General features: G+C 57.2%; 46 protein-coding genes and 1 tRNA gene (1 of these 47 cut by a window edge). 23 read left to right on the top strand and 24 right to left on the bottom strand.

The window, feature by feature from the left end; genetic code table 11:
• Positions 1-346: 346 nt before the first annotated feature.
• Both lepA and M9Q49_RS11695 read right to left on the bottom strand, forming a co-directional pair.
• Entirely contained in the window at positions 347-2,155 is a 1,809-nt protein-coding gene (gene lepA / locus M9Q49_RS11690; RefSeq protein WP_254508925.1) for a translation elongation factor 4, read from the bottom strand.
• A gap of 135 nt (positions 2,156-2,290) precedes the next feature.
• Positions 2,291-3,328, bottom strand: a complete 1,038-nt coding sequence (locus tag M9Q49_RS11695) for an ROK family protein (RefSeq protein ID WP_254508926.1) — start codon at positions 3,326-3,328, stop codon at positions 2,291-2,293.
• A gap of 150 nt (positions 3,329-3,478) precedes the next feature.
• Here M9Q49_RS11695 and M9Q49_RS11700 point away from each other — a divergent pair, with 150 nt between their 5' ends.
• Genes M9Q49_RS11700 through bshB1 form a run of 4 tightly spaced genes read left to right on the top strand, consistent with a single transcriptional unit; the run spans position 3,479 to position 6,018 of the window.
• Positions 3,479-4,423 carry an MBOAT family protein gene (locus tag M9Q49_RS11700; RefSeq protein ID WP_254508927.1) on the top strand — a complete coding sequence of 315 codons (945 nt, stop codon included), beginning with the start codon at positions 3,479-3,481 and terminating at the stop codon, positions 4,421-4,423.
• Positions 4,420-4,836, top strand: coding sequence for a hypothetical protein (locus M9Q49_RS11705; RefSeq protein WP_254508928.1), 417 nt, complete (start codon positions 4,420-4,422; stop codon positions 4,834-4,836). Before M9Q49_RS11700 ends, M9Q49_RS11705 begins: the two co-directional genes overlap by 4 nt.
• Positions 4,837-4,883: 47 nt before the next feature.
• Complete coding sequence (locus M9Q49_RS11710) at positions 4,884-5,267, top strand: hypothetical protein (protein WP_254508929.1); 384 nt, start codon at positions 4,884-4,886, stop codon at positions 5,265-5,267.
• 58 nt (positions 5,268-5,325) lie between these two features.
• A complete protein-coding gene (gene bshB1, locus M9Q49_RS11715) occupies positions 5,326-6,018 on the top strand; it encodes a bacillithiol biosynthesis deacetylase BshB1 (protein ID WP_254508930.1) in 693 nt (230 codons plus the stop codon).
• 37 nt (positions 6,019-6,055) lie between these two features.
• Here the strand turns inward: bshB1 and M9Q49_RS11720 are convergent, their stop codons facing one another.
• From M9Q49_RS11720 to M9Q49_RS11740, 5 genes are all read right to left on the bottom strand, one after another.
• The gene (locus M9Q49_RS11720; protein ID WP_254508931.1) at positions 6,056-6,811 is read right to left on the bottom strand and encodes an AAA family ATPase; all 756 of its coding nucleotides are present in this window, start codon (positions 6,809-6,811) and stop codon (positions 6,056-6,058) included.
• 14 nt (positions 6,812-6,825) lie between these two features.
• Positions 6,826-7,596 carry a DUF480 domain-containing protein gene (locus M9Q49_RS11725; RefSeq protein WP_254508932.1) on the bottom strand — a complete coding sequence of 257 codons (771 nt, stop codon included), beginning with the start codon at positions 7,594-7,596 and terminating at the stop codon, positions 6,826-6,828.
• A 24-nt stretch (positions 7,597-7,620) separates the two neighbouring features.
• Entirely contained in the window at positions 7,621-8,013 is a 393-nt protein-coding gene (locus tag M9Q49_RS11730; protein ID WP_254508933.1) for a rhodanese-like domain-containing protein, read from the bottom strand.
• 168 nt (positions 8,014-8,181) lie between these two features.
• Complete coding sequence (gene asnS, locus M9Q49_RS11735; protein WP_254508934.1) at positions 8,182-9,570, bottom strand: asparagine--tRNA ligase; 1,389 nt, start codon at positions 9,568-9,570, stop codon at positions 8,182-8,184.
• Between the two features lie 114 nt (positions 9,571-9,684).
• Positions 9,685-9,834, bottom strand: coding sequence for a hypothetical protein (locus M9Q49_RS11740; protein ID WP_254508935.1), 150 nt, complete (start codon positions 9,832-9,834; stop codon positions 9,685-9,687).
• Between the two features lie 184 nt (positions 9,835-10,018).
• Here M9Q49_RS11740 and M9Q49_RS11745 point away from each other — a divergent pair, with 184 nt between their 5' ends.
• The 14 genes from M9Q49_RS11745 (at position 10,019) to M9Q49_RS11810 (ending at position 28,736) form a co-directional block, all read left to right on the top strand.
• Entirely contained in the window at positions 10,019-11,320 is a 1,302-nt protein-coding gene (locus M9Q49_RS11745; RefSeq protein WP_254508936.1) for a Gfo/Idh/MocA family protein, read from the top strand.
• Positions 11,321-11,494: 174 nt separating this feature from the next.
• Complete coding sequence (locus M9Q49_RS11750; RefSeq protein WP_254508937.1) at positions 11,495-12,550, top strand: lipid-binding SYLF domain-containing protein; 1,056 nt, start codon at positions 11,495-11,497, stop codon at positions 12,548-12,550.
• Between the two features lie 495 nt (positions 12,551-13,045).
• Complete coding sequence (locus M9Q49_RS11755) at positions 13,046-13,348, top strand: hypothetical protein (RefSeq protein WP_254508938.1); 303 nt, start codon at positions 13,046-13,048, stop codon at positions 13,346-13,348.
• A gap of 291 nt (positions 13,349-13,639) precedes the next feature.
• Positions 13,640-14,485, top strand: coding sequence for a hypothetical protein (locus M9Q49_RS11760; protein ID WP_254508939.1), 846 nt, complete (start codon positions 13,640-13,642; stop codon positions 14,483-14,485).
• Between the two features lie 188 nt (positions 14,486-14,673).
• Positions 14,674-14,747: transfer RNA gene (locus M9Q49_RS11765), tRNA-Arg, on the top strand.
• 118 nt (positions 14,748-14,865) lie between these two features.
• Complete coding sequence (locus M9Q49_RS11770) at positions 14,866-16,131, top strand: tyrosine-type recombinase/integrase (protein ID WP_254508940.1); 1,266 nt, start codon at positions 14,866-14,868, stop codon at positions 16,129-16,131.
• Between the two features lie 116 nt (positions 16,132-16,247).
• A complete protein-coding gene (locus M9Q49_RS11775) occupies positions 16,248-17,468 on the top strand; it encodes a hypothetical protein (RefSeq protein WP_254508941.1) in 1,221 nt (406 codons plus the stop codon).
• Between the two features lie 105 nt (positions 17,469-17,573).
• Positions 17,574-17,876, top strand: a complete 303-nt coding sequence (locus M9Q49_RS11780) for a DUF1580 domain-containing protein (RefSeq protein ID WP_254508942.1) — start codon at positions 17,574-17,576, stop codon at positions 17,874-17,876.
• Between the two features lie 92 nt (positions 17,877-17,968).
• Positions 17,969-19,453 carry a hypothetical protein gene (locus tag M9Q49_RS11785; protein WP_254508943.1) on the top strand — a complete coding sequence of 495 codons (1,485 nt, stop codon included), beginning with the start codon at positions 17,969-17,971 and terminating at the stop codon, positions 19,451-19,453.
• Positions 19,450-20,766, top strand: a complete 1,317-nt coding sequence (locus M9Q49_RS35985) for a reverse transcriptase domain-containing protein (protein ID WP_390843852.1) — start codon at positions 19,450-19,452, stop codon at positions 20,764-20,766. The genes M9Q49_RS11785 and M9Q49_RS35985 overlap by 4 nt, the downstream gene beginning before the upstream one ends.
• Positions 20,767-21,500: 734 nt before the next feature.
• A complete protein-coding gene (locus M9Q49_RS11795) occupies positions 21,501-22,736 on the top strand; it encodes a hypothetical protein (protein WP_254508945.1) in 1,236 nt (411 codons plus the stop codon).
• Positions 22,733-24,931: an ATP-binding cassette domain-containing protein gene (locus M9Q49_RS11800; RefSeq protein WP_254508946.1), complete on the top strand. Its 2,199-nt coding sequence runs from the start codon at positions 22,733-22,735 to the stop codon at positions 24,929-24,931. Before M9Q49_RS11795 ends, M9Q49_RS11800 begins: the two co-directional genes overlap by 4 nt.
• A 1,668-nt stretch (positions 24,932-26,599) precedes the next feature.
• The gene (locus M9Q49_RS11805; protein WP_254508947.1) at positions 26,600-28,141 is read left to right on the top strand and encodes a hypothetical protein; all 1,542 of its coding nucleotides are present in this window, start codon (positions 26,600-26,602) and stop codon (positions 28,139-28,141) included.
• 253 nt (positions 28,142-28,394) lie between these two features.
• Positions 28,395-28,736 (top strand): hypothetical protein, encoded by a 342-nt coding sequence (locus M9Q49_RS11810; protein WP_254508948.1) that lies wholly within the window; start codon positions 28,395-28,397, stop codon positions 28,734-28,736.
• Between the two features lie 39 nt (positions 28,737-28,775).
• On the opposite strand, the gene M9Q49_RS11815 is transcribed toward M9Q49_RS11810, so the two are convergent.
• A complete protein-coding gene (locus M9Q49_RS11815; RefSeq protein WP_254508949.1) occupies positions 28,776-29,051 on the bottom strand; it encodes a hypothetical protein in 276 nt (91 codons plus the stop codon).
• A 531-nt stretch (positions 29,052-29,582) separates the two neighbouring features.
• Here M9Q49_RS11815 and M9Q49_RS11820 point away from each other — a divergent pair.
• Both M9Q49_RS11820 and M9Q49_RS11825 read left to right on the top strand, forming a co-directional pair.
• The gene (locus M9Q49_RS11820; protein WP_254508950.1) at positions 29,583-30,515 is read left to right on the top strand and encodes a carboxylesterase family protein; all 933 of its coding nucleotides are present in this window, start codon (positions 29,583-29,585) and stop codon (positions 30,513-30,515) included.
• A 59-nt stretch (positions 30,516-30,574) separates the two neighbouring features.
• Positions 30,575-31,444, top strand: a complete 870-nt coding sequence (locus M9Q49_RS11825) for an alpha/beta hydrolase (RefSeq protein WP_254508951.1) — start codon at positions 30,575-30,577, stop codon at positions 31,442-31,444.
• Positions 31,445-31,493: 49 nt separating this feature from the next.
• Here the strand turns inward: M9Q49_RS11825 and M9Q49_RS11830 are convergent, their stop codons facing one another.
• The 5 genes from M9Q49_RS11830 to M9Q49_RS11850 form a co-directional block, all read right to left on the bottom strand.
• Complete coding sequence (locus tag M9Q49_RS11830; RefSeq protein WP_254508952.1) at positions 31,494-31,820, bottom strand: nuclear transport factor 2 family protein; 327 nt, start codon at positions 31,818-31,820, stop codon at positions 31,494-31,496.
• A 111-nt stretch (positions 31,821-31,931) separates the two neighbouring features.
• Positions 31,932-32,816, bottom strand: coding sequence for an RNA polymerase sigma factor (locus M9Q49_RS11835; RefSeq protein ID WP_254508953.1), 885 nt, complete (start codon positions 32,814-32,816; stop codon positions 31,932-31,934).
• A 166-nt stretch (positions 32,817-32,982) separates the two neighbouring features.
• The gene (locus M9Q49_RS36285; RefSeq protein ID WP_315861198.1) at positions 32,983-33,216 is read right to left on the bottom strand and encodes an alpha/beta hydrolase; all 234 of its coding nucleotides are present in this window, start codon (positions 33,214-33,216) and stop codon (positions 32,983-32,985) included.
• Positions 33,217-33,220: 4 nt separating this feature from the next.
• A complete protein-coding gene (locus tag M9Q49_RS11845) occupies positions 33,221-33,787 on the bottom strand; it encodes an alpha/beta fold hydrolase (RefSeq protein WP_254508954.1) in 567 nt (188 codons plus the stop codon).
• A gap of 255 nt (positions 33,788-34,042) precedes the next feature.
• Positions 34,043-36,850 carry a hypothetical protein gene (locus M9Q49_RS11850; RefSeq protein ID WP_254508955.1) on the bottom strand — a complete coding sequence of 936 codons (2,808 nt, stop codon included), beginning with the start codon at positions 36,848-36,850 and terminating at the stop codon, positions 34,043-34,045.
• Between the two features lie 143 nt (positions 36,851-36,993).
• Between M9Q49_RS11850 and M9Q49_RS11855 the strand changes: the two genes are divergently transcribed.
• Entirely contained in the window at positions 36,994-37,875 is an 882-nt protein-coding gene (locus tag M9Q49_RS11855; protein ID WP_254508956.1) for an alpha/beta hydrolase, read from the top strand.
• Positions 37,876-38,715: 840 nt separating this feature from the next.
• Here the strand turns inward: M9Q49_RS11855 and M9Q49_RS11860 are convergent.
• The 7 genes from M9Q49_RS11860 to M9Q49_RS11890 form a co-directional block, all read right to left on the bottom strand.
• Positions 38,716-38,877 (bottom strand): hypothetical protein, encoded by a 162-nt coding sequence (locus M9Q49_RS11860; RefSeq protein WP_254508957.1) that lies wholly within the window; start codon positions 38,875-38,877, stop codon positions 38,716-38,718.
• Positions 38,878-39,033: 156 nt separating this feature from the next.
• The gene (locus M9Q49_RS11865; RefSeq protein WP_254508958.1) at positions 39,034-39,453 is read right to left on the bottom strand and encodes a hypothetical protein; all 420 of its coding nucleotides are present in this window, start codon (positions 39,451-39,453) and stop codon (positions 39,034-39,036) included.
• A 3-nt stretch (positions 39,454-39,456) separates the two neighbouring features.
• Positions 39,457-49,515 carry a choice-of-anchor Q domain-containing protein gene (locus M9Q49_RS11870; RefSeq protein ID WP_254508959.1) on the bottom strand — a complete coding sequence of 3,353 codons (10,059 nt, stop codon included), beginning with the start codon at positions 49,513-49,515 and terminating at the stop codon, positions 39,457-39,459.
• 6 nt (positions 49,516-49,521) lie between these two features.
• Positions 49,522-49,893 (bottom strand): glycoside hydrolase family 55 protein, encoded by a 372-nt coding sequence (locus M9Q49_RS11875; RefSeq protein WP_254508960.1) that lies wholly within the window; start codon positions 49,891-49,893, stop codon positions 49,522-49,524.
• A 1,348-nt stretch (positions 49,894-51,241) separates the two neighbouring features.
• Positions 51,242-52,273 carry a hypothetical protein gene (locus tag M9Q49_RS11880; RefSeq protein ID WP_254508961.1) on the bottom strand — a complete coding sequence of 344 codons (1,032 nt, stop codon included), beginning with the start codon at positions 52,271-52,273 and terminating at the stop codon, positions 51,242-51,244.
• Positions 52,243-53,526, bottom strand: coding sequence for a recombinase family protein (locus tag M9Q49_RS11885; protein ID WP_254508962.1), 1,284 nt, complete (start codon positions 53,524-53,526; stop codon positions 52,243-52,245). The genes M9Q49_RS11880 and M9Q49_RS11885 overlap by 31 nt, the downstream gene beginning before the upstream one ends.
• Before the next feature lie 3 nt (positions 53,527-53,529).
• The gene (locus tag M9Q49_RS11890) at positions 53,530-53,775 is read right to left on the bottom strand and encodes a hypothetical protein (protein ID WP_254508963.1); all 246 of its coding nucleotides are present in this window, start codon (positions 53,773-53,775) and stop codon (positions 53,530-53,532) included.
• 289 nt (positions 53,776-54,064) lie between these two features.
• Between M9Q49_RS11890 and M9Q49_RS11895 the strand changes: the two genes are divergently transcribed.
• Positions 54,065-54,373 carry a helix-turn-helix domain-containing protein gene (locus M9Q49_RS11895; RefSeq protein WP_254508964.1) on the top strand — a complete coding sequence of 103 codons (309 nt, stop codon included), beginning with the start codon at positions 54,065-54,067 and terminating at the stop codon, positions 54,371-54,373.
• Positions 54,374-54,928: 555 nt separating this feature from the next.
• Here the strand turns inward: M9Q49_RS11895 and M9Q49_RS11900 are convergent.
• Positions 54,929-55,765 (bottom strand): hypothetical protein, encoded by an 837-nt coding sequence (locus tag M9Q49_RS11900; RefSeq protein ID WP_254508965.1) that lies wholly within the window; start codon positions 55,763-55,765, stop codon positions 54,929-54,931.
• 42 nt (positions 55,766-55,807) lie between these two features.
• Here M9Q49_RS11900 and M9Q49_RS11905 point away from each other — a divergent pair, with 42 nt between their 5' ends.
• Entirely contained in the window at positions 55,808-56,131 is a 324-nt protein-coding gene (locus M9Q49_RS11905) for a hypothetical protein (protein ID WP_254508966.1), read from the top strand.
• A gap of 338 nt (positions 56,132-56,469) precedes the next feature.
• Here the strand turns inward: M9Q49_RS11905 and M9Q49_RS11910 are convergent, their stop codons facing one another.
• From M9Q49_RS11910 to M9Q49_RS11920, 3 genes are all read right to left on the bottom strand, one after another.
• Positions 56,470-56,658: a hypothetical protein gene (locus M9Q49_RS11910; RefSeq protein WP_254508967.1), complete on the bottom strand. Its 189-nt coding sequence runs from the start codon at positions 56,656-56,658 to the stop codon at positions 56,470-56,472.
• A gap of 103 nt (positions 56,659-56,761) precedes the next feature.
• Complete coding sequence (locus M9Q49_RS11915) at positions 56,762-57,007, bottom strand: hypothetical protein (protein ID WP_145087521.1); 246 nt, start codon at positions 57,005-57,007, stop codon at positions 56,762-56,764.
• Between the two features lie 12 nt (positions 57,008-57,019).
• A protein-coding gene (locus M9Q49_RS11920) for a hypothetical protein (protein WP_254508968.1) crosses the window boundary here: on the bottom strand, positions 57,020-57,671 show its 3' portion. Its footprint extends 224 nt past the window's final position; 652 of the gene's 876 nt are visible here — the last part of the coding sequence; its start codon lies off the right edge, out of view; it ends in the stop codon at positions 57,020-57,022.

The raw sequence follows: 57,671 nt of genomic DNA on the forward strand, positions 1-57,671 counted from the left end.
AGCTTTAGCCAGTTAATACCCGGTACAAATTTCCAAACCCAGGCAGCGTGTGATCGCCTTGGATTGTTTCCTGCTGCGCACTCAGAAAGGACGACCAATGAGCACCGAAGTCATGGTTCGTCCGTTGCGATTTTCTGCCAGATTGCCGAGGAGATCACAAGCAAGTTGTAGTGATCGCTCTAAGAAACAGTTGTGGAACTGTTGTAAAAGGGCAGAAAGTGTTGTGAGAAAACGAGGGTGCTTTTTCGTAAAGCACGGCCCAGGCAGTGGTTGCGAGGTTCAAGAAATTCGCACCACTGTTGTGAACGTCTGGTTGCGAAATGGAGATTCGCAGCCACGGGGACGACTACTGCTCGCCGGTGTCGAGCACCGCGAGGAAGGCTTTTTGCGGGATGTCGACCTGACCGATCGACTTCATCCGCTTCTTGCCTTCCTTTTGCTTGGCCCACAGTTTCTTCTTGCGGGTGATGTCGCCGCCGTAGCACTTGGCCGTGACGTTTTTGCGCATGGCTGGCTTCGTTTCGCGGGCGACGATCCGGCCGCCGATGGCGGCTTGGATGGCGACCTCGAACATGTGGCGTTCGATTTCTTCCTTCAGTCGCACGCACACGCCGCGGCCGCGGCGCTCGGCGTCGTAGCGATGGCAGATGACCGAGAGGGCATCGACGCGGACGTTGTTGACCAGAATGTCGAGCTTCACGAGATCGGCGGCCTGATAGCCGATCACTTCGTAATCCATCGTGCCGTAGCCGCGGGTGGCGCTCTTCAGCTTGTCGTGCAGATCGTAAATGACTTCGGCCAGCGGAATGTCGTAAACGATCATCGTCCGCTGCGGCGAGAGATACTCCTGCCGCACGAGAATGCCGCGGCGCTCCTGGCAGAGCTTCATCACGTTGCCGATGAACTCGGCTGGTTGGATCAAATTGACGCGCACGATCGGCTGACGGAATTCCTCGATCTGGCCGCTGTCGGGCACATCTTGCGGCTTGTGAATCTGGAAGACCTCGCCGTTCTTATTGAGAATTTCGTAGGTGACGTTCGGCGCCGTTTGCACCAGGTCGATATTCGATTCGAGTTCGAGGCGCTGTTGCACGATTTCCATGTGCAGCAGCCCGAGAAAACCGCAGCGAAAGCCGAAGCCGAGCGCATCGCTCGTTTCGGGCTCGAACTCAAAGCTCGGATCATTCATCGAGAGCTTTTCGAGGGCGTCGCGCAGCTCGGTGAACTCCTGGCCATCGGACGGATACAGCCCGCAATAAACCATCCGCTTCGGCGGTTTGTAGCCTTCGAGCGCCGGGGCCGCGTTGTCGCCAGCGATCGTCACCGTATCTCCGATGTGGACGAGCTTCAGCGATTTGATATTGCAGATGATGTAGCCAACTTCGCCGGCCTGCAGCACATCGCAGGCGGTGCGGTTGGGTGTGAATTGGCCGATTTCGAGCACTTCGTGCGTGCTGTTGGTGCGGAGAAAGCGGATCTTCATGCCGCGCGTGATGCGGCCTTGAATCAAGCGGAGATAAGTGATCGCGCCGCGATAATCGTCGTAGTGCGAGTCGAAAACCATCGCCTGCAGCACAGCTTCGGGATCGCCACTCGGCGGCGGAATGCGTTGGATCAAGGCCGCGCACAAATCGCCGATGCCGACGCCCGTCTTGGCACTGACTTTCAGCGCATCTTTCGAATCGAGCGCCAGCGTTTGTTCCATTTCCATCAGCACTTCATCGATCCGCGCATTGACGAGGTCGATCTTGTTGACGGTGGGGACAATCGTCAGGCCGGAGTTCATCGCCGCAAAGGCATTGGCGAGCGTTTGGGCTTCCACACCCTGGGCTGCGTCGACGACGAGAATCGCCCCTTCGCAGCAAGCCAGCGAGCGCGAAACTTCGTAGTGAAAATCGACGTGCCCGGGCGTATCGATGAGGTTGAGCTCGTACTCCTCCCCTTCGAACTTATACATCATGCGCACAGCGCGGGCTTTGATCGTGATGCCGCGGTCGCGCTCGAGCTGCATGTCGTCGAGAATCTGATCCTTCATCTCGCGCTTGGTGATCGTGCCGGTGAATTCCAGCAGGCGGTCGGCGAGCGTGCTCTTGCCGTGGTCGATGTGAGCCACGATGCAGAAGTTGCGAATGTACTTGCAGGGAATGGCGGGCATAGGTGTTTCAAGTCGTCAGAAGTAGCTGAATTCGCCAGAATTCAGTGCAGTCTGTTGCTGCTGTTGCTGCGGGTACGCAGACGTTTACTGCGAATACGCAGTCTGAATTCTGGCGAATTCAGCTACAGAACGTCGTCAGGCCTTTTTTCGGTGCCAGGCCAAACGGGCGATGCCGGCAGCGCCGATGTAGCCGGCTTCCCCCTCCAACAGCGCAAAATCGATGGTAGTACGCTGGGCGGGAATGGGAAAGGCGTGTTGGCGGACGATCGAGCGAACCTGGCCGATAAATCGCTCCCCCAGCGGATCGCCGGGCCCGCCAAAATTCATCGCCCCGCCCAGCAAAACGGCCCCCGGATCGATGGTGTGCATCAAACTAATCACGCCAAAGCCCAGATAAGTAGCCAATTCGTCGATCAGGTCGAGACAAAACTTGTCCCCCTTCTCGGCCTCCTCGGCGATCATTTTGGGCGTGAGAGGCTGGGCGTCGGAAAGTCGGTTGAGGAGCGAAGTTTTCGGATTTTCGGCCAGCAGGGCTTCGGTGTGTTTGAGCAGGCCCGTCGCACTGCAATAGGCTTCGAGATGGCCCCGTTTGCCGCAGCCGCACATGCGGGCCGTGGGATTGCAATCGATGACAATGTGGCCGCATTCGCTGCCGTGGCTGTTTTCGCCATCGATCGAGAGATCGCCGATGATGATGCCGCCGCCGACGCCCGTGCCCAGCGTGAGGAAGACGATGCTGTGATATTGGGCACCGCGACCGACCCAAAATTCGCCGTACGCGGCCGCATTGGCATCGTTGGCGTACGAGGTCGGCAGGCCCCACACCTGGCTAACGCGGTCGCGGATCGGAAAGTGGTACCAGTGCGGCAGATTGTGCGGTTCCAGCAGCATGCCGCGGGGAATGTCCATCGTCCCCGGCGTGGCTAGGCCGATCGCCGAAAGATCGTTCCGTCCGAGCTCGATGCCCCGCAACATCGCATCGGTCGCGGCCCGGGCGCGCAAAATGGCCGCTTCGGGCCCTTCTTCCTCGAGCGTGGCGACCTTCGTGAGAGCCAGCGTACGGCCGAGATCATCGACGACACCCAGCTTGATATTCGTCCCCCCCACGTCGATGCCGAGGAACAACGGCCATTTGGCCTCCGCTGCCGAAACCGTTTTTACATGCGCCGTCATTGCCAACCGTCCGTGTGGGGGAACAGGAACCGTGCGTCAAAGTATAGAAAGCGAGGGCCAAAGCTGCCACGGGCGGATATGCAGTTCCTGTGCCAAGGAGCGTGGTTAAAGGCTGCTGGCAACTGCGGTTGGAATAGCGATTCAACTCAAATGACTGGGAAGCTTACGACTGTGGTTGCCGCCGACATTTCTGAGAGGCCGATTTCAGCCAAGGCTGCTGCGGGCATGTCGATGCACTGGCTGCCGCTGATTGTCCTGCCAGCCGGCGTGCTGTTGCTGTTTCCAGCGAGCCAACCGCGGTGGGCGATTATGTGGACGCTGTCGGTCGCCGTTTTTGCGGGTTGCAAATGGCTGACCTGGGCGACGGCTTCGCCGACGGACGCCCCTGGGTGGCGGCAGGTCGCATATCTGCTTGCCTGGCCCGGCCTGGATCCCAACGGCTTTCTGCGGAAGCCGGATCTCGCCCGAGTCGCAGCGCCGACGAGCGGCGAATGGTGGTTCGCAGCGAGCAAGGCGGTGGCTGGGTTCGCCCTGGTGTTTTTGGTTGCGCGGCGAGTCCCGACTGCGTCGCCTTATCTAGCTGGCTGGCTCGGCATGGCGGGGATCGTTTTCTGCCTGCACTTTGGCCTGCTGCATTTGCTCTCGTGCGCATGGCGGAGCATCGGCATCGAAGCTAGGCCCCTCATGCATTGGCCGATTGCTGCGATCAGCCTTGCCGACTTTTGGGCGAATCGCTGGAACACTGCCTTTCGCGATCTGACGCATCGCAGTTTGTTCCGCCCTTTGACATTGTTGATTGGAGCACGTGGCGCGCTGCTAATCGGATTCCTCTTCAGCGGAGTCATTCACGACGTCGTCATCTCGGGTTCGGCGGGAGCTGGCTGGGGACTGCCGACGCTGTTTTTTGTGATTCAAGCGACGGGAATATTCTTTGAGCGATCAAAATTGGGAAAGCATTTCGGACTCGCTCGCGGTTGGCGCGGCTGGTTGTTCGCCGCATTGCTGCTGATCGTGCCGGCGCCTCTGCTCTTCACACCCGTGTTCGTCGAGCGCATTGTGCTTCCCTTCCTGCAAGCGATTGGAGCGATATCGTGACTACCGAAACTCTGACCAACCTGATCTTCACCGCCGGCTGGGCTCAGCTGAGCGTACTGGTCGCGTCTGCCCTCGTGCCGATCCGGTTGAACTGGAAAGAGGAGTTCAAGTCGCTGTCGCCGCTCCACCGGCAGATGTATTGGGTTTACGGCGGATATGTCGTGCTCTCGATCATAGCGCTCGGAGTGATCGCGGTCGTCAACTCGCGGGAATTGGCAGGCGGCGGTTTGCTGGCGCGGTCGGTGTGTGCTTACATTGCGACGTTTTGGGGAATTCGCGTCAGTCTGCAGCCGATCCTGCGAGTGAAGGAGCATTTAAAAACCTGGTGGCTGTTCGCCGGTTATCATCTGCTGACTGGCTTCTTCCTGTTTTTCGTCGGCGTCTTTAGCTGGGCCGCTTTTCGGCTCACGTAAGATTCGCCGCCGCTTACATCCGAACGAAGGGACTCAATGGAGGTCTCGTGGACGAGTACACGTACGAAATGGATGAGCTGTGCTTTGAAGAAGTGGGTTTCGTCTCGTTGTGGGTTGGTCAGTCGCTGGTTGAAGACGGTTCGGATTTTCTGCGGGACCAATACCGAGTTGATTTCGCCGATGCGGACTTTCAGGAATGCACAATTCGCGAGCAGGCGCTGCCGCTCGCCGAATTGCTGGTCGCCATCTCGTGGTCGGAGTCATTTCGCGAGGCCGCACTTGCCGGTGCTCAGCAGGCGGGCTTAACGGCAGGCCGCTGGCTCATGGCGCAGTTTGATTTTAAGTACGATCCAGCCGTAGCCGAGTTGCGCGAAATGCCACGCGACCCCGTGTTTATCGGAGCCTTCGAATTCAGCAAAAAGCCTGCGTAAGATTCGCCGCTGTCGCTGGTATACTCCTGAAACCGCCCGCGAACCGCAGGAAGAACGTATGCAACTCGACTATCTCGTCATCGCCCCACATCCCGACGACGCCGAACTCGGCATGGCAGGCGCGATTCTCAAATTCAAAGCCGAAGGCAAAAAGGTCGGCGTGCTCGACCTGACCAGCGGTGAGCCGACGCCGCATGGCTCGCTAGAAATACGTGCGAAAGAAACGGCGGCGGCGACGGAAATTCTCGGTCTCGATTGGCGGGGAAATCTCGGCCTGCCGAATCGAAGTTTGGAGCCCACGCTGGAAGCGCGCGCAAAGCTAGCCGGAGTCATTCGTCAGTTGCGGCCGAAGTGGCTGTTCGCGCCCTACTGGGTCGATGCCCATCCCGATCACGTTGCGGCGACGCAGCTGATCGAGGCGGCCCGCTTCTGGGCCAAGCTGAGCAAGACCGACATGCCAGGCGAGCCGTTTCATCCGCAGCGGATTTTCAACTACTACTGCGTCCATCTGAAGCAAGCCGCTCAACCTGCGTTCATTCTCGACATCAGCGAATTCTGGGAAAAGAAACTGGCCTCGATCCGCTGCTACGAAAGCCAGTTCATCACCGGCCGCTCGACCGAACCGCCGACATTCATCGACGCGTTGCGCGATGAAGCAGCCTACTGGGGCAAAACCATCGGCACGAAATACGGCGAACCATTTGCGGCCCGCGAACCTCTGGGTGTGAAAGGCATGGCGGAATTTATTTAGTTGGAGTTCTGCTTTTGGCTGGCTGCACTGCGACGAACTATTCCATCAGTTCCTTGAGCATGATGTCCCGTCGCAACAGAAACGCCCGTGTCACTTTGTAGTGCTCCGTGTCTTCGTAGGCGATCGATTCGATGCCGCGTTCACCGAAGTGGTAGATGTGCGCGTCGGGATAGGCGAGCACGATCGGCGAATGGGTGGCGATGATGAATTGCGAGCCGCGCTGAACCAGTTCGTGTAAGGCAGCGAGAAATGCGAGTTGCCGTTGCGGCGAGAGGGCTGCCTCGGGTTCGTCGAGCAGGTACAGACCGTTGCCGCCGAACCGGCTGGTCATCAAGTTCATAAAGGCTTCGCCGTGCGACTGCTGATGATACGACAGGGCCTGGCTGAACGGGCCCGCGGCGTTTGAGCCGACGTCGTCCAGGTAGCTGGCGAGGTTATAGAAACTCTCGGCGCGCACGAAGTAACTATCGCTGCGTGCGAGACGCTTGCCGCCGCCGCGGTTCAGCTCGATGTTCTTCCACAGCTCGTCGTCGTGCGAATCGCGGGTTTTGAACTGAGCATGCCGCCGTGAACCTCCCTCGGCATTGAACCCCTCGGCAAGCGCGATGGCTTCGAGGAGTGTCGACTTGCCGGCGCCGTTCTCGCCGACGAAAAAAGTGACGCGCGGATGAAACTGCAACGACTGCAGTTGGCGGATCGTGGGGATCGCGTAGGGAAAGACGTCGAACGACGAGACTGAACCCCGCCGCAATGCGATGCCGTGCAGAAATCGGGGCTCGTTTTCCCAGGCCATTCCGATTCCCGCGGTTAGGACTTGAGGAATGCTTCGAGTTGCCGCACTTGCTCGCGCAACCGAGCGACGTCGGCTTGCAGTTCGGTGACTTCCACGCGGAGTTCGGCGAAGTCATCGGCAGTCACGCCGCGAACTTGCGGAACGGTAGGTGCGGCCGGAGCGGCGGCAACTGGCGAGGAAGTGACGGGACGGGGAGCGGCCGGCGCCGGACGATCGTCTTCGTACGAACGTTCAGGGGCCACGTGGTTCTTGTACTGAGCGCGGAGTTCAACGATCTCGCGCTCTTTGTACAAATTGTGCGACACAATCTGGCCACGACCCGGCGGCGATAGTTCGACCATCAGGTTCTTCTTCAGCAGGCCGTCGACGATGTTCTTCAGCGCACCCTGATCGGCGATCGGCTCCATGCGGGCAGCGCGGGCTCGCAAGTCGCCGAGCGTTTGTTCGCCACGCAGGAGAAGCTCGGTCATGACCGAGATCTCATACTTGTCGACGCTCAGCCATTCATAAGCGTGGTGCCGGTACTTGGCGACGCGGCCACTCCCTTGCACTTCGGTCACCGCGTTGATGGCTCGCAGTTCATCGAGAATCTGCTCGACATCTTCGGGCGAGAGGGTCATCAGCGGTTCGCGATTACTTTTCTGGTTGCAACCGGTGACGATGCCGTTGAGCGTCATCGGATAGGCATCGGGCGTGGTCTTCGCTTTTTCAACCAGCACGCCAAAGACCCGCCGCTGACGCGAGTTCATCGGCTGCCATTGAGGTTTGTTCTCGGTATCGGACATGGGGAGGCTTTCTATCTCGTTTTGTTACTTGGCTTTTTCAAATCCGTCAGCAATCAGCCGTTGATATCCCGACTTGAGCGGCCGCACATCAAAGCCTTCGGCCTTCAGAAGTTCTGCGCAGCTGAGCGCGCGGTAGCCGGCTTTGCAGTGCGTATAGATGATTTTGTTCTTGTCGAGCTTCTTGATCAGCTCAGCCCGCTTCGTGGCGTTTTCGAGTTGGGTAGTCGGCAGATGGATGGCGCCATCGAGATGCCCGAGGTCCCATTCGTCGGGTTCGCGAACGTCCACCATCACGGCTTTGCCCGCCTTGAGGTTTTCTTTGATTGTGTCGATTGAGTCTTGGGAATGAGTGAGCTTTTGAGCAAAAAGTGGAAGTGAGAATGTCAGAGCGAGTACTAAGGCGATGAAGTATTTCATGGGATTTTCCCTGGGTTTGTATTTGTTCCCTCGCCACGTCACGGGGAGAGGATAGTGTGCGGGGCAGAAGTGCAAATAGAGTCGATACCGCTTCGGCCCCTCACCCCGGCCCTCTCCCCTGAGTACAGGGGCGAGGGAGTAATTCAATTCAAATGCTATTCGCTGCGACTAAAACTCTGCACTCCCCGGCGTGCGCGGGAAGGGAATCACATCACGAATATTCTGCATGCCGGTGATGAATTGCACGGCGCGTTCGAGACCCAAGCCGAAGCCAGCGTGAGGGACCGTGCCGAAGCGGCGGAGGTCGCAATACCACCAGTAATCTTCGGGCCGCAGGTGCTGTTCGCCCATCCGCTGCGTAAGAACATCGAGCCGTTCTTCGCGCTGGCTGCCGCCGATGATTTCGCCGACCTTGGGGACCAGCACGTCCATCGCCCGCACCGTTTTGCCATCGTCGTTCACACGCATGTAGAACGGCTTGAGCGTACGCGGATAGTCGAAGAGGATCACCGGCGATTTGAAATGCTTCTCGGTAAGATAGCGTTCGTGTTCGCTTTGCAGATCGATGCCCCATTTCACTGGAAAGTCGAATTTCTCGCCGCTCTTCTCGAGGATCGAGACGGCTTCGGTGTAAGGGCAGTGAATGAACTCTTTCGCGATGATCTGTTCGAGCGTGCTGATCGTTTCTTTGTCATAGTGCTCGGCAAAAAACTTCATGTCCTCGTCGCACTGGCTCAAGGCATCGCTGAAAAGTCGTTTGAGGAACCGCTCGGCGAGAGCCATGTTGTCGTTCAGGTCGTTGAAAGCTACTTCGGGCTCGACCATCCAGAACTCGGCGAGGTGCCGCGACGTGTTGCTGTTCTCGGCGCGAAACGTCGGACCGAAGGTATAAACCTTGCCGAGCGAGCAGGCAAAAATCTCGGCGTTCAATTGGCCGCTGACCGTGAGATACGCCGGCCGGCCGAAGAAGTCTTGCGACGAATCGACCTTACCCTCTTTCAGCGGCAGCTTATCGGGGTCGAGTGTTGAGACGCGGAACATCGCGCCGGCCCCTTCGCAATCGCTGGCCGTGATGATCGGCGTATGAATGTAGAGGAAGCCTTCTTCCTGATAAAAGTTGTGAATGCTGCGACTCACACAATTCCGTACGCGAGTCACCGCGCCAAAAGTGTTCGTGCGTGGCCGTAGGTGGGCCCATTCGCGCAACTTCTCGAGCGAGTGGGCCTTCTTCTGTAGCGGATAGGCCTCGGGATCGGCCAGGCCGTGGACGATGATCTTTTTCGCGAGAACTTCAGTCGCTTGCTTGCCGCCGGAAGCTTTCACTTCGCCTTCGATCGTTACGCTGCTCGCAGCGCCGAGGTGCTTCACTTCGGATTCATAATTCTCAAGCGCGGCTTCGGCGATGATTTGCAGATTGCCCAACGACGAGCCGTCATTGAGTTCGAGAAAGGAGAAGCCACCCTTGGAATCTCGCCGCGTGCGGATCCAGCCCTGCACAATGACCTGACGGCCGATGGCTCCCTTTTGCCGCGCCTGCTTCACGCTGATTCGATCCATGCTGCGTCCTTTGCGTCCGTTGTCGATAAGCCCGTTGAGCCCGCATTTTGACGCATTCGCGAGTGCCACGGGAGTACCCGGCGGCGGTAACGCAATCTGGTGTGCGCTCGTGCCTCACCAGAAAAGAACATTCTCGCGCACCCATTTCCAAACTTCACCACGGCCAGTGAAATCGTGGTAGAACGCGTAGCAGATAAATAATGCGACCGGAAGCCACAGCGGCGACCATGTTACCAGCCATTGCCATTGTCCTAGTCGTTTCATGGGATACCTCTCGCTGCATCGTACCAATGCCGAAATGGGCTGCGCAGTTGGATCGCTGTTTCGCAACTTGCGGCCCGTCAGTTTCCAGAGATAATGAACCCGGCGCAACGGCCGGCTTTTTTATTCAGCACAAATGGTTCTCGAACCCCGGTGTGCGTTCCCACCTTCCAGGAGAGTATCGCTGATGTCTGTTCCCGCCTCCAATCCTGAATCGTCTCTGCCCACGCGTCGCAACTTTTTGAAGACCTCTGCCGCCTTGGCCGTGGCCGGCTCGGTCGCCACTGCCATGACCACCGCCCGTTCGGTGCATGCGGCCGGCAGCGAAACCTTGAAGGTGGCCCTCATCGGTTGCGGTGGCCGTGGCTCCGGCGCTGCCGTCGATGCGATGGCTGCCGATAAGAATGCCAAGATCACCGTCCTGGCCGATGCCTTCGGCGATCGCGTCGAAGCGGCTCGCAACGCTCTGAAAGCTCCGCTGGGCGCTCAACTCGAAGTGAACGATGACCACTGCTTCGTTGGCATCGACGCTTATAAGCAAGTGATGGCCAGCGATGTCGATGTGGTGCTCCTTTGCTCGCCACCTGGTTTTCGTCCGGCTCATTTGCGGGCTGCAATCGAAGCCGGCAAGCACGTCTTCTGCGAAAAGCCCGTGGCGGTCGATGCTCCCGGCGTACGGCACGTCATGGAATCGTCAGAGATGGCCCGGCAGAAGAGCCTCAATCTCGTCTCGGGTCTGTGCTGGCGGTATGACCTGGGTGTGCGCGACACGATCAAGCAAATTCAAGACGGCATGATCGGCGACATCGTGGCCATTCAAGAAAACTATCTCGCTGGGCCCCTCTGGCATCGTGGCCGCAAGGCCGAATGGAGCGAGATGGAATACCAGATGAGGAACTGGCTCTATTTCACCTGGCTGAGCGGCGATCACAATGTCGAGCAGCACATCCACAGCCTCGATAAGGCGATGTGGTTGATGGGCGACAAGCCACCGAAGCAAGCTTTTGGTCTCGGTGGTCGCCAGGTTCGCACCGGCGAACAGTGGGGCAACATCTACGACCATCACGCCGTGTGTTACGAATGGGAAAACGGCGTGAAGTGCTTCGCCTTCACCCGCCAACAGCCTGGCTGCTTCAGTGAGACCGAGGATTACGTCCTCGGCACGAAGGGTCGAGCCAAGATCCTGCGGCACGAGATCACGGCTGGCGATACCACTTGGAAATACAAAGGCGCGAAGCCGAGCATGTATCGCCAGGAACACGTCGAGCTATTTGCCGCCATTCGCAATGGCACGCCGATCAACAACGGCGGATATATGTGCTCCAGCACGCTGCTGGCCATCATGGGCCGCATGGCGACCTACACCGGTCAGAACATCTCTTGGGAAATGGCCCTCAATTCCAAGGAAGATCTCTCGCCGCCGAAGCTTGAGTTCGGCGACACGCCAGTGCCGACCGTGCCAATGCCGGGCAGCACGAAGTTCTCTTAATCGCGAATCGATTATTCTGACTGCTGCGCCGGTGACCTCGCCAATGCGAGAATTTGCCGGCGACAGCAGCTAGCACAGACGAACTGAAATTGTTTCGCCACGTAGGGAGTGATACAGTCCCCGTGGCGAATTGCGCTTTTAGCGCTGCAGGAGTCTTGCTGGAAGGAGTCGGTTATGTGGCGAATCGTATTTTCAACGGTTTTGCTCGTTGGTGTTCTGCTGGTGAGCAAACCGGTCCGCGCGAACGATGAGCAGCGGATTGTGGAGCAGGCCAACAGTGCGCTGCACGAAATCATGGCCGTGCCGGTGAAGAAGATTCCGGAAACGTTGCTCGAAGATGCGCACGCCGTAGCGATCATTCCCGGCGTGATCAAAGTGGGTCTCGTGGCCGGTGTGCAGCGCGGTCGCGGCGTAGTGCTGATTCGCGATAAGGGGCAATTTGGTTTGCCACGATTCGTTTCGATCACTGGCGGCAGCGTCGGTTGGCAGATCGGTGCGCAGGCGACCGATTTTGTGCTCGTCTTCAAATCGAAGAAGAGCGTCGAAGGTTTGCTCGAAGGCAAATTCAAAATCGGCGCCGACATCGCGGCTGCGGCGGGCCCGGTTGGCCGTCGCGCTGAAGCGTCGACAGATTTAGAACTGCGGGCCGAGATTTATTCGTACTCGCGCAGCCGCGGTTTATTCGCCGGCGTGTCGCTCGACGGCAGTGTGCTGCAACTCGAGCAGCAAATGGAAATGAATTACTACCGACCTGGCGCGAATGGCCTGCCGACTCCCGCGCCGGAATCAGCAGTGAAGCTGCTCGATACCCTGACGAAGTACACTGCGGCTGCTGATGGCAAAGTGGTTGTCGTCGATCCACTCGGGCCACCAATGCCCGGCGCCGTCGACGATCGTGCAGCTCGCCTGGCTGCAGTTCAGCAAGAGCTCGCTCGCTCGGCGACGCAGCTCAGCGGTGTGCTGGATGAGAATTGGCGACGCTATCTGGCCCTGCCCGCCGAAGTTTTTGCGGCCGGCAAAGTGCCTCCTCCGGAAACGCTCAATGCCACACTGCAGCGCTTTGAATCGGTGGCACGCGACCCGCAATTTCGTCAATTAAACGAAAGACTTGATTTCCGCGCTACGCTCGAATTGTTGCGGGAATATTCAGCAACTCTGGCAGAAGGCGGCCAGGGAAAACTATCGTTGCCGCCCCCTCCGGGAGCGTTTCCAGCCCCGGTGGTGCGCTAACCTCGGCAGCGAATTCTGACAATTCGCGTCAAGCGTTTGGCAGGGGATTTTCCACATTTAACGCGCGAGAAAATCCCATAAAACACATGCACAAAGTGCGGCAATGTCGGCCGTAACTTTCTTGCGGATAGAAACTTGCGAATTTCTGGCAGCGATTGCATTTCTGAGCTAAAGTTCGAATGTCAGTTAACCGAACGGCTCGCAGGCCTGAGCCAGGAAGGCGATTCAGGCCGGTCCTTAAAGCAGCGTCCTGCACACGCAGCTTTGCTCCCAGCGGTGGGGCCCGCGACGAACGGAAACTGGCGACGGCGGCAGCGGAGTCTGCCGACCGCCGGCCCTGCGTTTCCCCAAACGCAGCGTTTTCGAAATACAGCGTTTTTCGAAATGCTCGGGCCAGCGCGTTCTCCCCAGGCAATGAGAACAGCAACGATTTTCACCGCTTGATGAACAGGCTGAGATATGAACTGCCAGGAACTTGCTCAAAAAATTGAATCCATGCAACCCGGCGCCGAGGCGAAGGATGTGGCCCGGCTCTGCCTCTTGCTCGCCAACTCCACGAACGACGTGGAAGTGTTGCGCGACGAGCGGCGGCTGACGGCCACTTGGCGTGAAATGGGTCTGCGGTTGCAAGCCGCCACCGACCAACACGCCGCCATGACCGAAGAACTCGAGTCGCTGGCCCGTAGCGATCCACGGAAATTCACGCCCGAGCAAATCTGGGTGCTGATCCGCGCGATCAAAGTGCAGAGTCAGATTCTGCAACTGTATGTAGGCGATGCTGTCGTCGAAGCTCAGTAAGTTCGAGCTGATCTTCGCCTTATTCTCCGCTCGCGCTTTGCAACTTCTGGTTGCAAAGCCTTCTTTTTTGCGAGCGGTGCGCTATCAGCGTGATCGCTGAGCGCTCATTGCCGTCCACCCAAATCTGCCAGCAATCGGCTCTTTACGGCATTTCTTGGTCAAAGATTCAACTCTAACGCCCGTTTGGCGTACTTCGCTGCAGCGAGGCATCGCACTTGCATTCCGGCACTGCCCACAGCTTTTGGCGAACCAGAGGCGAAGAGCATTGTCTTGATACAAGGGTACGAAAAGATGAGTTGGACGACACGAGTTTTGGTAGCTGCCATTGCAGCTCTGTTGGGGAGTTCGGGGCTGGATTCGGCAAGCGCCCAAGTGCGCGTCGAAAATCAACCTGGCGGCGTGCGGGTGCAAGCGCCGGGTGTGAACGTTCGCGCCGGCAATCGCAACAATTTTCGCCTGTACGGCCAGCGTCCCTGGTTCGGCAACGCCAACGTGCGGCGGCAATTGAAGATTGACGACACCCAATACAACACGCTGAACAGCGCCTACACGCAGTACTGGACGCCGTACAACAAAGTGGTTGTCGATGTCCCCGCGAATCCCAACGATCAGTACCACCAAAACGTCGCCACCGCTTACGGCACGTTTAACATGGGCGTGAACGGCGCGGCTGCCAAGGTCTTTACCGATGCCGATTTGCGGAATCGGTACAACCAACTAAATCTGCAATACCAGGGCTACGGCGCGTTCCGCGACCCAGCCGTGCAGGCTCGGCTGAAGCTGACCGACGCCCAGCGGCAGAATTTCGATCGCTACTACCGCGATTGGAATGATGAAATGAATACCTACGCCAACGAATATGGCACCGACCGCGAAGGGGTCAACAAGCGCTTCACGGCCAGCTGGAAGACCAACCGCGACCGCATCAACGAGACACTGACGCCAGAACAGCGAAAGGGCTGGTCGGAAATGACCGGTGAATCGTACGACTTCCCCGCCGACGTCTACTTCGACAATGACCGTGACGACCGCCGCGAAGAACGGCGCGAAGATCGTCAGGATCGCCGCGAAGACCGTCGCGAAAACGCCCCTCGCAATCCAGCACCGGCGAACCCGGCCCCTGCCAATCCTCGCTAGGCTCGATTCGTCGAATTTGCTAAACACGCCGGGGCGCAATTTCGCGCCCCGGCTCATTTTGTAGAAATGAGCACCAATTGATCGCCTTGGGGATGTTGCCTGACTGCCCGTGGATTGATAAACTGGCTCGCTTACTCAACGGCTCAACGGCGGACTCATCCGCCAGCAAGATTCCGGTTGAGCACCACGCACCCATAGCTCAATTGGATAGAGCATCGGTCTACGGAACCGAAGGTTGGAGGTTCGAGCCCTCCTGGGTGTACTAGTTCTAAGTCTTGCCGAACGCTCAAGTTAGCGTACCTGCCTATGTGACGGCAGCGCGGTCTCACGACTCGGATTCCTCCGTATTTTACGGACGAATCCCCGAGAAGGAGATTCTTATGCCGCGCAAACCCCACCAGGCCCCTCCCGCTTATTGCCTGCACAAAGCCTCAGGCAAGGCCGTCGTCCGGATCAACAAGCAGGACCATTACATCGGCCTCTACGGCACTCCGGAGAGCCACGCCGAGTACGAACGACTGATCGCCGAATTCCGTGTGGCTCAGGAGGAGCATCTGCAGCAGCGAGATGCGGAAGTTGCTGCCGCCGGCTTTACCCTGACGCTCTCCCAGGTCCTGAAAAGGTATCGGACGTTCGCGCAAGGCTATTACGTCAAAAACGGCAAACCCACGAAGGAACTTGTGGAAATGCGGTACGCTTTGCGGCCGCTTCGCAAACTGTACGGCAACACGTTGGCTCGCGAGTTTGGGCCGTTGAAGTTGAAGGCAGTCCGCCAGCATCTGGTCGACGGAAAGGAACTCTGTCGTCGCGTGATCAACCACCGGATCATGCGGATTAAGCGGTTCTTCAAATGGGCGGTCAGCGAAGAATTGGTTCCCGCGTCCGTATCGCATGGTCTGGCGACCGTCTCCGGGCTCCGGCGTGGCAAAACGACGGCTCACGAGGCACCGCCCGTGAAGCCCGTTGCGGATGTGTGGGTCGATGCAATTCTGCCGTACCTGTCCCCACAGGTCGCTGCCATGGTTCAGCTTCAGCGGCTTACCGGTACTCGGCCCGGCGAAGTCGTGATCATTCGGGCCTGCGACATCGACATGTCCGGGGATGTTTGGATCTATCAACCTCAAGATCACAAAACAGAGTGGCGTGACCATTCACGCACGATCCCGCTCGGCCCTAAGGCACAGCAGGTCATTCGCCCCTTCTTGTCGTTGTCCACTGAACAGTGTTTGTTCTCGCCGCGGGCGGCCGAGGAGTATCGGAATTCCGCGAAAGCGGAAAACCGCAACCCCAACCGCAAAACACCGATCTACCCGTGTGAACTCCGCGCACGCGAGCGGCGGCGCGCCGCTGCGAAACGCAGAAAATCAAAGCGGCCGAAACGTGATCACTACGACGTGGATTCCTACGGTCGGGCGATCAAATATGCGATCAAACGGGCCAATGTCGATCGAGCCAAGGCCAAACTTCCGCTCGTCCCCAATTGGTGTCCGCTGCAGCTGCGGCACTCGCGAGCCACAGAGGTCCGCAAGCAGTTCGGCATCGAAGGCGCCCAAGTAACCCTCGGGCATGTGCATGCCAACGTGACAGAGGTTTATGCCGAGCGTAACCTGGAGTTGGCGATTACGATCGCTCGAAAGACAGGCTAGTCATACGGGCGAGAAGTCTCGCGATTTGCCTTCCAATTTCTTAATGCGATACGAGGTCCGAAACTCCCATCCGTTCTCGCATTTCAAGTGCGGTTACTTTTTGACGAAGGTGCAATATGTCGTCGTTCAATGATGTCGCCAGTCGCAACACTGAGTTTGACTTGAACGTCCCGCAACATGCGGCCTGGGTTTTTGGTCGCCTGATTCACAAGCTCGAACATTTCATGCAGGTTACTTGGCTGACTTGCAACCCGATCGCCAGTGAAACAGTGAGCCACGTCTTTTCCGATCTTCGGCTCGCGAGTCGCGGACTCTATCCAGACGAAGTTTCGCGAATGCGACTCGTAAATCTGATTCGGGAAGTCGAAGAACTCTGGATTACAGAGATTGCTTCGGAGTGGCACGCCGACTTCTTGTTTGACGCTGAAACACGCTTGCGTAATGAGAATCAGAACTGCGGTGGATTTTCACGCCACTTTTTCGAAACTCTCTGCCAACAACTTCTTGCTGGTGTGTCCGATCTGCTGGCGATGCTGCGGAACACCGTCCTTGACTCCGTTTCTAACGAACTGATTGGATGCCTCAATTTCGCAGAGAGCGTCGACCAAGCCATTCATCCGCTACCGGCGTATCGGTATTTGTCCTGCGCCGAACAGGTTGAAGTTGCTCAGCTAGGCTGGGAAGCACAACAGTCGGGTCGTGACACTATCCCGCGACAATTGCCACAGCTGCCAGTTAGGATCGAAGCGATCCCGCAACAATTTTGGAAAGAAGTCTCGCTGCGTTGGCGTCAGTTGGGCTTGCCAGCCGACTCTCTACCATCTGCCTGCCAGACCCTCGCGCCCGCCGCGACGGCTGAACTGATTGCCATGCGTTTCAGTGCGGTATATGCAGATGGCGATTCGCAACCCGCGGAGACACAAACTAGGGCGATTGAACCAAGCGATCGTCCAGAATCGGTTGACTTATCACTAGTAAGAACATCAACCAGCCAGACTGGCGCAGATTCTGAAACTCGCCACCACCTAGGCCTGCGCCTGGAAGGTCGCTTACTTTACCGCCAAGGTTACATTGAGCCCGTAGTATTGCGAAGCCGACTCGGCCGTAAACTCATGCAAGCATTCATCGACCGCGGGAAAAACTGCCTGGACTACTCAGAACTTTCAAGCCTTTGGGGTGGCTTCGGCGGAAACGCAGACATGCCGGAAGAAAGCTCGATTCGTTCCCAATTGTGTCGTCTGCGTAAACAAATCCGCCCGCTAGAGGTAATGATCGACGGCGCCCACGGTGGAAGCTGGGCTCTTGAGGACGATACCACTGTGGCACAGGCGTTGTAGATTGCAGCGCAATTGCAACGAAAAGTGCAACCGCCCGGCAACAACGCCTCGGTATAAATCTTCGCGTAACGATGTGAATCTTAGCCATCGAACGCGAGGATCTCTATGCCCAGCGACTTGCTCAATGAAACTCTTGTCACGTTCGCCGAAGTTGCGAAGCGGATTCCGTCCCGCCGCAGGGGACGGCCAGTGCACATCTCGTCAATCCACCGCTATCGAAGCCCCGGAATTGATGACGTGAAACTTGAAGCCGTTCGCGTCGGGGGAACATGGATGACGAGCTTGGAGGCCTTCTCGCGATTCTGCGCGGCGCTTACGGCTGCAAAGGGTGGCTCCGGCATTGGCGCGACTGGTGGATCGCGAGGCGACGATGGCGCTGATCGTGAGCTGGAGAGCAGCGGCTGGTAAGCATGGCTTGCATATGAACGGTAATTAAGAACCAAAATGTCACATGAAAACCACAGAATTTAAGTACCCGATTTACTCACAGAAGTCTGAAGATGCGTCATCAATTGAATCACACGGTAGTTGAACTCAGCCGGCGCGGAAATGTCTTGAGCATCGACGCTGCCCGACAGTTAGTGGAAGCGTGTTTAGAAACGGATCGTTTGCTCTACGATCCAGTCGAGCAGCGGGTCGTTTCCCAAACGGAATCACTCATCCCCAACACCGGCCTGAGGGCCAATGCTGGCCTGGAGATGATGATCCGCTATATCGGCTTGCAGCGCGGTTTTGAGATAAACTTTGAGAACCACGGTTGCTGTCGCGCATCGCTGCCTGTCTTATCCGCCAACTCATCGTCGTCATGTGCCGTCACCGATCCGGCAGTGCTCCAGTTCGTCTACCAAAATGAGCTTGGTCTCGTGCGTGCCGGTGCCCCCGTGGACCTCGTCCGACTTGCCGCGGAAATTCTACTCGCATACAGCCAAAAGAGCTTCGTCATTGTGGTCGCGACGCGAGCAGAAAGGCGTGAGTGGCGACGACGCCTGCGATCATTTGGAGTTTCCCTCCAAGAGCATGCGCTGGATTGCTTTGGGGAGTCGGTAAAGCGGGTCGTAGTAACCACACCGATTGGCGCCGCCGAAGATGACGTTTTCTTTCACTCTCGCCACCTCGCGATCCTGCCCGATGCGATCGCTTCCCTCGGCGAGCGATTCCAGACCATGCTCCTTTGCGCCGATCCCAAAGCCCGGCTGCTTGGGTTTCTGCGTGCGGACACGAAACCATCGCCTCGTGAGCAAGATCTGCTCCGGGCTCAATTCGGGTTTGCAGAACTTACCATCCCTGCGCACGGGCAAGTTTTAGTCGATCGTCGAATTGCTCGACTACCATTCGTAGTGCAACCGTTGCCTGATCGCTTGAAAGGCCATGAGCTTCAATGCTCGGGAGTTTGGCAGCATCCAGTTCGCAATCGCTGGATCGCGAAACTGGCGAAGGTGCTCTTCTACCAGGATTGGTGTGCGCTGGCGAATTGGCAGCCAGAGCTTGCCGAACAACTACACGATGAATCGCGGCGTGGTGTCATCGTCTTAGCGGAGTGCGTGCCGCAGGCTATCGCGATCGCGAAGCGGCTGAAGCGCGTGCCAATCGTGCTCGATCACGGGCTCGATCTCGGCTTCCTATCGCCGTCTGATCGCGCGAAGGTCGAACTTCGCCATATCGGATGGGATTGTGACTGCATTGTGATCGCGACGCCGGGCGGCCTCGACCGGGTGTCGCTGCAGCACATTCCGACGATCATCTGGGCCGGTTCAGGGCCACATGTGCCACCTTTGCCGGCGGAGTACCTAATGATGCCGTACAACTCTCAACGGCGACTGACGATCGTTGATGTTGATGATCAGCATCATCCAGTCCTGCGGCTACGAAGCCAGCTTCGCCGGGCCGCCTACGCTAACGCAGGGTGGATCGCACCAGGTGTGGATTCCGAGTGCGCCAGAATTCGTCAGTTCCTCGCGAGGCGACCGATTGGAGGTTGTCGATGAGCGGATACGGTAGGTGGCCACATCGCCAATTTGCTGAGGGACGTCGGGAGCAAAGAACGCTACGCCCTTCGTCGATACCCACTGCGAGTCCCATAGGGCGGACTACCACAGAGCGGACCACGACCTTCGAGCAGGTAGTCGATCCTGAACACCTGCTGAAGATCCACTTCGACCTGAAGCGTTTTGGGGGCCCCGCTCCGGGCATCGACGGATTCAGTTACGAAGATTACTCGGTAACTGAAATTGCCGCCGTACTTCGGCTTGTTTGCAGCCGCATTCGCGTAGGCGACTATCTTCCCTCGCCCAGCTTGATCGTCCCCTTTAAGAAAGATGGTGGAAAGACACGCGACCTGCGACTTCGCACAATCGTAGACCGCATCGTCTCGACTGCGGTGAACAAAATCGTAATGCAGGCGGCGGAGCGCATCCTCCGCCCGTGCTGCTTCGCATACAGGCCAGGATTGAGCACTTGGGATATGCTGGTTGCGATCGAGATCGCCGTTTTACACCGCCAGTGCTACTTCTTCCAGCAGGATGATATTCGCAAAGCGTTCGATAACGTACCGCTCGCGCTCGCCGTTAACTCGTGCCAAGAGCATGTACCAGACGCTCGACTGCGGCATCTCATCGAGGTAATCCTGCGCGGCCACGATACCAGCCGGACCGTCGGCATTGACCAGGGCGATCCTTTGAGCCCGGTCACACTCAATCTATCCATGCACTCTGTTCTGGACTTGCCGCTAATCACAGCCGTCCAGGACGGTTCTCCGCTGTACGTCCGTTACTCCGACAACCTCGGCATAGCTGGACGCAGCGCGCTCGACGTGACCCGATGCTTTGAACTAGCCCGCCAGCGGTTGGGAGCGCACGGCATGACCTTAAAGGGAGAGGACGGAGGCCTAACGTACCTACGGCGACCTGGATCGCAGGTCAGGGTATTGGGCACCGAGATCTCCCTGGAAGGAACCAGCCTGCGATACCGACCAGCAGACCCGAAGGGCCTGCGGAAGGGACTAGACGAGGCCTGGCAGACTCCAAACCCAAGAACAACCGCACGTGAGGTTATGCGGGGCTGGGTAACGAGCCAAGGAATGTGCGTCGAGAGTGTCGGAGCTGAGGGGATGGTACGGATGGTGAGGAGAGCAGCCTGCGAAGCGGGATTGCTAGAACTACCCTCCCTACCGGAGATGTCCGGATGGGCTATTAACGCCCAAGCCCGATGGAATGGCTTCCGTAGCCGCAAGTTGAGTAATCAGCTGCAGTTAGAGGCTGCGTCAGCACCATCGAGCGATCTTGATCATCTCTCTAGGTAATTGGGGGTGTAGTTGTGGGGCCTTCAGCTTACCCCGTGCTCCGCACGCGGCCGTTTGTCGCCGGCATCGCGCGTAAGTGCTGCTGGTGAACAGGGTGGCGGTGCCGGTGAATCGCCGGTACCGCCAACCTTCTTCTTTTGGGCTACTGCCAACTCTCACAGCGACTTCGCCGGCTCGACCTTTTCGTGAGCACCGACGGATGTCGTGCTTGCCGAATTTCCGTAGCGTCTTGATTCTGGGCCAGTTGCTGCGGAGCACCTTCGCGCACTCCGGGTCCGTACCTTCGGTCCACTTTGTAGCCCGACCGAGTCAATCTACGGCGGGCTCGCCGAGATGTATCGTCGAAGTCGAGCCGGACTTGGTTGTTTGGAAGCGAGCGTTCCTGGAATACAAAGTCAGTCAGTCGATGACACACCAGGCGGCGGGGCACAGATCCGCGAAATCCATGCAGCCGCGCACATCCTACACCGCAGTTGCATTCGCACAACCACACAGCTATCGTGCGGATGGTGGCTTGATCGCACCTTTTTTCGCATTTGGAGAGACCTGTTCCGCCGCATCCGCGGCATGACTACTGAATTGGCGCGCGAGCGTCAAGTTATTGCTTCCCACGAAACGACCAACCTGGGCCGAGAGGCCCTTGCAGAAGAAGCAGTGCTTGGACCGCGCCCCCGCAAGGGGGCGTCGGCCATGCGCTGTTCTTCTGCCCCTTGGTCGGGGTCGTGGGAGCGGCCGTGGTTCGGCGCTCCTGTTTTTTTGCGCTGACACCAGGGCGTTCCCGCTCCATTGCCGCATACCGCGCGGCATCGTTCACAAGGGATCCTGCCATGGAAAATGAAGCAAAGCGTCTTGCGGAATCTGCCTCCTTGCGAAATCCGATACTTGTCGGCGCGCTCTTTCTGGTGAGCTTCTTGTTGCTGGTGCTCATCGCGCTTGTTGTTGCGAATGGCCTAGGCAGCAACACCAAAGGTTCGGGGGCCGTCGTAACTGCGCAGCCTCCACCCCCGATTCAGAACCCTGATCGAATCAAGGGCGTGTTACGCGAAGGAAAGACCTACGAACTGGTGCTCAAGGCAGGCATCTCTGCTCGGGTGGAGGACAAGGCGTACACGATTAAAACCGTGACGAACATGGTCTACCGTGGCGAGTGCGTGATGCAGCGGCGAATCGAGAAGAACGACGGTGCGGAGCTCATTGAGCTGCGCAAATTCATCGTTTGTCGCACAGTGAAACTGGAGTCGCACGTCGAGGATCTACGTTTCGATTGGGGCACTCCAGGAGATCTAGCACTAGCGAGCCTCGACTTCTATGAGCCTGGGCTCACTGCAGCCGTGAGCGAAGGGAAGGCGTTTGTACAAGCTCTATTCAAAAACTTGGTGGCCCAGCCAGCGGCCAGCGATCGTATTCAAGCCTGGCGCAAGCTCGATAGCTTGGAAGGCAAGACAATACGAATCACGTATCGAGACGGCGTCGGGGTTACTCGCTTGGAGCCGGTCGGATGCACACTGACTACGGATGAAGAGAGTTTTCTAAATCACACCTCCGCATTCGCGGACTATTGGCTTCTCCCCGACTTAAGTATGGGGAACGGAAAGGAGTGGGACGTCGATGCTGCCCATCTCGCCTCGCTAATCGACCCTTCCTTGCGAGGCGTCCCAAGCGGCCAAATTGTCCTAAAGCGCGTTGAGGCAGCCAATCAGTTTCGTTCGGATCCGGCGCACGCAGTGCTGCAGATCACCGGCGAGAAAATGATCACCTTGGATCAATCAGACGATAAAACGCAGCGAATCGGCACGTTCGTCCCACAAGGTAGCTTCTGGTTCAACACGCGAGATGAGTTTCTCGAACAAGCCCAGCTGACCGGGCACTTGGCTTTGGAACAGGTTTCCAAAAATCATCTTCTCTTTGAAACTTCGATGCGGACGAAGCCCGCGCTCGATGTGCAATACTCCTGCAAGACAATCAAGTGACGGATGCCGAACCTGTGGCAAATTACCGAGAAGAGCAAATCATCCGCATCGGCGTACGTCCGACCAGCGTCGGCCGCGCCCCGAATTGCGACATCCGCCTGCCGAACGCAGACATCTCGCCGCATCACGTGACCCTTTCCCGCTGTGGCGAGGGCCAGCCCGACTTGCTGTTGCAGGACAACGGCAGTCAGTTCGGGTGCTTTCGCAATGGCGAGCGGCTGAAGTTCGGCACGCTCCATCTCCACGATCAGTTGCGGTTAGGTAATTCGGTTGTTTACACCGTAGTGGAGCTCGGTCTGCTTCCAGCAACCGCTGGCTCGACGCCTTCTGGCGACCCATTGTCAAGCAGCGGTATGGCGCTACTGTCGCATGGCATGGAGATCGCAAAGGGTGGACAACTTCTGCTTCGAGATGTCACCTTCTCAATTCCAGCGAACAGCTTTGTCGGTATTTTGGGGCCCAGCGGTGCCGGAAAAAGCACGCTGCTGCAAACATTGGGCGGTTATCTGCCACCATTAGCCGGTTGGTTAGAAGTCGACGATGTTGCCGATGCTTACGCCGATCAAGAAATCCACCAGCGAGCCGTTGGCTATGTCGCACAGGACGATGTGGTGTTTCCCAATCTAACCATCCTCGAAAACGTGCGATATGCGGCGCGTCTACGGTACGACGCGATGCCTGCCGCTACAGAATACGATGACAATGTCGATCGGGTTCTTCGCCAACTTGATCTGGAACGTGTGGCGAACAATCTGAATTACAGCGGAGGACAACGCAAGCGACTGAGCGTTGCAATCGAGTTGTTGAAACGACCTCGCCTCCTGTTGATGGATGAGCCGACCTCCGGCCTCGATCCGGCAGCAGAAGCTGAGCTAATGTCGCTCCTGAGGAGCGTTTCGCAGGAAGGTACGACAGTCATTTGCACAACGCATCAGCTGGCGAGCATCGACCGTTTTGACTTGCTGATTCTGCTCGGTGTTCAAAAAATTGGTGAGGCGGCGGCGAGAAGTGAAGAACCATCTGATTTGAGGCAGTTGTGGGACCTGATTGGATTTCACATTGCACCCGCCGAGGCCACGTCGTGTCACGTCGGTACCGTAGCACGAGTTATTCGGCCCGCTGAATTGAAAGAGCTAATCGACTTTACATCGGAGGCTGAGATTTTTTCCGTACTTAGGGACGGCTTGTTTGACCCAGCGACCGATGAAGTTCCAAAGCAAAAACCAGTACCAGCGCCTGCACTACCTGGCGAATCAGGTGGTCTCAGCACGATCGACTTACAGGAGGGGTTCGAGCGTCTGGTAGCGAGCGCGCACACGTCGAGCAATCAACTCTACTTTCTTGCAAGTGACGCAACGGTGTGGAAACAGGTCCGCATCTTATTGGAGAGATTCTTCATCGGAGTTAGCCGAGATCGGGGATTCCTCACCTCACTCGTGGTTCAACCGGTCGCGTTATCGGCCTTGATGGTGCTCTCCCAGTTCAGATCGAGCGCTGATGCGTCAGTCGCCTTCTTCCTAGTTGTCATCTCGATTTGGCTGGGGATGAACAACTCTGTCCGCGACTTGATCCGCGAGCGCAAGACCTATGTCCGGGAGAAATTGGCCGGATTGTCGCCGCCAACGTATTACCTATCGCGGGCCGTCTCTCACGCGTTCCTAGGAGCGGTCCAGGTCACACTGCTACTGTTAGTCACTGGCATTCTGGGCAAGTTGCTTTTCTCAGTCGATACCTGGGAGCGGTTAGGGCTGGTGGGGCGGTTCCCCTGGTTGTGGTTCGTGCTGTTTTGCTGCCACTTCGGGGGCGTGGGACTCGGACTCATGGTCTCGGCATTGTCGAGGTCGGAGGAGACGGCAGTAGGCTGGTTGCCGGTCCTCATCATGCCTCAGCTTCTGCTGAGCGCAGTGGCAACTGGCCAGGCAGACGCCCCATACTCACAGCCACGGCCATTCCGGCCGTTCGTCAAACTGATGGAGTCGGGGGCTTATGAGTCAACTGCGGCCCGGGTCGCAGACGGTCTGTCACTCCTGTGTTTGTCGCGCCCGGGAGCGCTGCTTGCGGAGAGCCCAAAACGGTGGGTTTGGGTAGGCGATTTGACTCACCTGACCTTGCTTTTGATAGCCATTTGGGCAGCCGGAATCGGCGTCTTTCTGCGCCGGCAAAGGGAGTGGCACCGGGAGCTAGGTCTTGGCTGACGGGCGGTCAGATCGGCACTGGATTCTTGACATCCCGGTCCGTCGCGGCCAGCCGCCTTTGGTCGACGAAGAGGTAGTTCGGTTGCCTCCCGCCAAGCCAAGTGACCTGGTTGCGCATCGCCGCGCACACATGCTTACAGGACGGTGGCATGTGGTCGCGCACTGATTGCTTCGGTGTCGATTAGAGGAGTGATTTTGCCCAAAACTGGGTCTTACGAATGTTTATGGAACTGCTGGCAGATATGTCCAGCTCCCGTTTAAGCCCGTTTAGAAGGGGCGAAGTATTTGCGTTCCGTGCAGAGCTGGAAGGGCGACTACAACCCCATTCTCATCTTGAGACAGGCCTCCGAGGGGAATGCGGTACGCCAAAACGGGCCTCCGCAGGGAACGGTGTACACCGCCGTGACGGTTGAAGGTGCCCCTAGCAAAAGTGATAGGAATCGACGCAAGGCACTGACCAATAATCGTTTGCACCGAGTGCGGTGGGTGCTGTGGCCTCCGTTGGTTTGTCGCAGGTTCGGATGAACGAAGCAGGGAACAGTAGGAACGGGGGAGGGCAAGGCGCGGTGGACGATACCGTGTCGCTAGCTTCGGCGATTTTCAACTACCAAATGGCTTCCTCGCGTGACCCCTTGGCAAAAGTGGAGCCCCCGCGGCCATGCCTTGGGGTCCATTGGCAATCCGGTGTCTGCCGCGGCAGTGTGTCAGCGTCTCGGAGCAGAGATGGTTCACGATGGACGGACTAATCCCTTGGCAGAGGAGGATCTGGTTTCTACTGTATGCACCGGCACTCGTACATGGACCCTTGCGCAGACCTTGGCAGACGCGCTGCACAGCTACTGGCAGACGCGCCGCGCAAACCCTAGCAAACGCAATGCGTAGACGGTGGCAGATACAGTGCGCAACACTGGCGGACGCGCTGCGCCGACCGTGGCGAACGCCCCTGCGCAGCCACCCTGGCAACCACCCTGGCAGAAACCATGCGCAGGGTGTTGAACGCCACTCCGCAGGCGCGACAACCGGGGCCGGGTGAGTCGGTTGGCATAGCCGAAGTCTGTCGGATTCGCGCTCACTTCGTCGCTCGGCCAGCTCGCCTCACCAACCAGCCCGCGTACCTCGACCTCAACTGCCGCGTCGGTGCGTACGAGTCCGGGCCGGGAGCGTTGGACGAACTGCGCGGTCCTGAAGTCACTGAGCGGCCGCGATCCAATGCCTCCGTCTCATGTGTGATAGGTAAAAAAATCGGGCTGTCGCACCGCTCGGTGCGAGCGGTGCGACAGGGGGTTTGATCTGGATGCACGGTCGGTTACCAGGACTAGCGGCGGCCGCGGGCTGTCCCACCGAAATCACGTAGATCTCCCTCCTCAAAGGCGCCGCGTACCAATGTTTGCGCCCCGACGTACAGCACTCGCGCAGCAGTCCCGAGCGGCTTGATCTGCATACCGGCCCCCACCGGTACAGCACCCTCTCGCAGAGACTCATTTTCTTCGACGTCGACGGTGGATTGCACCCCTTCCGCCATGATCGTACCAACCTCAATGCCGCCCTCCGCGTCACCCGCCGTGCCATCCTCCACGACAGCCTGCCACGACTCGCTGCCAAGGCGAAACGGCTTGGCGAATTAAGCGAATCGAATCTCCCAAAACCACACTTGATGAGACTTATGATTTGACACCAGTTTCCACATCTGAGCCATGGAAGGAACTGGAGAGCAATACATTCAAAGACCCTGATGAACGGACCGTTGCGTTGTCGGCCATACTCAACAAAGCGTTCTTTGACGCGCATTTTCAAAAGGGCACTTTGATCATCGTTGAGGAGTTTGACGTCCAGGACTATGAAAAGTATTTCTCTGTTGACAGCCTAGAGAAGTCGTATCTCTATAACTACATACGGCTCAACACAGCACACGGGGACGTGCGACGGATTGGCTTTAATCTCTCGGGTTTCAGCAGTGTCGACATCAATACCGTAACTTCACACATCAGGACGCAATCGGCGAATCTTGCCTTATTTATGAACTCGGCGGCAGGATGGACACTTACTACGATTCCCGCGGGTTATCCGTACATAGCCGTTACCAAGGAAGATGAGAGCCTAGCCTCTCCATATGAAGTAAGCCGACTCCGCGATGGAAGATTCTGTTCTCGTCATGCAACTGTCATCGACCATGCTGGTCTAAAATACTCCCTGATTCTGGTAGTTGATGGTAAGCGCCGTACCATGGATCACTACAAACAGCTTGGCCGTCAGCGCAATTCTGGCTGCGGAATTACACTTTCGAGTCAACGAGGAACATTTATTTCCGCTCACGGGGTTAAAATCTGCCACTACAATGAGTTGTTCGATGCTGACGCGTTGGCTGATTTTGACGTGCTCGAAGATAATACAGAACATCACTTATTCTTCCTTGATGGTCCGTTCGAATTAGTCACAAATCGAAATGCGCCCGCGCCTAGCGCGCATAAGACGCTCACCGATCCGTCCTTTTTGGACAAGATCAAGGCTTTCTTGAACGACGTTGTCCGAAAGCGAAGTCGCGGTGAGGTCGTCAAAGGGCTCGTGGCTCGGCTAGGTGAGGAAAGAACGCACCAGCGCGAGGACCAGTACCACAAAATGATGGAGCAAGTGAAGTCAAGCCTGCCCGATCGCACAACATTCATTGTTGAGGATCTACCGGTACTTGCAGAAAGAAGGTTTTTCGAGCCTGCCCTCGGAGAAGAAAACACTGTCGGCGCCCTCTTCACGTTGTTTTCTCACTTGGTGCCAAAAGACCATGCGCTAATTCAGCACTGGCGTCGGCCGCTGACGTTCAAGTCATTCGGAATCGACGCTGTCGCGTGCAGAGATGAGAGTAAAATCATTGAATCGCTGGAGTATGTCGAATACAAGCATACATTTGCAACCGACGTTGAGTTTAACCATCCGTTTTCCATCACGTCCATGATTGTGTGTTGGGAGTTTAAAGACTGTGCACTCAATACACAAATCACCGACAACTACGATTACGTTGGATTCGTTAAGTCCTTCATTGAAAGTGATGGTATTCGTCTTGGCTTCACTATTGGCGATATTCGCCTTCGGAGTGGCTTGAATGAAATTGGCAATGTGATCACCGTGCTCAGTCTGAAACGCTTGCTCGCGAAAACCTTCAAGGTGAAGGAGAGGGCGCCGCCACCGAAACCTGCGAAGGCTAAGGCCGCGAAATAGCCGCGACTAACTTTCGCATGCGAATAACGGTAAGCGACATCATTGGGCAAATAGATGAGATAGCTGTACGGTTTTTGATCCTTTCCGGGGAGACCTGCGGCAGTTCAAGAAACCGCTTGTTTTACGCTGTCGATTAGGCTTCCGCAGGTCTCGCAGCAGATATAAACAACCGTTATACATAACCTCCTGAATCCTGCCGTCATTCGCCACTGAGGGCGAGTTTACGCATTCGGTGATAAGCAAGGGCATGACAATGGCCGACCCGCGACACGTGAAGTTTCCTGTTTTCGTCATCGTCAGCGAAAACATTCTTCCTCGGATGGTTCTGCAAAATCCCAATCGAAAATGCTTTCCGATCTTCTCGTCGAAGACCACGCTCGACATGTATGCGAATGAGAGACCGGAATTGCCTTCTCCTCCACCGTGGAATGAAATTGACAAGCCGGCGCTGGTGAAGCTGCTAACTTTCATCAAGGCCGCAAATGCGGCGGAGGCGGTAGCACTCGATCCAGTTTTCAGGTCTGATCCTCCAATGCCGGCTGAACCAATGGACATCGACGACTTCTTGCGGCATATCGCTGTCGGAACCGGATAGAATTGCCAAACACTCCGAACTACGTCACCTCCAAACGCCTCAGGCCCCTTCGGGAAAGCCCTCTCCAAAGCGCACGCACTGCATTTCGCTGAAGAGTTTGCGCAGCGACGGGATCGCCATGCTTGCTATGTGTCCGGGACCGACAACGACGGAAATCTGGCTGACCGGGCAACTCCCACTTTGCTGATGGGACGAGAGGCCGTGGCAGAAATCGCCCTGAGAAGACTCGGCGAGAGAACAGCAGTGGTGGCGGGATTTCTGAACCGTTTGTTTACCTTTCACCCGGTTCACCCCTTGGTAGATGAATTCTCTCATCCTCGACTTCGTGGTCGGGGGATCGCCAGCCATGACCCTGGGTGCAAATTCTGATGAAAAACAGTCCGCAGTATGTCCATAGTGGATCACGAGCCCTCATCGGGAGAATCGGGGGCGCTAATATCAATGGCCCTTACTCGCGGGAGTGGGAATCCCGCCTAGGCCATGTCGCACGTGGCCCGTAATGTCTCGCGACTCGGGTTGGAGGCAAGCAACCTCCACTATCCTGAGCATTTGATCGGAAAGGCGATCGTCCCGCACATTGCGTAGCACCCAGCAAACAGTAGGAATATTCTCATGGCAGATCCTGTTGGCCTTTCCGGGCAGGGTGTGGCGTCACCGTTCCCGCGCTCTCCGTCAGAAATCGTATCCCATGACAATCAACTTCGCCTCTTGGCCGACGCGCTCGTTGCGACGAATCCTACTGAAAAAATGGCACTCCGTCATTCGGGCTGATACTTTGATCAGAAGCGCTGGCGACTGGACTTAGGCGCTTAACCAGTTCGTGACTAATGTCGGATTGCCCCCACTATGAAAATGCCCCTCGTCCTCTTGCTCGCACTAGCAACGGCACTCTCGGCCGCAGACAAGCCTCAACCGGACCAAAAAGGGTTGAACTTCGAGCGCCTCAAGGCCGCCGATGCGAACAAGGACGGCCTGCTGACTGCGGAAGAATTGGGAGAAACGCTCTGGAAGCGCATCTCGCCCTACGACGCTGACGCCAATGGCAAGCTGGATGCCGCAGAATTAGCGGCGCTTGCCGCACCTAAAGGTAACGACAAGAAAAACGAACGTCCCGGCGGCGCCAACTCCTCGTTCACCGTTGACGAACAGCGGGCGAACAATGGCCAAACGCTGCGCTATAGCCTGTTCGTACCGCCGAACGCCACGGAGCCGTTGCCGCTGGTGCTTTGCCTGCATGGCGCGGGGGGCAACACCGCCGCGGCGAATCTGTTGGCGAGCCCGGCGTCGCAGAAGAAGTATCCTTGCGTCGTTCTCGCACCGGCCTGTGACGGGCGCAGCACGCGTTGGGTGGAAAGCTCATTTCGCGGTAAAGAAAAACAGCGCTCGGTCACACCAGAGTTGATGGAAATCCTGGACAAAGTCGTTCAAGAAACGAAGGCCGATCCGAAACGGGTTTACGTAACCGGCCAATCCATGGGAGGCGTCGGCACCTGGGGCCTGATTGCATCCTACCCCGACCGCTTCGCTGCCGCCGTACCGATCTGCGGCATTTGGGAACCTGCGGACGCGCCGAAGATGGCGAAGGTGCCGATCTGGGCTTTCCACGGAGCCAAGGATCCGACGGTGCCTGTCGAAGGTAGCCGCCGCATGATCGCCGCGGTGATGGCTGCCGGCGGGGAACCGAAATACACCGAGTTTCCCGACGTGGGACATGGCAGTTGGGATTCCGCGTATTCCACGGACGGCTTGTGGGAATGGGTGTTTAAGCAGCACCGCTAGCTCCGCAGCCTTCTTCAGTTCAGCATGAGTAACCATCCACATACCGCGAGTACCTGCCCATGCGTTCGGTCGTACTGATTGGCCTGATCTGGCTGAGTGTTCCCGGCCCGTCCGCAGCCCAAAAGCCCGTGGGACAAGAGCACGTCTATCGAAAAACCGAATCGCGTGAGCTGAAGCTCTACGTTGTCTCGCCCGTTGACTGGAAGGCCGAGGACCGACGACCGGCGATTCTATTTTTTCATCACGGCAGTTGGATTGTCGGCGGACCAACGCAATTCAACGAGCAAGGCAAATATCTGGCCACCCGCGGCATGGTAGCTATCCAGGTCGATTATCGCCTCCTCGATCGCAATACCAATGATCCGCCCATTCCTTGCATTGAAGACGCGCGTTCTTCGCTGCGCTGGGTCAGAGCGAACTCAGAGAAACTAGGAATCGACCCCAACCGCATCGCCTCGGGCGGCGGTTCAGCCGGGGGGCACCTGGCGGCGTTTCTCGGAATGATGGATGGCTTTGATGCCCCGGGCGACGACACGACGATCTCCGCCCGCTCAAACGTAATGATTCTTTACGATCCGGCGTTCGACAACGGGCCGGGCAAATGGGGGCACCAGCGGGTCAAGGAGCGTTACAAGGAAATGTCTCCTTTTTACAACGTCGGTCCGAAGCAGCCGCCGAGCCTGATCATCGTCGGAGAGAAAGACGGAATCATTCCGCCGAAAACCGTGCTGGCCTTTGCGGAAGCAATGAAACAAGCTGGCAATCGCTGCGATGCGATCGTCTATCCCGGCAAGCCTCACGATTTCCACAATTGGAATGCCGCCAAGCCCAATCCCGATTATTACGAGACGCTCGAACGGGTCGATCGTTTCCTGATTTCACTCGGTTGGTTGACTGGCGAACCGACGATCAAAATGCCGTCGAAGTGAAGGCCCTAAGCGCTGTGTACATTGCCTCCCTTTCGATGCAGTGCGCCGGTCAAGGAATGACTTCCAGCGAGGCAATTTTGCCCCCCGCGAGCTCGAAGAAGTACCGCAGGTTCACCGGGCTCCCCGGGAAATTACCCTCCAGCCGACACGTGACCACAGTCTTTTCAGCCTGCCGTTCAAGCGTGAGCAGCTCGGTCGTGTACTGGAACTTGGCGGCTGTGTCCGCTTTCCAGTTTTTGATGGCAGCCCGGCCGTTGTAGGTGTGCCCCTCGTCTTTGACGACGGCGTTGTTGGTGAAGCACTGAGCAACGGCGTTTCCGTCTGCCAAATCGGCTTCGAAGTAGGCAGCGATCGGCGCGGGTAGATCCAGAGTCATACGACATCCCTCCAAGTCAAAGTGAACACGGGAAAAATGGGTCAACAATTGACGCCTCTATCCCAGAGACACCTGCGGGATGGAACTGTGACAACTCTCGGGCGAGATTTGTCAATTCAAGCGCAGCGCGGCGCGAACCTGCCCGTCGTCCAGAATCCGCCGCAGCCAGGCGATCTGATCGGGGGGCTGAAGAAACGGATGCTCGCGGAAAATCTCCACGTGTTGTCGTTCCACGAGATCGTCAATATCGCGGACTGCCTCAGCCGCCAATTCCCGCACACGCTGCACCTGGCGAGGAACGAACATCAGATTGTGCGGATCAACGTGCCCGTTCTGAATGAAGCCCCGGGTCTTTTTCGGACAGCGGCAAGGATTGCTGGTGTTCACTAGCCCGCACTGGTTATTCATAAAGCTGTGGAGATCGCGCCGGGCGCGAGCCAGAATCTGACGGAAGTTATCCGGGGTCATCTCCAAGACTTCGGCGCCGACGGTGTCGCTGGCGCCGAGAATAGCGCCCAACGTGAAGATCAAGCGTTGCTTACGGTCCAGGCAGAGCAACATGCCCATTGTGCAGGCATTCTTTGTTTCCTCGACGAGGATCGGAATCTCAACCGGCACGACATTCGGATCGGGTAGGTCTAAGTCAGGAGTGCCGTTAATCGCGTCGCCATAAGCGGCAAACGCCAGCGTTTTCTCTTCGCACCTACGTCGCCGCATGTTCAAGACGTGATTGACAGCGATTCGGTACAGCCAGGTGCGGAACTTGCATTCGCCTTGGAAGGTGCTGAGCCGAGTGACAATCTTGATCAGCACTTCCTGCGTTACCTCTTCGGCGTCCTGCGGCTGAAAGACCATGCGGACCGCAATGTTGAAAACCCACGCCTGATGCCGGAGCAGGAGCTGCTCCAGCGCGGCACGATCTCCCTCCTTGGCTCGCTCGACCAAATCCAGTTCGTCGACTTCATTCTCAATGGCCTCGGCGAATGGATTGACCATGTAACGGCTCCCTTTAACCTCAGCCAATAAACGCGCCACCGTGAAAGGACACTGGCGTCTTAGACACGCGGCAATGCCAAGTGTGACAACCCAGATAGCAAATCGTCCAACGACTGGGGAAGGTGGCTGGACCAGGAACCGCCGCCTTCAAAACAGCAGCGGCTGTTCACAACTGAATGAACGCGAGCAAATCGGCATTGATTTGATCCGCATGCGTGGTCGGCATGCCGTGGGGAAAACCTGGGTAAGTCTTCAGGACCGCTCCTTTCACCAATTGTGCGCTCAACGGGCCTGAGTTCGCATACGGGACAATCTGGTCATCGTCGCCGTGCATGACGAGCGTGGGGACTGTGATCTTCTTCAGGTCCTCCGTGAAGTCTGTTTGGGAGAAGGCAACTATCCCGTCATAGTGCGCCTTCGCGCCACCAGTTCCGAATCACACCCTCGGAGGCCTTCGCGCCGGGACGGTTGAAACCGTAAAACGGCCCGGTCGGCACATCCAGGTAGAACTGCGCCCGGTTGTTGGCTACCTGAGCTTGAAAATCGTCGAACACGTGTTTGGGCAAACCGCCGGGATTCGCCGGAGTCTGGACCATCAGTGGCGGCACCGCGCTGATGAGGACTGCTTTGGCGACGCGACTGGCGCCGTGACGCGCGAGATAGCGAGTGACCTCCCCGCCGCCCGTCGAATGCCCGACGTGGACGGCATTTTGCAAGTCGAGATGCGCTGTAAGCGCCGCCAGATCGTCGGCATAGTGGTCCATGTCGTGCCCGTCGGCAACCTGGCTGGAGCGCCCGTGCCCCCTCCGGTCATGCGCGATGACGCGGTAGCCTCGACTGAGGAAATACATCAGTTGCGAGTCCCAGTCTTCGCTGGACAGGGGCCAGCCATGCGAGAACACGATCGGCTGCCCGCTACCCCAATCCTTGTAATAGATCTCGGTGCCGTCTTTCACGGTGATCGTGCTCATGCTTCGTTCTCCTGGACATACTATAAGCGTGCGTCCTAGGTCCTGGCGATGCTGTAATGCACCGCTTTCACACTCGGGACGCACTCCGTAATCTTGTAGCCGAGCGTCCGTAAGTCGAGGCCCGCCAGTAGGTGTTCCCCGGAGCCGAGCAGGATCGGCGACACGGCCAAGTGGCTCTTCAGCTAAGCGAGCCTGCAGATATTTGCGAATGGTGGCGACGCCGCCAAGGAAGCGAATGTGCTGGCCATGGGCTCATTACTCAATTGGTTTGCCGAATAACAACCAGGTTCGGCCTCTCGCGGGGATCTTAACTCTGACTGTCGCAGTGTCGGTCTTGTCGAGCTGTTGAATGGAAGGCGAAACTCCTTCCACCGACACTTGCACGCGATTCGTCAGTCCCGCGTAATGCAGCGGCACGCGAATTTCTCGTTCGATCGCTGCTGCGAGCGGGTTATAGAAAAAGGCAAGGGCTTTCTCGGTTCCTTGTGGATTGACATGCACAAACCCGTCCCAATCGCGACCATCGGGACGACGCAAGTGGATCAGGTCCGCATCGAGCACTTCGCGATGCTGCTTGTAGAACGTGATCCATTTCTTCACGAGGGCCTTGGTCGTGTCGGTGTCATAGATCCGCGGGCCGCGATAGCAGGCCTGGACGCCGGCCCCGAATAGATTGCTCAAGCGGGCTTCGTAATGGTCCAGATGCTCGTGCAGCGGTTCAATCGAAGCGGCCGCTCCGCCGCCGTGGTATTGCGTCAGCGGCACGAACATCCAGCCCATCGACGACGTCTTTTCCCACGTGCCATCAAAAATGTTCTGTCGCTCAATAATCTCCTGCTCGGCTCGTGGCAGGGACCAGTTGTTCTCCTTGTAGTTCATCGCGCACTTGTTCGAGCCGTTCAGATAGTACCAGTCGGGAATGTTGAGATAGATTCCCTCCGCGCGACACCATTGATAGAACTCGCTGATGGCCTGGTGCTGCACCCACTGCGAATCCTCCAGCCCGCGATGGAAGGGATGATCCAGGCAAGCGCAGGTATCGCCCGGATAAGAGCCATCGTGCTCCAAAATCGCGAAACCGGTGTTTTTCATAAACGATTTGAGTTGCGCGAGATAATCGTGCCCCCATCGGGCGCCGAGGCAAGGCATCACGCCGTAGCGAACCCGTCCGCCGCGACAATTGTCCGCTGCGGTCCCCGCGCCGCGACTGGCGAGCAGCGAGTAGGCGCCGAGTACAATTCCTTTGGACCTGGCATAGTCGGCGACCTCTTTATAAACCGCTTGATATTTTGGATCGCGGCTCTCCATGTTCATCCCGCTGCCGAACGAGAGAATAATCATCTCCACGCCCACTTCGGCTCCTTGGTCAATGATCTTGCGAATGGCAGCGGGGTCGTTCGAGATCAGATGCACCATCACCGGGTTTTCCTGCGTCCAGGGCGCAATGGTGCGATACATCCGCCGCTGAGCCAGGCCACGGCGTTCACGATCGGTGCCGTCGCGCAACAGTTCAAAACTGCGAATCGACGTCAACTCGTCACCGGGAGCGACATCGACATCGGGCCCAAACTCCGGCGCCACTTCGAGCAGGCACGGCGTCTCCAACGGATAGCTCACCTGCGTGCCGTAGCTGCGATCCGGCAGCCACTTCACTGCTTGCTTGTTCGCACTCTTGCCGTTCATCGCCAGGAAGGCGTAGTCGGTCTCGACGTACAAGCTGGGAAACTCCCAATTGATGTTGGGTTCCGTCGCGCTTTCGTTCTCCTGCACCTTCAGCGTTTCGACAATCGTCTTGTTCACACGGACGGGCTTGGCAGAGGTGTTTTTCACTACTAGCCATTTTTCAAGCAGGGGAATGCCGTCGTAAATTGCGTAGCGAATTTGAATCTCCGGCAGATCCTGCCTTGGCTGCGCGGCGACATCGGCCGGCTCCGCGGCACGGAACGTCACTTGCAAAATATGACTGCGGACGAGTTTGTCTCCCTTGGCATCGGGATAGTCTTTCCCATCACCGTTACGCCCAACCTTACCGACGCGAAACGTGGTTGGCTGCTTCGGGCAATCGACGACAGCGATCCGTTGAAACGGCTGCTCGCCCTGTCGCCCCTCGCAAATGGCCTGGCCTTTGTCGAGACGGATCCGCAGCGTCGCGGGCTTCGCTCGATCGAATTTGTGTTCCAGCACACTGCCGTTCACTTCGTAGCATTGTTGATTGGGGCGAACGAGAAACGTGACAGCTCGATCGGACGCGAGCAGCGCCATCCCCGGCCCCCAAGCATTCGAGAGCGTGTCGTCGCCGGCGTCGAGCGTCACTTCCACACTCGTTGCCTCAGCTGGCCAAGGTCGTTCCGCATAGACGGAGGTATCGGGAAGTGCATAAATCTCGCCCGGCTTCCCTTCATTCTCGAACGAGCTCCGCTCGTGCCTGGCACTCGCCTTGGTCTTCCAGCCATCCTTGAGCTTCGTGACGAAAGGCTCGGAGAAGACGACTCTCCCTTTCAGTTCTGCCGCACCATCCGCGGGCGGCGCAAACGACAGCACGACTTGTTTCCCTGGTGCCGGCCAAGGGAGATCGCGCGACAACCACTCGGGTCGTTTCTTCCAAGCGAAACGGGCCGCGAGGGGTTCTTCGCGCCAATCGACGAATTGATACGCGTTGGGAATCGGCCGCAGCTTGTCGATCCATTCCGCCTTGAGATAGTTCTGCAAGGGTTGGCCTTCCAGCCCGCCAATCGGAAACTCGGCGCCATTGAGCGTGACCAGGGCCTCCGGTCCCACGGCGCGGAGTAATTGCTCGCCAGTTACAAGGCTCTGGAAATCAATGGTGGTCGCGTTGGGCGTCAATCGCAGCGTCCGGCGAATCAGGCCATTCTCCAGGACCAGTTCCCGGCGTGGTATGTCTTCGCGAATGGTCGCCTTAAAGGGAGCCGGATTCACGAGCCAATCGGTCGGCGCCTGCGGGGCTACTTCCTGACCAGAAAGTTGGCAGGTCAATGGCAAGAACGCGGCGACGAACAGTGGCAGACAGTGGCAAGGGAGAAACGGCCGGAGAGAGTTGGTCATGTCTTGGTGTTCTGGAATGAGGGACGAGGTTAGTCGCGCACGCATGCGGCGCCCGTATTCTAGCCACGCGTCATGCAGCAAGATCCGCCCATCGTTAGAATGCGTCCGCTGCGAATGAATAACCCTCTCTGTTAGGATTTTCAATGACGCTCAAAACAGTCTTGGCGAAGTCGCTTGGATTTTGCTTGCTGGCGACCAGCGGGGTGCTCGCCGCCGATCCCGTCGTACCCGATTCCGTGCAGTGGGAAACTGGAATCGAGTATGCCAATCCTGACGGTACGCATTTGCAATTGAATCTTGCTCGGCCCAAGGCAGGTGCTGGGCCATTTCCCGCTGTACTCTGCATCCACGGGGGTGGTTTCCGGGCTGGCAAACGCGAATCCTATGACGCGCAGTGCCTCAAATTAGCCGAGCGCGGTTACGTGGCAGCGACCATCACCTACCGACTGGCGCCGCAGCAGAAGTTCCCAGCCGCAGTCCACGACACCAAGGCCGCCGTTCGCTGGCTGCGCGCGAATGCGAAGGCCCACAAAATCAATCCGGACAAGATCGGAGTCACGGGCGGTTCCGCCGGCGGCCATCTGGCCCAGTTCCTGGCCGTCACCGCAAACGTGCCACAGTTTGAGGGGACCGGCGGAAATGCAGATCAATCGAGCCGTGTGAGCTGTGTGGTTAACGTCTATGGTCCTAGCGACTTCACTCAATCCTATGGAAAGAGCGTTGATGCACACGAAGTGCTTCCCCTCTGGTTCGGCGGCAATCTGGAGACGGCGCGGGCGTTGCACATTCAAGGCAGCCCACTCTATTGGGTCACTCCGAATGCCGCGCCGACGCTCTGCATTCACGGCACGGAAGATAAGTACGTCGCGCACGAGCAAGCCGTTTGGCTCGTTGATAAGCTCAAGGCGGCGACCGTTGAAGCTGAACTGCTAACGCTTCCCGGCGCGGGCCACGGCTTCAAGGGAGCGGATGCCGAGAAGGCCGAAGCCGCCTTACTGGAGTTTTTTGCGAAGCATTTGAAATGACCGCAGCCGACCCACAAGCGATACAAACTCGAAACGGCCTCAGCAGGAAACCCAACAATGTGTCGCGAACTGCCGACAATTTTGATCCTGGTTGGATCCTTGTTCTGTTGGTTAATGCCCGGCGAGAGTTCCATTGCGGGTGAGCGATCACAATTGCCGGATGACCGGCCGAACGTGGTAATTATTTTCGCGGACGACAAGTAGCAACCGATCGATTCGTCAGACGCTAATTGCACCAAAACGTGGCTTAAACTGCGGTTATGCTGACCGTTCCCAGGACTACCGAATTGGTGGCAATTACCGTCGATTCAGGCGTAATCCGTTGAATTAACTACACATTGCTACAGTGCGAAGAGTTCGCAGGTTCAAATCCTGTCACCCCGACTGACATTTCCTAACAAGCCATTCTTCTCGTCGCAAACAAACGAACGATCCACGCCGTAACACGATTCCGGCGGTGTGTTTTCTTTGGTTTTAGGAATTCTCTGCCCGTAGGTCCGTCGTAGATTTCGATGGGGAGCGGCCAACTGCCCATCGTCAGTTCCCCGGCTATCGCGCGATTAACGAACTTCGGCCCCCACTTGGTCGCATTGCCGGTGAACTCTCGCTCGAATCGCAAACAGATTTAAGTTCACTGATTCTAGCTCGCGTGGAATCGCACGACATCTATCCGGCAATTTCGTAAGAGTTCAGTGCTCTTCGGCAAAAGGAAATTTTGCTTCGCAAACGATTGACGCAGCAAGAGACTTCGAGGCCATCGATTTTCGAAGCGACCGACGAAGTCGAAGCATGTATGGAAAGCCTTGCCGAGATTGAATCACTCGCTCAATCGGCGAACAGCTACGCAGAAACTTGCTGAGTGCGGAAGTCCCATTCATACTCGGTGACGTACCCATTGCTGAGCGCCGTGCGGGTGAGCCGGTTCCCTTCGTCATCGTAGGTGTAGTTGTAGATTCCGTCGGTATCGAGCTGATTGTTCGGATTGACGTGGTAGCCCGACATGATCCGGTTGCCGTTTTCGTCGTACTCGTACGACTCATCCGTCGCCGTGCTGTGGTCGGCGCCCGTGAGCTGGTTCGTGTCGTCGTGCGTGTAGTTGCTGAGGCCGTCGAGATACGAATCGATCGACAGAATCTGGCTGGCTGCTTCCTTGCGAGATTAGTCAAAAACTGCAATAGATCTAGCTATATCATCGCCTTTTCCTTTCTCATCAATCCCGTTCGGCCCACAGCTATAGATTTCTATATGCTCAGGATTTGTCTTCATTATGACGATGCGGCTGCCCCAGGCATCTTTGTCCCAGTCTGGCCGAACGGCCTCATTCTGATTGGCAGCAAGCTTGGCTTGAAGCAGTCGGTAGATTCCATCTGGATCCGCTCGAAAGGCATCATTACCCATGGATCGCAAGCTATTGCTATAGCGATTTAGCTTTAGCGTCGTCGAATACACCTCTTGTTGATATCGCGACAGCTGGATCTGCACAAAGCCAATCACTGCTGCTATTGCCGCGACTACGGCCAGCAATAGGGCACATACAACGAGCACACCAGCAGGATTATATTTGCGTGTAAAAGCCATGGCTTACTGAAAGATCCTTTTTAGTCCTGCTGGAGCTTTGAGTGTAACATCAATTCCAACGATTTGCTTAATGAGCTTCTCATAGAGGCATTTAAGCTTGTCGTGTGAGAACTTGATCTTCAACTTTTCACCAACGTCTGTTATGTCTGCATCGGTAATCGCGCCCCGATTAAACCCCATGACATACACGTCGGTTGACGAATAGCGATCCAGGTTCTTCCACGCGGAATCCCATCTTGTTTGAATGTCAAGTGGATCAGTAGCTAGCCCGTTCCGAATCCTGTCTTCAAAGTCGCGAAGCAGATTTGACTCCTCCAAAAGATGAACTCCCGCGTACGCTAAGCCCTCGATGAGCCTAAGCCTACGGTAGCCCAGCTGTGTGATGTTTAAGTACCAATTATTCTTGTCGTCCAACGCATGAATTAGCTCATGGATGACAAGACCTGGTTCGGCATCTTCAGCCATCCCATTGATTTGCAGCGTGTCATCATAGGAGGAATAGAATGCGGCAGCGCCTTGCACAAGACTGGTGCCAATTCGAGAATCTTGAACTGTAATCCGCCCGAGAACGCTTGTTGCGTTCTTGAAAAAGCCTTCGATACCTGCTGGCTGGTAGTAAAGGTATGCAGAATGCTTCCGGTCTTCGGCTACGACCTTTGCGGTGATAATTCGCTTTGCGGCAGCACGCGCTCTGCGATAGAACGCCGCGGAGGCACCAGGACGGAGTCCGTTCGGGTCTGCCATTAGCGTTGGTTGATTGCCCACATACCTCGCGATATTAGCATCGCCGGCGCTGAAACCGATCGGGTCTTCGCTGATCCATCTGCCGATAGCCGGATCGTACCAGCGGTTGAGGTTGTTTTGTAAACCAGTCGTTTCATCCAGAGGTCGGCTGGTATAACCGAAGAGAAGATCGATGGCCGAGTTTGATTCGTTGGTCAGGTTTCCGAAGGAGTCGTACTCGCGGTGGTTCGCAACTGTGGCATCGTCGGTGCCGCTGTTGTAGCTGACTAGGTCGCGCTGGGTACCGAGGTGGTCGCCGACAGGCCAGATGACATCGCCTGCGCTGCCGAGGCTGGTGACGGCTTCGTCGGCGAAGAGCTGGTCGACCTGATCACCCCACAGGTAGCGGTGGGAGAGGTCGGCGGTTGCGTTGCCGTCGAACTGCAAGGCGATCTGGCCGTTCTCGTAGGCGAAGAACGTGTCGACCGGGGCCGCAATGCCGGGGCCATCCGCGTCGAAGTTACGGCGGATCCACTGGTTGAGGGCATCGTAGCTGTTGGTGGTGACTTGCAGGATGTTATTCGAGTTGTCCTTCTCGGTCACCTTCGTCAGGCGGTTACGGAAGTCCCATTCATACTCGGTGACGTACCCGTTGCTGATCTTCGTCCGGGTGAGCCGATTACCTTCATCGTCGTAGGTATAGTTGTAGGTGCCGTCGGTATCGACCTGATTGTTCGGATTGATGTGGTAGCCCGACATGATCCGGTTGCCGTTTTCGTCGTACTCGTACGACTCATCCGTCGCCGTGCTGTGGTCGGCGCCCGTGAGCTGGTTCGTGTCGTCGTGCGTGTAGTTGCTGAGGCCATCGAGATACGAATCGATCGACAGAATCCGGCTGGCTGCATCGTAGGCATACTGATAACCAGCCAGCGGATCGGTCCCCCAGCCGGTCGGCGTGGTGGTCGTTTCCGCATGCACCAACTTGAGCAGCCGGTTTAGGTTGTCGTAGCTGTAATGCGAGCTGGCCACGAACTCCGACTGGTCGGCCGACGCGTAACGATCAAGACGCGTGTATTGCCCCAGCGAGTTGTAGTTGATTTCGATCCGCTTGTTTGCCACCGCGTTGTCGGCGCCGCTCTGCTGAATTAGCGTCGAGAGCCGTTGCAGGTCGTCGTAGGCATACGTGTTCTGGAAGTCTTCATCCCCATCGAGAATCGCTTGCAAGAGTTCACGCCGACTGGCCGAGTTGTACTGACTGACGAACTCGATCTCTGGCGTCAGTCCGGCCAGGTTCTGCACGTAGCCGGTCACGCGTCCCAGGGTGTCGTACGTGTACTCGTAGGTCGCATCAGGATCGCTGATCTCCTCCAGATCGCCATCATCGTTGAAGGTCGAAGCAATCGTCCGCACCAGGTTACTGTTGGTCAGATTGCCAGCCTGGGACTGCAGCGGCGCGAGGTTGGCACCCGAGTAAGCGCCGGTGAACGTGATCGTCCAAGGTCCGCCGGTCGAACCAGACACCGAAACGGTGCCCGCGCCCGACAACGCCTCGAGCGCTGCATCGACTTCGCCGGTGGTGGCATCCCAATCGAGCGCCGCCGTGCTCGCTCCGCCGAAGCCGAGCGTGAACGTACCGCCGGTTGTATTGCTGAGCGTGACCACCTGAACCTCGTCTACCTTCGCGCCGGTCGTATCGGTGGCTTCCACCTCTGTCCCCGGAGCACCGATTCCATTATAGACCGAGGCAGCGTCAATGCTAATTTGAGAGACGTTGGTTCCGGCCAGGGCGCCGGTAAAGGTGATCTGCCACTCTTGGTGCGTGATGCTGTTGGCGACCTTCATTACCGACACGTCACCGCTGTCGATGTTGCTGAGAGCCACCAGCGCCGCCTGCACCGTGGCTGCATTCGCGCTGTAAGGAATGGCGGAAGTCGTCTGGCCGCCGAACGTCAGCGTGAACGTCCCCGACTGGAAGGGCGTCGAATCCGAGAAGCCCACCCGCTGCACCTCGTTAGTCGTCGAGCCATCGGAGGTCGAGATGCCGACACTGGGACGTGCTCCGCCCCACCATTCTTCCGCTGTCTGCCGGTTGAGATGGTCGTACTCGTAGATCATGACTCGTTCGTTGCGGTCCGTACGCTGCCGCAGATTTCCAGCCGCGTCGTACACGAAGGAGCGGCTGTCGCCGAGTTGGTTCTTCTCTTCGACCATCCGGTTCAGTTTGTCGTAAACCCACTCGGTGGTATTGTTCACCGGATCGGTCAGGAACTTCAGGTTCCCGGCGCTGTCGTACTGGTAGGTCGTCGCTCCCTGCAACGCATCCTGGCTGGAAGTACGCCGATTCAGCGCATCGTACTCGTAGTTCGTCGCATGCAAGAGCGGATCGAGGACCTGCAGCAGGCTCCCCGTCAGCGAGTACTGATATTGGGTAACGGGAGAGGCCTGACCACCAACACCGTCTGGATCGGGTTGCGTGATCATGAGCGTACGACCGAAATTGTCGTACTCATAGGTCGTGATATTGCCGAGAGCATCCGTGGAGTTGAGCAACTGGCCTGCCGCATCATATTCCCGTTCACTGACCGGCGCCGCTAAACCGCCCACGCCATCCGGATCGGGTTGCGTGACCTTGATCAGGTTGTCGAGATCATCGTAGTCATACGTCGTGATGTTGCCGAGCGCGTCCTTATCCGTCTCTTTCCGGCTGGCCACATCGTAGGTCGCTTCCAACTGCGGCCGAGCCAAGCCACCAGCGCCATCCGGATCAGGGAGTTTCGTGACGGTTAGTCGACCCAGGTCGTCATAGATGTACTCCGTCACCCGGCTTCCTGGCGCCGTCACCTTAGTCAACTGGCCCGCAACATCGAACTCATATTCGGTCACAAGCGCAGTCAAGCCGCCAGCACCATCCGGATCGGCCGTGGTGACTTTCACCTGGCGATCGCGGTTGTCGTATTCGTAGCTGGTGACGTTGCCCAGCGGATCGGTGACCGCCAGCAGGTGCCCGGCCAGATCATACGCATACTCGGTCACCGGCGCCGTGAGCGAACCACCACCATCGGGATCGGGCTGCGTGACTCTCACCAACCGGCCAAGCAGATCGTATTCACGTGTAGTGACACCGCCATTGGCGTCCTTCGCACTGATCAGATTCCCCGCCACGTCGAACACTTGGTATATGATCGGTGAGGTCTGCAGTCCCACACCATCGGGATCAGGCAACGTGATCTTGAGATTCTGACTGAAGTTCGTGTACTCATAGGTCGTGACGTTCCCTAGGGCATCGGTCGTGGAGATCGCACGCCCCAAGCCATCGTAGGAGGTTTGCGTGATGGGATTCACCAGCTCCGCGGCCACGCCGGCCGTGTCGGTGCTCACCGAAGGAGTAGCGCCAAGAGTGCCCGTGATGTCCGACACGGTCATCTGCACCACATTCGTGCCCGCCAGATTGCCGCGGAACGTGACGGTTGCTGCCGTGCTGGTGTGGGTCACCTTGGTATTACCAGCGCCCCACAGGCTGTCGAGCGCTGTCTGCAGACCACTCAGATCGGTCAGGTCAATCACGGCGGAATTGCTGTTGCCGTTGAGCTTGAAGTTGCCAACGGTGCCACTGTCGAAGTCAATAACCTGCACTTCATTGATGGCCGTCGTTGGATCAGCCACCTCGGGCATCGTGACTTTGGTCTGCCGACCCAGCTTGTCATAGGTGTAGGTCGTCTCCCGACCTAACGGATCGATCGTCGAGGCAACTAGCCCGCGGTCATCGAAGGTGGTGGTCGTGGTGGTCAGTTCGCTATCACCATCGTGATCGGGGCGTTCCACTTTGGTGACGCGGCTCTGCTTGTCGTACGTGTAGATCGTCTCCCGATCAAGCGGATCGATTTCTTTGGTGCGGCGATTGCGCGCGTCGTATTCATACTTCCATTCGGGGCGAGCCAGTGGGTCACCACCATCCGGATCGGGCAGAGTGGTTTTGGTCAGCCGCCCCAGCAAGTCATAGTCGTAATCCGTCCGCCGCGATAATTCGTCGAGTTCATAATCGACGGTCCCATCCGCGTTGTAGTACGTGTAGGCCGTCGCTTCGTCGGCCGTACCCTCGGCATAGGTAACCGAGGTAACATCGCCCCGAGCGTTGTAGGTATAGGCCGTCACGCGCCCTAGCGGATCAGTCATAGTCTCGACCAACCCCGCCGGTGGATCGGCTGGATCGCTGGGCGCTGCAGTATACGTGTAACCCGTGACGATGTCGTCCGTTTCGAGATTGACGAGATCGTCGACTTCGCCAATCACTTGGCGCACTTCGGTGTTGAGGCCTGTGAGCGGATCAACCGTGTAAAGCGTCGTCAGTCCACGTTCATTGACATAGGAGGTGGGTACATTCCAGGTCGCATCGTATTCCCAAGTCCGCACGCCCGAGTTGGGCAACGTCATCTTCAGAAGATTCCCCTGCGTATCGTACTGATAGCGGGTGATCATCGTTTCGGGACCAGCGCCATCTGGATCCGGATCTGTTTGCTTCGTGATCCGCCCGTTAGCATCCCGCTCGTAGAGCGTCACGTTTCCTTCAGCATCCGTCATCTGCACTGGCAGACCCAGCGCGCCCAACACGTAAGTCGTGAGTTCGCCATTTTCATCCTCGGAAGTAGCCACGACGTCACTGGCCGGCTTGAGGCTCTCGGGATTTAGGGATGTTCCGTACCCGGCGCGTGGCAGCGTGGACGTCAGTGAATTTACAAATGTTTCTGTGGAACCATCTTGATTTTCGCGTGCGGTCAAGGCGCCGGCGGAATCATAGGTAAACGTCATCGTGTCGCTGCCATCGGCGACCGTTTTCAAGTAGCCATCTTCGTATGTGAAGCTAGTCACTAAGGCGCTGAGTGGGCCGCCACCGTCGGGATCAGGATAGGTGATCGTTTTCAGCTGATCATCTTCGTAGCCAAACGCGACACTGCGGCCGTCGAAGTCCGTGAGGCCAGCTAGTCGTTGATCGACATAGTCGTAGGTGAGCGTGCGGCCATCGTATTCTTCGACCTCCAACAGGTCATCTGCTTTCGAGTCGCCATCCGCATTGGTGTAAACGAAGGTCGTTTTTCGTCCCTGCGTATCAGTCTTTTCCGTTACCAGGCCCAATGAGTTAAACAGCAACTCATTTCCCCGGCGATCTGAGATCGTGAAGGTGCCATCGGAATTGTCAACCAACTCCGAGAAATCCTGATCACCCTGGGGACGCTTGAAGTTAGCTCCGTCTTTCTTAAACCACAGGAGGCGATCGCCCATATGCTGCCACAGCGCACCTTCAGGGGTGATGGTCAGTCGGTCGATGGCGGCAATCGACCAACCAGCACTGAGCAACGCATTCGAAGGACCCGAGACCAAGGAATTTCCAGTCACGTCGTAGGACACCGTGTGGCCGCCGGCGTAATTTTCGGTGATCGGGATGCTCCACTCGGCCAGCCCAGTATCGAGCGCTGTGATGTCGAGCAAATCGCTGACGCGAAATCCCTGGCCTGGTGAGATACCGGCAGTGGAATACACCTGCCCATTCACTTCCACCGTGTCTGGAACTAACGCACCTTCCAAGAAAGACATGTCCAAAGACATGACCGCCGGGCGGAACTCATTCGTCGAATAACGCGGCATGTACATCGCGGCCATCGCCGATGGACTTGGTGGCGTCACCACGTTGTTGCCAGTTTGCAGATTTTCACTGCTCTGTGAGCCGTCTGGCGTTGCCAGGCAGGCACAGACCGGGTTCGATATTTCGACAGTGACCGTTGTCTTCGTGCCGGTTTGACCGCCCGCCGCATACATCGTCACGTTGTCTAGGAAGGTTCCTAGCGTGTCTCTGTACGTCTCATACTCAGATTCAGACAGCCCGGTCAGCGCCGTTCCGCTGACATCGGCAAACTTGATTGTTGCGGTGCTGCTTTTCGCCACGAATGAAATCGTATGGGTTTCCCATGCAGTCGAGCCGGGGGTGAAAACTTCGGTATAGTTCGTGGCACCGTTGTTGACGGTCACCTGCATCGTATTGTCTTTCAAGTCGAGCCCCTCCCGAGCGGCCAGAGCGAACGACAGAACATAAGTCTGGTCCACAATCGTGGCGATCGATTGTTCAATCGCCGAAGCGCTATTTTCTCCTTCCGCACTTAGACCGCCTCCCCCGGGGCCATCTTCATCTGCATCCAACTCGATGTAGTTGTCACCGTAAGGAGTAGAAGTCACCGTTTCATGCTGGACTTCAATCCGAGGGCCCGACACCAGATTCCACCCAGGCAATCCGTAAAAGATGTTCCAGGTCGCGTCTTCCGGAAATTGACCACCACCGAGATCCTCGAAACTCCCGTTGACGACCAGATTCACGCCGTTCACCTGCGTCACGTGCACCGTGGTGAACGTGAAGGTATAGCTGCTGGTGCCACCAACCGAGATTCCGATCGTGGGAGTCACATCGCCCGGCACTTGAAACCCATGATCGATTGCGACCGGATCGCCGCCCTCACCGGGTACCAAGGTCGGGTCATCCGGATTCAGCGGATCGACCGAGTCACCCCAGTCGATCACGTAATCGATGAACGGGATGTCCGAGCTCAAAGTGAGGTTATACGAATGCCCTTGGGTCGCTGTGGCCGCTCCCGACACTTGGAACGCAGCCGGAATCGCTACTGCGAAGTACGACGTATCCACGTCTAAGCCATTGCTGGTCTCGATCTCGAACACGTAGTTGGTCGTTCCCAGGAACGTGAAGACGTTGGGATCGATGACCGTAATCACACCCGTGGAACTGATCGCCAGGCCACCCGCCACAGCTTCCGAAACGAACTGGAACGAATGGGTATCGCCATCATCGTCCAAGACGGGGACGGTCCCCAGCACCTGCCCCAGCTCCAACGGTGCCTGCACGATATACAACAGATCCTGCGCATCCAGGTCATCATCAATGCCCGACACCGTGATCGTCACGGTTGCTGTGTCGGTCTCCAGCAGCGAATTGCGCAGCGTGTAAGTAAAGGAGTCGTTCGCCGACTGCGAGCCGTTCAGCGCCTGCAGCGTCTGCGAAGTCTGCGGATAGTAATCGAAGGTTCCATTCGATCGAACGACAACCTTCGCTCCCAACGTACTGGTCAACACGGCCGGAACTGGGGTTCTGCTTTGGCCGAGGTCAGTGATGTCGTTGGCATTCAACTCAAAGCCGGTCGAAGAGCTGAAAGGATCGGCGTCTTCATTCGTTGAATAGCTGTCGTTGACTGCCTCCGGCGGATCGACGAGCACGGTATCGGTACCGCTGTCGTAACCAGGAAACGCATCGACCGCAGCACCGCCTCGCAGTGTATCGTTGCCCGTGCCACCAGTCAGCGAGTCTTCGCCGTCGCCGCCCGACAGGCTGTCGTTGCCAGCTCCGCCTTCTAACGTGTCATTGCCCCCGCCACCCGTCAGCGTGTCATCGCCGTCGCCGCCGTAGAGTAAGTCGTTGGCAGCACCACCCGTGATCGTGTCGTTCCCGGTTCCACCGTAGACGCGAATGACCGCGGCCACGTCACTATCGGTCGCGATTGTGTCATTACCGCCGTGCGTCTCGATGCGGAACTCCACACTCGACGTCAACCCCGTGATACCCGTCGTGTCGAAGTTGGTTTCGACGTGCGTATTACTCCCGCTCTTCGTGATCGTCACGGTGTCGGCAGCGGTATCGCTGCCATGAACGTGAATGTAAGTCGTCCCCGACGCGCTCGTCTGGAAGATGCCACCTTCGAAGAGCAGCTTATTGTTGGCAGTGGTGGTGTCTCCCGTCACGGCTGTATCGTCGAGCACGACGAGCAAGCGGTAGTCTGACAGGCTATTCACTCCGGTCGGAGTGACCGTTGCTGTTTGGGTGGCTCCCAGCGTCACGTTGCCCGGCGTGGTCGTTGAAGCAAGCAGTGTACCCGGAGTCGTGCCATCTGAAGTCGTATAGATCTTGAGGGGAATTGCGACCGGTGTTTGGCTCACGGTCACAACGTAATCAACCTTCCAGTTGGAGCCATCTGCGTAGAAGCCCGTCACCTCGACTTCGGGCGGAGGCGGTACGATGTACTCGTACGCGCCGATGTCGTACTGCGCTGTGCCGCTCGAATCGCCATCCTGCGGACGCGACTCGTTACGCTGATCGACACCCGGCGCACCCGATGAGGTGCCCGCATCGATGGCTGGGCTATTGCTGGCCAGCGCGTGGGTATACGTCGGACCGCCATTGTTCGCGAGTGAACCGATCTGAGGGTTAACCCCCAGCTGGTTGCCTGTCGTGGTCCCGGTGATGAACGAACTGATCGAAGAGAGGCTGAAGAGGTTGTAGCCACCGCTGTTGATGGTGTGGCCGCCCGAGCCTCCCAGGTCTGCGGACGTGCCGCTGCCTGCGGTACTCCCCGCCATGATCGTGTTCTTCATCGCCACCGATGAGAAGCCGCCCACATAGAAGGCGCCACCCGCGCCCGACGCGCTATTGTTGGCGAACGTGCTGTTCACAGACGAAGACGTCGTGTTGCCGCTGCTGAGATAAACGCCGCCTCCCGTGGCGGCAGAGTTTCCGGAGATCGTGGAGTTCGAGAAGGAGATCGCAGAAGTCGTGTTCCAAAGACCGCCACCATTGCGATAGGCGCTGTTGCCCGAAAGTGTCGAGCGGACCAGACTGAGCGGCTGATACGTGAAGATGCCACCACCTTCACCGAGATTAACGTTTGTGGAAGGAGCTGTGTTTCCGGAGATGGTGGACTCGGTTAGAGTAATCGCCGCGCTACCACCAGTCCGATACACACCGCCGCCCGTGCCGGCCGTGTTGTTGCTAATCGTCAATCCTGTAATGCCAACAGCTGACGAAGGGGCATTGACATACAAACCACCGCCTTGGCGGACTGCTTCATTGTTGGTTATGGAACCGCCAGTGATGGCAAGACTCACGCTACTCACTGCCACGCCGCCACCATCTTGGCCCGCGTAGTTATCGTCGACCGTAACTGAATCAAGTGTGAGCGAACCGCTGCCCATGTAGAGGCCGCCGCCATCGTAGCCGCTCGCAGTTGAATTGCCCGAAATCTCGGAATTCGAGATCGAAACCGTCACGCCGCTCAAATACAGGCCAGCACCAAATCGCGACGTGTTGTTATCGCGGATGATCGTGTCGGTGATCGTAAGCGACCCGCCCGACGTGGCCGCGATACCACCTCCTTGATAGCCGATATTATCCTCGATAACGCAGTCGTCGATGGTGATCGTTGAGTTGTAGCCCTGGATGCCCGCACCCGAAGGACGACTCCCTGTGGAACCACCGTTTTTGATTGTCAAATCATTAAACGTCGCGGTCACTGTCCACTACGCATCGAACACCCGTCCCGTGTTGTTGGCATCGACGATCGTATTGGCTGCCGTATCGCCTTGAAACGTGATGCTCTTTCCCATCTCGGAAAGCTGCGGCAGCGCCGACGACAACACGTAGGTGCCAGCCGCCAGGTTGATCGTGTCATTCTGGCCGTTGGAATTGGCTGCCGTGATCGCAGCTCTCAGACTACCCGCGGCGCCATCCGCTACACCCGCCGTCACATTGAACGTCGCCATCAGCGAGCGATCTTCGAGTTGCTCCAGCAACATCCGCCGCCGGGTCAGTCGTTGTTCGCCAGCGGCCTGACGCCGCCGAGATCGTTCCAGGCGGGAACCAACATCACGACGCGAAGAAGATCGATTCATGGTGCAATATCCTTATGCGTATGCGCGCGACAACCCAGTTGAGAACGCTACTGGAAAACTCAGGCACAAACCCCGAGTTACAGATGAGACAAGAACCGATTGACAACTCAGGTCAATCGAGGCGAAGAAATCTGAAAAGATCAGATACCCAGCTACCTGCTGGTCGAGTAACCATGGCGTTCACTCCCTTGGCTGTATCACAACGCAGCCTGATCCCTCAAATCGCCCCCGTGCATCTTCGATGCGGCGTAGGTTCTACCGACCATCGAGTGTAAATGTCAACTATTTGGGAGCGGTATTTCCCAAAAGTATGCAAGCAACTTGAAGCAACCCAATCACGCTGACAATCTATGTCACATCAGTGCGTCAACGTGTCGCAGCAGTTGAATCCACTTGCCGACACAAATCGGATGTCGAACTATACACGCCTGCTGCGCTGAAGGTCTTCGATTACGACTTTGTCGACCAGAAGAGGGTGGTGATTCCACGCGGAATCTACGAACTTGGTATCAACCGCGGCCAGCCGAGTCACGAGCTTTCGCTTCCGACAATTGATGTTACCGCTCCGGTTACTCCGATTCGCGCTTTGAGTAGGCCGCCGATCAGTTGGCGACTTTGGTTGTCCGCCCCTAATGCGTGCAATCGCAGATTGGGAATCATCAAAATCTTTGTTTGATCCGCGTTTGCCCCCTTGTCTGGCGCCGGTAATATTCGGCAAACATCTTCGGACCAACTCGCGACCGAACACTTAAGGGACAATCTGGAACTAGGTGCTCACGCCATCCGTTGTCTGAAGTTTCTCGATTTCTTTCCAAATCTTACTTAGCGGGATGCTGAGCGTTACCGCCAGCTTGTCCCGGCTTGGGTCAACGCAAGAGGAAAAAGCCTTCGCCAAAGTTGGTGAGGCTGTGTTGTCGATCGACCGTAGCGGAGCGCGACATGCGATTGGCAGAGAGGGCCGTCCACGCCCAAACCAATTAGAAATCAACGCTAAAACCGAAACGCCTGCAGAAGAATCTCGCCGGGTGGTGCGTTAACCGTGGGGCATTATCAGCTAGTTAGCAAAATCTCAGATCCTCGCGCGGGCTCGAAACTGCCACCCGGTTAACAGCAAGCTTGAACATAAATCACTTGCGTATTTTAGTGAATACATGACCATGACGCCGACGGTACTCGAAAACCCTTTACAATGCGCATCGTCTTGCAAATGAAAGTTTTAGGTCGAGTCGGTCTTCCAAGGCATCCAAGCCAGCCAGTCGATTATTTCACAGATGTGAAATAGTCCTGATAGATAAGAAAAAAGAAGGATGGCGGAGGCTTTCGCCCCCGCCATCCTCGCTATACATAGCTATGCAGCATCTGATCGACTATCGGCTGCATCATCATCCTGCTTCGGCGCGTCGGCTTGAGCAGTCGCGATTTTTGCAAACGCCATCGCTTTCCGGATCGTCGGTTCCGTTCTCTCAAAATGGGCTACCGCCATCTTCATAGTGACGTCCGGCCGGCTCATGAACTCAGCCACCGCCTGGGCATTAGTGCGGGACCAATTCGGCAAATTGGGACGGCTGACCGACTTTCCGTAAGCATCGATGCCGAACTTCTCCTTTGCATACTTCAGTGCTGCCCGGATTGTCGGCACAGTCTTGCCAAAGTGCTTTGCCGTGACTTCCATTGAGGCGTGATTTTTTAGGCGAAACTCAGCCACCGCCTGTGCATTTGCCTCAGCCCAGGATAATGTCTCCGGCACATCGAAATGATCCTCGGCAAACCATTCCGGCCCTAGTCCAGCAAAGCGGTCCGTATTCACGGCGAATTCATTCGCTTCAATCTCCGCTTCGTCGTCGTCAATCGCACCTTTGATGTCCAAGCGCGCCCGTCGGCGTGGCTTGGCGCAGAACTTTGCGGCAGCTGCCCCAGAAGCCGAGCCAGGCGGGCAACTGGAATCGGTAATGAAGAGGGTCAGATCGCCAGCCAGCGCACCGAGCTTACAAGTCCGAATGACCACATGGCCTGTGTCGTCGCACCAGATCGTATCGATGTGGTGCGAAAGCATCAGGTTCATCGCGGAGGCATTGCCTTCGTTCAACATCGTGGCCAGCCGCTGCAACCGCTCCGAGATTTCCTGGGGGTCGAGTACCTGTTGCCGCTGCTGCGTGCCAGCCAGCCGTGCCGCTTGTTCGGCCTCGATTTGCTGGATTCGCGTCATGGCCCGTTCCAGTTCGCCTTCAATGGAATGACGTACGATCGCTGACAGGTCACGATTGCCAAGCGATTGCTTCCAGCCGCTGCACTGATCTTCCAGATCATGCTGCTCGGCCTTCAGTGCCGCCGAAGGATCCGGCTGCAGCGCTACATGCGACTCAAGTTCGCGGCGAACCATCTCGACAAACTCCAGCAATCTGGTACTGGCAGGACCACAGTCGTCGAGCTGGAGACGGGATCGCATGAGGGATACCACGGTTTCGCGGAGCCATTCCTCAGGAATTCGCTTTCGATTGTCGCAGAGCCCCCTGCCAGCCCCGTGCAACCGTAGTGGACGTAGCGACGCACATCGCCCGAAACGCTCTGGTATTCCGAACTCGACTGGGGATTCATCCGTCGCTGGCAATGGGCGCAGAAAACCAACCCCGTTAAGGGGTACTTGAGAGCGATGCCGGGACTTGCAAGCCCGGCAATCGCGGGCAGAGCCTTGGGTTTCTTCGGGCACTTATCCCGGCGGGCTTGCCGCAGGGCTTGAACCCGATCCCAGCGCTCGCGGTCGATAATCGGTTCACAGAACCCGGTGATATGCAGCCACTCTTCTTTAGGCAGTGGATCTTTTTTGCGGACTTCATCAACAATCCCCGTGCAGCACTTGCCCCAAATGTAGTCGCCAATATGCATCTCGTTATCAAGAATCTCACCCACGGTTGCCGGATGGAATGGCTTCAGGTCGTCGGGGATCCGGGGATCATTGTTAAGAGCCTTTGCGATGCGGCTCGTGCCGTAACCCAACTCGTCAGCCAACCGAAAAATCTCCTCGACGATCCATTTCGTCGCCGGATTTGGTTTCGGGATGCGATAGGCGATTACTTGCAGGCCATTCTCGGTCTTGAAGACGGCTTCCAGGTAATAGCCAAACGGTGCAGCTCCACCTGGCCATTGCTTGAGCCGCACGGCGTCCCGCTTGCCACGCAGGACATTGTGAGCCTTGACTTTCCCATCTTCACTTGCGCGGAGAGCTTCAAATGCCGAAAGCGCCCGGCCACTTGAGGATGTCGGGTCGGTAAAGTTCGAGTTGGCGGTGAGGACCAGGACTCCGATTCTTCGCAACGAATCGCGAATCGCATCGCCGTTGTCGGCGCGCGTCAAGCGTTCGAAGGTATCGACGAGAACAAGACTGGCTTGAACAACGCCGGTTTTGAGATCCTTCATCATGCGCTGAAAATTCGGCCGCTTGCGCGTGAAGCGAGCCGAGATGAAGTCGTCCCGATAGACTGCAACGACTATCCAAGGCAAGCCCAACCGCTTCATCAATTCTCTGATGACCGCATCCTGCTGCTCGGGCGAACGTGGATTCTGACCTTCCTGCGACATCCGCAGGTAGATCACGACGCGATGTGGAATGTAAAGATCGAACTTCGTGACCAACATAACTCACCCCTCAATCCTTGCTGGGTAATGATCTCTGATGTCACGGGCGATCACTCGCGCCAAAAAGTGCATCAGATCGGCCCGCCGCCGTTGGCGAAACTGTTCGATCGCTCGTTCAAGTTCCAAAGCGGAAGGCTTACTGTTGAGGGGAATTCCGGTCAGACGAATCATCTCACAGAGTTCCGGGTTATCGAGGGGCGGATCGGAGCGCGGAAAGGAATCGGGTGGGTTGATTGCAATTCGGTTCATGGCGTACTCTCTGAAAAAAAGATGTCAAAATCGGCGAGCGGGTCGAAACAAGTGGGCCTGAGCGTCGCCAGCGGCAAGCAGGATCGGACGAATAACTTTTTGCTTGGCGTGGACTGATTCATCGGCGACATGAATCCCTGGTGACGCGGGCTCTAGAGCGCCTCGCGATAAGCAGGCGGCTTGTCCCTCAGGAAGAAGTAGCCGCGCCGCTAGCATCGCGCCGGAAAAGTTGACCGGAATTCCCCTTGTCTTGTGACGAGCCCAACTCACAAGTCCAAGGAAAGCACAGATGGCCGACGATTTCCTGCAACCGCGCGACGCTGCGCGTCGCTTAGGGATCACGGTCACGACCCTATATGACTGGCTTAGCCAATCGGACTATGGGTTACTTAAAATTCGCGGGGAGCGCGTCACCGTTGACTACTTGCAAGCAGGCCCAGCGGGCCATGGACGGATTCGCATTGCGGAAAGCGAAGTGCAGCGACTGCTCGAATTGATGCGAGTGAAACCGAAACGTATCGTGGCTCGAAAACCGCCGATTCAGCGAACAGCTTTCCCTGGCATTACGGTTCCCCTGGGCCGGCCGGATCAAACGTAGCGGTGGGTTTACGCGCTGCCCGCCATCACTTGGCCGCCGATTTGAAATCGGCGTAATCAGTGACGGCAGGCAGCGCAAATTCTCTCAGCCAGCATTTTTTCGTCTGCGTGCTCGCTGCTGTTGACACCGCGATGGGTCGACCAGGTCGCGCTTCTCCAAGGCGTTGAAGAACGACAACAGGTAATACAAGGCGACGACCGATCCTAGCACTCCCCACCAGCCAATAGCCGGGGACGCGAGTAGCGTTGCGGCGGCGATGACGATCGCTACCTGGCCAAAATGACGGGCACCGTCAAAAGGCATGTGATCACCGTCTTCCTGGCACGAGTGACCGGATAATCTGCGCCAGTGTTTTCAAGATCCCCTCCAGGCAGTCCTCCAGCCACTGGAGCTGCGGAACCGGCTGTTTTTTCAGTCGCTTGCGGTGCATAAAATCTCCGTTCATTCAAGTGAAAGGGCAAAAGACTCGCGCCATGATCCGCGGGACCAACTCCAGCACGGAGCGGCCGGCGGCGAACTCGATGCGAGGTGCGCGAAAACGGTTGGACAACTTTCTTAAGCCACGTCTTGCAACTGTTTGATTGACTCCATGGCGCGCTTCAATGACTTGCGGCTTCGCTTTTCGGTTTTGATCGTGCGGATCAGTTCGTTCACGGCCGCGAGCGTCGTTCGCAGTTGGCTACGAATTGAGATTGCGCAGTCCGTGGCCGAAGGCGTTTGCTTCGTTGCCGACGCTGGACTCAAACGAGCAGCCCGCTGCTTCGTCGCCGGTTGCGAATGTTCTGCGATTGCGGACTGGGGTGGCGGCAAATCAACCGTGGAGGAAATCTGCTTGAGTGGCGACTCCCTGCGCCGCGCAACTGAAGGTGCGTCATTGCGCGTGCTGAACGGCGACTCAATTCGGAGGGAGTCCTCGCTTGACTTCAGTGCCTCTTTGGGATCAAGCAACATCCACACGAACGTGCGGCTCGCGTCGCTCGCGATCGCCGGTGAAGCGATATCCGGAAAATGTATATCCGAAAAACCCATCGCCGCCGCTCGCGCCAGGAACTTCCGATCTGTGCAAATGCGGATGTCTTCTCCCTGCTTGCTGGAATTTCGCAAGAACATTTCCGCCGGTCGGGGCGTGCTGGGAGAAGCCGCCCGCAGAATAACCTTTCCATTGAGATCGACGGTCAGTTCGCGGTGTGTTTCACCGTTCGGCAACCGGTGCAGGTTGTCCACCAGGAACTTAGCATCGGCGGATGCCAGCTTGAGCGTCGCCTTGCTGGAATGGGTGGACGGTATCGAGCGGTCAATGTCGGGGAAACGGCCTTCCGTTGACACACCCAGCCAGTAGGTCCACGGGCCGATCTGAAACACTACCCTTTCATCGGTCTTGCCGACGCGCACAGGCTGATCGTGCGGAAGTTCTTTGCTCGCAAAGAACTTCGTGTGTTCCAGCAGCAACTCTTCAGCGAAGCCAAACGTGAAGCCCGCTTGCTTCAGCAACTGGCGACCATCGGTAGCTGCGATAATTCCATCGCTGCCACGAATCTGGATACTACCGAGCGCATATCGCTTACTTTCGACGTCCGTCGTTTCATAGGCGTCACGCAAGGCGATGAGCAACTCGGCCGAATTTTCGACGAACTGCGCTGGCAGGGTAGGAAAATGCTGCGCATCCGTGGCTGGTTCCAGGGCGTCGTATTCCAGGTCCTGGAAGACGCCTTTTTCTTGCCAACTCGCGCCGAGCACGCCCGCACGACGGCAATTTAAAAACACCGGTTCTGCTCTTGAACCCTGGACATCGTCGAGAACGCTGAGCGGAACAAACAAGAGCTCGCGGTCTTGCGGCCGAGGATCGTGGAATTGAAGGGCCTGATTGGTTCCCTGTACTTCGACAAACAGACCAGCATCGCCGGAGCGAAATGTCAGTACAATCTGCGCGGCTTGGCGAGGAATAGTCCGTTTCACAATCGAGCGGATGTGCTTGGCTAACAATCGGGTAATTTGAATCAACGCAAAGTCTCCCTAAGGAAATGGTGAGAACAAAAAAGGGTGGCAGCCACACTTGCTGCCACCCGAAGCGATTCGTTGCATCAACGCGATAGCGTCTAAGCAGCGCTACATCGTTGGTCGCGTTCTAACGCATCCCAATCGACAACGCTCGGAAGCGCATCGTCATCTTGGTCTGGATTGAATGCTTGGAGCGGCGTAAGCACGCTGAAGCCGCGGCGACGGATGGTGCGCAATGATTCTCCCGTGGCATCAGCCACGGCTTCATTCAGTTCAGTTTGGGTCACAGACAAACTCCTTGAAAATAAGAACAACGAGAAAGGCCTGCGGTGTGCGCATGCGCGCACCGCAGGCCGACGATTTTGAAACAAGGGAAGAAAACGCAGACGGTCAGGCCGTCGGCAGCAACCAGTGCTGAGATAGCCAAGCCACTTCAGCGGTGAGCGCTTCGCTACGAGAAACAAAGGGACCGAGCGTCGGTCCCGAAACTGGTGAGAGATCGCAAACCCATTGACCACGTTCATCGGGTTCGACGTGCGAACCGCGGCAGATAGTCAATGTGCCCAGCTGTGCCAGATTGATGGTCTCACCGTAAATACAGCGGGCCCGCCCTCCAAGTTCAATCAGCAGTTCCATAATGGAGGTGCCTCACTTGCTGCGGCGGAGGATGTTACGGCGTGGGCGGTCGACGAGCAGGCCATCGAGCACCGATTGCACTCCCGACAGCTGCGAAGCAACTTGCTGCCGAAGCGCTTGGTTGTCGCGCAATTGTTGCGGCTCGACGCCGCGCACCACGCGTTGCGCTTGCCCTACTAAATCATCGAGCTGCTCATTCGAGCGAATGTTGAGGTGCCGAAACCGCTCAAAGAACTCGCGAAGATTCTCGACGACAGAATCGCGGAAGACTTTGGGTTTGCCATCCTCGGCACCACCCAAACGCTCGGTCAGGTGAGAAACGAGCTTTGCAAGCTCTTCGGTGAAGGCCTGTTCAGCGAGTTCAACTGCCTCGTCAAACCGGGCGGCCACCCGGGCAGCTTCTTGCTGGTAAAGCTGCGGCGACAACTGGCGCAAATAATCCGGCGGTTCCACGCTGGGAAAATCAAAGGTCACATCAAACCACCCGCGAAGTGTCGCCGGATAATCCCCCGCGTTATACAAAGAGCCGAGCCGGCGGCGGGCCGCCGATCTCAATTCGTCGTAGCGCTCATCGAGCTTGATGACCGCGTCGTCCAGTTCGGCTTTAAGGGAGGTCAACTGCACCGTGAAGGCGCCGATGTCATCCTGGCGGATCAACCGAATG

Origin of the sequence: Anatilimnocola floriformis, assembly GCF_024256385.1 — a bacterium.
GTDB lineage: Bacteria > Planctomycetota > Planctomycetia > Pirellulales > Pirellulaceae > Anatilimnocola > Anatilimnocola floriformis.

What these genes read in the sequence shown, in the direction of transcription:
- lepA (WP_254508925.1), bottom strand. Translation starts at nt 2,155, where the DNA reads ATGCCCGCCATTCCCTGCAAGTACATTCGCAACTTCTGCATCGTGGCT.
- M9Q49_RS11695 (WP_254508926.1), bottom strand. Translation starts at nt 3,328, where the DNA reads ATGACGGCGCATGTAAAAACGGTTTCGGCAGCGGAGGCCAAATGGCCG.
- M9Q49_RS11700 (WP_254508927.1), top strand. Translation starts at nt 3,479, where the DNA reads ATGACTGGGAAGCTTACGACTGTGGTTGCCGCCGACATTTCTGAGAGG.
- bshB1 (WP_254508930.1), top strand. Translation starts at nt 5,326, where the DNA reads ATGCAACTCGACTATCTCGTCATCGCCCCACATCCCGACGACGCCGAA.
- M9Q49_RS11720 (WP_254508931.1), bottom strand. Translation starts at nt 6,811, where the DNA reads ATGGCCTGGGAAAACGAGCCCCGATTTCTGCACGGCATCGCATTGCGG.
- M9Q49_RS11725 (WP_254508932.1), bottom strand. Translation starts at nt 7,596, where the DNA reads ATGTCCGATACCGAGAACAAACCTCAATGGCAGCCGATGAACTCGCGT.
- M9Q49_RS11730 (WP_254508933.1), bottom strand. Translation starts at nt 8,013, where the DNA reads ATGAAATACTTCATCGCCTTAGTACTCGCTCTGACATTCTCACTTCCA.
- asnS (WP_254508934.1), bottom strand. Translation starts at nt 9,570, where the DNA reads ATGGATCGAATCAGCGTGAAGCAGGCGCGGCAAAAGGGAGCCATCGGC.
- M9Q49_RS11740 (WP_254508935.1), bottom strand. Translation starts at nt 9,834, where the DNA reads ATGAAACGACTAGGACAATGGCAATGGCTGGTAACATGGTCGCCGCTG.
- M9Q49_RS11745 (WP_254508936.1), top strand. Translation starts at nt 10,019, where the DNA reads ATGTCTGTTCCCGCCTCCAATCCTGAATCGTCTCTGCCCACGCGTCGC.
- M9Q49_RS11750 (WP_254508937.1), top strand. Translation starts at nt 11,495, where the DNA reads ATGTGGCGAATCGTATTTTCAACGGTTTTGCTCGTTGGTGTTCTGCTG.
- M9Q49_RS11755 (WP_254508938.1), top strand. Translation starts at nt 13,046, where the DNA reads ATGCAACCCGGCGCCGAGGCGAAGGATGTGGCCCGGCTCTGCCTCTTG.
- M9Q49_RS11760 (WP_254508939.1), top strand. Translation starts at nt 13,640, where the DNA reads ATGAGTTGGACGACACGAGTTTTGGTAGCTGCCATTGCAGCTCTGTTG.
- M9Q49_RS11770 (WP_254508940.1), top strand. Translation starts at nt 14,866, where the DNA reads ATGCCGCGCAAACCCCACCAGGCCCCTCCCGCTTATTGCCTGCACAAA.
- M9Q49_RS11775 (WP_254508941.1), top strand. Translation starts at nt 16,248, where the DNA reads ATGTCGTCGTTCAATGATGTCGCCAGTCGCAACACTGAGTTTGACTTG.
- M9Q49_RS11780 (WP_254508942.1), top strand. Translation starts at nt 17,574, where the DNA reads ATGCCCAGCGACTTGCTCAATGAAACTCTTGTCACGTTCGCCGAAGTT.
- M9Q49_RS11785 (WP_254508943.1), top strand. Translation starts at nt 17,969, where the DNA reads ATGCGTCATCAATTGAATCACACGGTAGTTGAACTCAGCCGGCGCGGA.
- M9Q49_RS35985 (WP_390843852.1), top strand. Translation starts at nt 19,450, where the DNA reads ATGAGCGGATACGGTAGGTGGCCACATCGCCAATTTGCTGAGGGACGT.
- M9Q49_RS11810 (WP_254508948.1), top strand. Translation starts at nt 28,395, where the DNA reads ATGGCCGACCCGCGACACGTGAAGTTTCCTGTTTTCGTCATCGTCAGC.
- M9Q49_RS11815 (WP_254508949.1), bottom strand. Translation starts at nt 29,051, where the DNA reads ATGAGAGAATTCATCTACCAAGGGGTGAACCGGGTGAAAGGTAAACAA.
- M9Q49_RS11820 (WP_254508950.1), top strand. Translation starts at nt 29,583, where the DNA reads ATGAAAATGCCCCTCGTCCTCTTGCTCGCACTAGCAACGGCACTCTCG.
- M9Q49_RS11825 (WP_254508951.1), top strand. Translation starts at nt 30,575, where the DNA reads ATGCGTTCGGTCGTACTGATTGGCCTGATCTGGCTGAGTGTTCCCGGC.
- M9Q49_RS11830 (WP_254508952.1), bottom strand. Translation starts at nt 31,820, where the DNA reads ATGACTCTGGATCTACCCGCGCCGATCGCTGCCTACTTCGAAGCCGAT.
- M9Q49_RS11835 (WP_254508953.1), bottom strand. Translation starts at nt 32,816, where the DNA reads ATGGTCAATCCATTCGCCGAGGCCATTGAGAATGAAGTCGACGAACTG.
- M9Q49_RS11845 (WP_254508954.1), bottom strand. Translation starts at nt 33,787, where the DNA reads ATGAGCACGATCACCGTGAAAGACGGCACCGAGATCTATTACAAGGAT.
- M9Q49_RS11850 (WP_254508955.1), bottom strand. Translation starts at nt 36,850, where the DNA reads ATGACCAACTCTCTCCGGCCGTTTCTCCCTTGCCACTGTCTGCCACTG.
- M9Q49_RS11855 (WP_254508956.1), top strand. Translation starts at nt 36,994, where the DNA reads ATGACGCTCAAAACAGTCTTGGCGAAGTCGCTTGGATTTTGCTTGCTG.
- M9Q49_RS11860 (WP_254508957.1), bottom strand. Translation starts at nt 38,877, where the DNA reads ATGTCGGGCTACCACGTCAATCCGAACAATCAGCTCGATACCGACGGA.
- M9Q49_RS11865 (WP_254508958.1), bottom strand. Translation starts at nt 39,453, where the DNA reads ATGGCTTTTACACGCAAATATAATCCTGCTGGTGTGCTCGTTGTATGT.
- M9Q49_RS11875 (WP_254508960.1), bottom strand. Translation starts at nt 49,893, where the DNA reads ATGAATCGATCTTCTTCGCGTCGTGATGTTGGTTCCCGCCTGGAACGA.
- M9Q49_RS11880 (WP_254508961.1), bottom strand. Translation starts at nt 52,273, where the DNA reads ATGGTTCGCCGCGAACTTGAGTCGCATGTAGCGCTGCAGCCGGATCCT.
- M9Q49_RS11885 (WP_254508962.1), bottom strand. Translation starts at nt 53,526, where the DNA reads ATGTTGGTCACGAAGTTCGATCTTTACATTCCACATCGCGTCGTGATC.
- M9Q49_RS11890 (WP_254508963.1), bottom strand. Translation starts at nt 53,775, where the DNA reads ATGAACCGAATTGCAATCAACCCACCCGATTCCTTTCCGCGCTCCGAT.
- M9Q49_RS11895 (WP_254508964.1), top strand. Translation starts at nt 54,065, where the DNA reads ATGGCCGACGATTTCCTGCAACCGCGCGACGCTGCGCGTCGCTTAGGG.
- M9Q49_RS11915 (WP_145087521.1), bottom strand. Translation starts at nt 57,007, where the DNA reads ATGGAACTGCTGATTGAACTTGGAGGGCGGGCCCGCTGTATTTACGGT.